At 75.1% G+C, this 56,873-nt stretch carries 45 protein-coding genes and 2 pseudogenes (1 of these 47 only partly in view); 26 read left to right on the top strand and 21 right to left on the bottom strand.

Going from position 1 to position 56,873, the window contains the following annotated elements:
* The 3 genes from ACI2LW_RS04965 to ACI2LW_RS04955 all read left to right on the top strand — a co-directional run.
* Positions 1-183: the 3' portion of an SCO0930 family lipoprotein gene (locus ACI2LW_RS04965; RefSeq protein ID WP_404729721.1), read on the top strand. Its footprint begins 774 nt before the window's first position; only the last 183 of its 957 coding nucleotides appear in the window; its start codon lies beyond the left edge, outside the window; the stop codon is at positions 181-183.
* Positions 184-548: 365 nt separating this feature from the next.
* On the top strand, positions 549-1,361 hold the full coding sequence (locus ACI2LW_RS04960; RefSeq protein WP_404729720.1) for an SAM-dependent methyltransferase: 813 nt from the start codon (positions 549-551) through the stop codon (positions 1,359-1,361).
* Positions 1,358-3,502 (top strand): putative bifunctional diguanylate cyclase/phosphodiesterase, encoded by a 2,145-nt coding sequence (locus tag ACI2LW_RS04955; protein ID WP_404729719.1) that lies wholly within the window; start codon positions 1,358-1,360, stop codon positions 3,500-3,502. Before ACI2LW_RS04960 ends, ACI2LW_RS04955 begins: the two co-directional genes overlap by 4 nt.
* A gap of 771 nt (positions 3,503-4,273) precedes the next feature.
* On the opposite strand, the gene ACI2LW_RS04950 is transcribed toward ACI2LW_RS04955, so the two are convergent.
* The gene (locus tag ACI2LW_RS04950) at positions 4,274-5,161 is read right to left on the bottom strand and encodes a LysR family transcriptional regulator (protein WP_404729718.1); all 888 of its coding nucleotides are present in this window, start codon (positions 5,159-5,161) and stop codon (positions 4,274-4,276) included.
* 120 nt (positions 5,162-5,281) lie between these two features.
* Here ACI2LW_RS04950 and ACI2LW_RS04945 point away from each other — a divergent pair, with 120 nt between their 5' ends.
* Genes ACI2LW_RS04945 through ACI2LW_RS04935 form a run of 3 tightly spaced genes read left to right on the top strand, consistent with a single transcriptional unit; the run spans position 5,282 to position 8,650 of the window.
* A complete protein-coding gene (locus ACI2LW_RS04945; protein ID WP_404729717.1) occupies positions 5,282-5,953 on the top strand; it encodes a succinate dehydrogenase in 672 nt (223 codons plus the stop codon).
* 1 nt (position 5,954) lies between these two features.
* Positions 5,955-7,904: a fumarate reductase/succinate dehydrogenase flavoprotein subunit gene (locus ACI2LW_RS04940; RefSeq protein WP_404729716.1), complete on the top strand. Its 1,950-nt coding sequence runs from the start codon at positions 5,955-5,957 to the stop codon at positions 7,902-7,904.
* Positions 7,901-8,650: a succinate dehydrogenase/fumarate reductase iron-sulfur subunit gene (locus tag ACI2LW_RS04935; RefSeq protein ID WP_404729715.1), complete on the top strand. Its 750-nt coding sequence runs from the start codon at positions 7,901-7,903 to the stop codon at positions 8,648-8,650. The genes ACI2LW_RS04940 and ACI2LW_RS04935 overlap by 4 nt, the downstream gene beginning before the upstream one ends.
* Positions 8,651-8,811: 161 nt before the next feature.
* On the opposite strand, the gene ACI2LW_RS04930 is transcribed toward ACI2LW_RS04935, so the two are convergent.
* From ACI2LW_RS04930 to ACI2LW_RS04915, 4 genes are all read right to left on the bottom strand, one after another.
* The gene (locus ACI2LW_RS04930; RefSeq protein WP_404729714.1) at positions 8,812-11,178 is read right to left on the bottom strand and encodes an ATP-binding cassette domain-containing protein; all 2,367 of its coding nucleotides are present in this window, start codon (positions 11,176-11,178) and stop codon (positions 8,812-8,814) included.
* A 97-nt stretch (positions 11,179-11,275) separates the two neighbouring features.
* A complete protein-coding gene (locus ACI2LW_RS04925) occupies positions 11,276-12,415 on the bottom strand; it encodes a MerR family transcriptional regulator (protein WP_404729958.1) in 1,140 nt (379 codons plus the stop codon).
* A 78-nt stretch (positions 12,416-12,493) separates the two neighbouring features.
* Positions 12,494-13,492 (bottom strand): MsnO8 family LLM class oxidoreductase, encoded by a 999-nt coding sequence (locus tag ACI2LW_RS04920; RefSeq protein ID WP_404729713.1) that lies wholly within the window; start codon positions 13,490-13,492, stop codon positions 12,494-12,496.
* A gap of 89 nt (positions 13,493-13,581) precedes the next feature.
* Entirely contained in the window at positions 13,582-13,815 is a 234-nt protein-coding gene (locus tag ACI2LW_RS04915; protein WP_404729712.1) for a hypothetical protein, read from the bottom strand.
* Positions 13,816-13,980: 165 nt separating this feature from the next.
* Here ACI2LW_RS04915 and ACI2LW_RS04910 point away from each other — a divergent pair, with 165 nt between their 5' ends.
* Complete coding sequence (locus ACI2LW_RS04910; protein WP_404729711.1) at positions 13,981-14,472, top strand: hypothetical protein; 492 nt, start codon at positions 13,981-13,983, stop codon at positions 14,470-14,472.
* Positions 14,473-14,507: 35 nt separating this feature from the next.
* Here the strand turns inward: ACI2LW_RS04910 and ACI2LW_RS04905 are convergent, their stop codons facing one another.
* Positions 14,508-14,723 carry a dodecin gene (locus ACI2LW_RS04905; protein WP_355891460.1) on the bottom strand — a complete coding sequence of 72 codons (216 nt, stop codon included), beginning with the start codon at positions 14,721-14,723 and terminating at the stop codon, positions 14,508-14,510.
* A gap of 222 nt (positions 14,724-14,945) precedes the next feature.
* Here ACI2LW_RS04905 and ACI2LW_RS04900 point away from each other — a divergent pair, with 222 nt between their 5' ends.
* On the top strand, positions 14,946-16,211 hold the full coding sequence (locus ACI2LW_RS04900) for an extracellular solute-binding protein (protein WP_404729710.1): 1,266 nt from the start codon (positions 14,946-14,948) through the stop codon (positions 16,209-16,211).
* Between the two features lie 538 nt (positions 16,212-16,749).
* Here the strand turns inward: ACI2LW_RS04900 and egtD are convergent.
* The 4 genes from egtD to egtA are packed head-to-tail and all read right to left on the bottom strand — an operon-like array spanning position 16,750 to position 21,252.
* Positions 16,750-17,712 carry an L-histidine N(alpha)-methyltransferase gene (egtD, locus tag ACI2LW_RS04895; RefSeq protein ID WP_404729709.1) on the bottom strand — a complete coding sequence of 321 codons (963 nt, stop codon included), beginning with the start codon at positions 17,710-17,712 and terminating at the stop codon, positions 16,750-16,752.
* Positions 17,709-18,500: an ergothioneine biosynthesis protein EgtC gene (gene egtC, locus ACI2LW_RS04890; protein WP_404729708.1), complete on the bottom strand. Its 792-nt coding sequence runs from the start codon at positions 18,498-18,500 to the stop codon at positions 17,709-17,711. The genes egtD and egtC overlap by 4 nt, the downstream gene beginning before the upstream one ends.
* Positions 18,500-19,909, bottom strand: a complete 1,410-nt coding sequence (gene egtB / locus ACI2LW_RS04885) for an ergothioneine biosynthesis protein EgtB (protein WP_404729707.1) — start codon at positions 19,907-19,909, stop codon at positions 18,500-18,502. The genes egtC and egtB overlap by 1 nt, the downstream gene beginning before the upstream one ends.
* Positions 19,906-21,252: an ergothioneine biosynthesis glutamate--cysteine ligase EgtA gene (gene egtA / locus ACI2LW_RS04880; protein ID WP_404729706.1), complete on the bottom strand. Its 1,347-nt coding sequence runs from the start codon at positions 21,250-21,252 to the stop codon at positions 19,906-19,908. Before egtA ends, egtB begins: the two co-directional genes overlap by 4 nt.
* 312 nt (positions 21,253-21,564) lie before the next feature.
* Here egtA and ACI2LW_RS04875 point away from each other — a divergent pair, with 312 nt between their 5' ends.
* Positions 21,565-22,401 (top strand): TIGR02452 family protein, encoded by an 837-nt coding sequence (locus tag ACI2LW_RS04875; protein ID WP_404729705.1) that lies wholly within the window; start codon positions 21,565-21,567, stop codon positions 22,399-22,401.
* Positions 22,402-22,553: 152 nt separating this feature from the next.
* Here ACI2LW_RS04875 and ACI2LW_RS04870 read toward each other — a convergent pair whose 3' ends face one another.
* Positions 22,554-23,021 carry a type II toxin-antitoxin system PemK/MazF family toxin gene (locus ACI2LW_RS04870; RefSeq protein ID WP_404729704.1) on the bottom strand — a complete coding sequence of 156 codons (468 nt, stop codon included), beginning with the start codon at positions 23,019-23,021 and terminating at the stop codon, positions 22,554-22,556.
* Between the two features lie 94 nt (positions 23,022-23,115).
* On the opposite strand from ACI2LW_RS04870, the gene ACI2LW_RS04865 reads away from it, so the two are divergent.
* Together ACI2LW_RS04865 and ACI2LW_RS04860 are read left to right on the top strand one after the other, a co-directional pair.
* A complete protein-coding gene (locus tag ACI2LW_RS04865; protein WP_404729957.1) occupies positions 23,116-23,802 on the top strand; it encodes a helix-turn-helix transcriptional regulator in 687 nt (228 codons plus the stop codon).
* A complete protein-coding gene (locus tag ACI2LW_RS04860; protein WP_404729703.1) occupies positions 23,799-24,227 on the top strand; it encodes a hypothetical protein in 429 nt (142 codons plus the stop codon). Before ACI2LW_RS04865 ends, ACI2LW_RS04860 begins: the two co-directional genes overlap by 4 nt.
* A 260-nt stretch (positions 24,228-24,487) precedes the next feature.
* On the opposite strand, the gene ACI2LW_RS04855 is transcribed toward ACI2LW_RS04860, so the two are convergent.
* On the bottom strand, positions 24,488-25,912 hold the full coding sequence (locus ACI2LW_RS04855; protein ID WP_404729702.1) for an amidase: 1,425 nt from the start codon (positions 25,910-25,912) through the stop codon (positions 24,488-24,490).
* Positions 25,913-26,131: 219 nt separating this feature from the next.
* On the opposite strand from ACI2LW_RS04855, the pseudogene ACI2LW_RS04850 reads away from it, so the two are divergent.
* A pseudogene (locus tag ACI2LW_RS04850) lies at positions 26,132-27,082 on the top strand (serine/threonine-protein kinase); the annotation flags it as partial.
* Positions 27,083-27,552: 470 nt separating this feature from the next.
* Here ACI2LW_RS04850 and ACI2LW_RS04845 read toward each other — a convergent pair.
* The 3 genes from ACI2LW_RS04845 to ACI2LW_RS04835 all read right to left on the bottom strand — a co-directional run bounded on the left by ACI2LW_RS04845 (position 27,553) and on the right by ACI2LW_RS04835 (position 32,320).
* A complete protein-coding gene (locus tag ACI2LW_RS04845; RefSeq protein ID WP_404729701.1) occupies positions 27,553-30,012 on the bottom strand; it encodes a SpoIIE family protein phosphatase in 2,460 nt (819 codons plus the stop codon).
* A gap of 530 nt (positions 30,013-30,542) precedes the next feature.
* Positions 30,543-31,517, bottom strand: coding sequence for an alpha/beta hydrolase (locus ACI2LW_RS04840; protein ID WP_404729700.1), 975 nt, complete (start codon positions 31,515-31,517; stop codon positions 30,543-30,545).
* Positions 31,518-31,756: 239 nt separating this feature from the next.
* Positions 31,757-32,320 (bottom strand): NADPH-dependent FMN reductase, encoded by a 564-nt coding sequence (locus ACI2LW_RS04835; protein WP_404729699.1) that lies wholly within the window; start codon positions 32,318-32,320, stop codon positions 31,757-31,759.
* 120 nt (positions 32,321-32,440) lie between these two features.
* On the opposite strand from ACI2LW_RS04835, the gene ACI2LW_RS04830 reads away from it, so the two are divergent.
* Positions 32,441-33,127 (top strand): TetR/AcrR family transcriptional regulator, encoded by a 687-nt coding sequence (locus ACI2LW_RS04830; protein WP_404729698.1) that lies wholly within the window; start codon positions 32,441-32,443, stop codon positions 33,125-33,127.
* A gap of 99 nt (positions 33,128-33,226) precedes the next feature.
* The gene (locus ACI2LW_RS04825) at positions 33,227-34,297 is read left to right on the top strand and encodes a LacI family DNA-binding transcriptional regulator (protein WP_404729697.1); all 1,071 of its coding nucleotides are present in this window, start codon (positions 33,227-33,229) and stop codon (positions 34,295-34,297) included.
* Between the two features lie 116 nt (positions 34,298-34,413).
* Here ACI2LW_RS04825 and trxA read toward each other — a convergent pair whose 3' ends face one another.
* Positions 34,414-34,809 (bottom strand): thioredoxin, encoded by a 396-nt coding sequence (gene trxA, locus ACI2LW_RS04820; RefSeq protein WP_404729696.1) that lies wholly within the window; start codon positions 34,807-34,809, stop codon positions 34,414-34,416.
* Between the two features lie 119 nt (positions 34,810-34,928).
* On the opposite strand from trxA, the gene ACI2LW_RS04815 reads away from it, so the two are divergent.
* Positions 34,929-36,359, top strand: a complete 1,431-nt coding sequence (locus ACI2LW_RS04815) for a dihydrolipoyl dehydrogenase family protein (RefSeq protein ID WP_404729695.1) — start codon at positions 34,929-34,931, stop codon at positions 36,357-36,359.
* Between the two features lie 462 nt (positions 36,360-36,821).
* Here the strand turns inward: ACI2LW_RS04815 and ACI2LW_RS04810 are convergent, their stop codons facing one another.
* Together ACI2LW_RS04810 and ACI2LW_RS04805 are read right to left on the bottom strand one after the other, a co-directional pair.
* Complete coding sequence (locus ACI2LW_RS04810; protein ID WP_404729694.1) at positions 36,822-37,466, bottom strand: peptide deformylase; 645 nt, start codon at positions 37,464-37,466, stop codon at positions 36,822-36,824.
* Between the two features lie 104 nt (positions 37,467-37,570).
* Positions 37,571-37,918, bottom strand: coding sequence for a tetratricopeptide repeat protein (locus tag ACI2LW_RS04805; protein WP_404729693.1), 348 nt, complete (start codon positions 37,916-37,918; stop codon positions 37,571-37,573).
* 204 nt (positions 37,919-38,122) lie between these two features.
* Between ACI2LW_RS04805 and ACI2LW_RS04800 the strand changes: the two genes are divergently transcribed.
* From ACI2LW_RS04800 to ACI2LW_RS04765, 8 genes are all read left to right on the top strand, one after another.
* A complete protein-coding gene (locus tag ACI2LW_RS04800) occupies positions 38,123-39,088 on the top strand; it encodes a pirin family protein (protein ID WP_404729692.1) in 966 nt (321 codons plus the stop codon).
* Positions 39,089-39,258: 170 nt separating this feature from the next.
* Positions 39,259-39,603 carry a DUF6343 family protein gene (locus ACI2LW_RS04795; protein ID WP_404729691.1) on the top strand — a complete coding sequence of 115 codons (345 nt, stop codon included), beginning with the start codon at positions 39,259-39,261 and terminating at the stop codon, positions 39,601-39,603.
* Positions 39,604-39,846: 243 nt separating this feature from the next.
* Positions 39,847-40,797, top strand: coding sequence for a universal stress protein (locus tag ACI2LW_RS04790; RefSeq protein ID WP_404729690.1), 951 nt, complete (start codon positions 39,847-39,849; stop codon positions 40,795-40,797).
* Positions 40,798-41,214: 417 nt separating this feature from the next.
* Positions 41,215-44,316, top strand: a complete 3,102-nt coding sequence (locus ACI2LW_RS04785; RefSeq protein WP_404729689.1) for an FAD-binding and (Fe-S)-binding domain-containing protein — start codon at positions 41,215-41,217, stop codon at positions 44,314-44,316.
* Positions 44,317-44,410: 94 nt separating this feature from the next.
* On the top strand, positions 44,411-46,237 hold the full coding sequence (locus ACI2LW_RS04780; RefSeq protein WP_404729688.1) for a thiamine pyrophosphate-requiring protein: 1,827 nt from the start codon (positions 44,411-44,413) through the stop codon (positions 46,235-46,237).
* 151 nt (positions 46,238-46,388) lie between these two features.
* Complete coding sequence (locus ACI2LW_RS04775) at positions 46,389-48,173, top strand: glycoside hydrolase family 15 protein (RefSeq protein ID WP_404729687.1); 1,785 nt, start codon at positions 46,389-46,391, stop codon at positions 48,171-48,173.
* 4 nt (positions 48,174-48,177) lie between these two features.
* A complete protein-coding gene (locus ACI2LW_RS04770; protein WP_404729686.1) occupies positions 48,178-49,194 on the top strand; it encodes an SDR family oxidoreductase in 1,017 nt (338 codons plus the stop codon).
* 560 nt (positions 49,195-49,754) lie between these two features.
* Complete coding sequence (locus ACI2LW_RS04765; protein ID WP_404729956.1) at positions 49,755-50,252, top strand: MarR family winged helix-turn-helix transcriptional regulator; 498 nt, start codon at positions 49,755-49,757, stop codon at positions 50,250-50,252.
* 168 nt (positions 50,253-50,420) lie between these two features.
* Here the strand turns inward: ACI2LW_RS04765 and ACI2LW_RS04760 are convergent.
* Positions 50,421-51,339, bottom strand: a pseudogene (locus ACI2LW_RS04760) (aminoglycoside phosphotransferase family protein).
* 203 nt (positions 51,340-51,542) lie between these two features.
* Between ACI2LW_RS04760 and ACI2LW_RS04755 the strand changes: the two are divergent.
* Both ACI2LW_RS04755 and ACI2LW_RS04750 read left to right on the top strand, forming a co-directional pair.
* On the top strand, positions 51,543-51,908 hold the full coding sequence (locus tag ACI2LW_RS04755; protein WP_404729685.1) for a cupin domain-containing protein: 366 nt from the start codon (positions 51,543-51,545) through the stop codon (positions 51,906-51,908).
* 292 nt (positions 51,909-52,200) lie between these two features.
* Positions 52,201-52,902: an SDR family oxidoreductase gene (locus ACI2LW_RS04750; protein WP_404729684.1), complete on the top strand. Its 702-nt coding sequence runs from the start codon at positions 52,201-52,203 to the stop codon at positions 52,900-52,902.
* A 151-nt stretch (positions 52,903-53,053) separates the two neighbouring features.
* On the opposite strand, the gene ACI2LW_RS04745 is transcribed toward ACI2LW_RS04750, so the two are convergent.
* Positions 53,054-54,424 (bottom strand): VWA domain-containing protein, encoded by a 1,371-nt coding sequence (locus tag ACI2LW_RS04745; RefSeq protein WP_404729683.1) that lies wholly within the window; start codon positions 54,422-54,424, stop codon positions 53,054-53,056.
* On the bottom strand, positions 54,421-55,278 hold the full coding sequence (locus ACI2LW_RS04740; RefSeq protein WP_404729955.1) for an AAA family ATPase: 858 nt from the start codon (positions 55,276-55,278) through the stop codon (positions 54,421-54,423). The genes ACI2LW_RS04745 and ACI2LW_RS04740 overlap by 4 nt, the downstream gene beginning before the upstream one ends.
* Before the next feature lie 156 nt (positions 55,279-55,434).
* On the opposite strand from ACI2LW_RS04740, the gene ACI2LW_RS04735 reads away from it, so the two are divergent.
* Positions 55,435-56,007, top strand: a complete 573-nt coding sequence (locus ACI2LW_RS04735) for a TetR/AcrR family transcriptional regulator (RefSeq protein WP_404729682.1) — start codon at positions 55,435-55,437, stop codon at positions 56,005-56,007.
* The last annotated feature ends 866 nt before the right edge of the window (positions 56,008-56,873 follow it).

Below are 56,873 nucleotides of genomic sequence, written 5' to 3'. Positions count from 1 at the left end.
GTGGAGAAGAAGGGCCTGATGGGCTTCACCCGGCCGGACGGCGTCAAGCAGATGACCGTGGACTGCTGGCCGATCTACACCTTCTCCGGCGACAAGGCGCCCGGAGACACCAACGGTCAGGGGGTCGGCGGCACCTGGTACGCCGTGTCCCCGGACGGAAAGCCGGTGGGCGCGCCGAAGTAGGCATCAACCTCCCCAGGGTCGATCGCCCCACCCGACGGTGCCGGACACGGAAGGGAGGGATGACGCAGAGCGAGAGCGCCGGACAACCCGACGGCGCGCCACCGACCGGACCGCCCCCTCCGCACCGCACGGAGGGGGCGGTCCGCCGTGTGCGACCGGCACACGCGCCCCGCGCGCACCGTGCGACGAGTCGGCGCGGCCCTGTGCACACCGGCACAATCCGGCTGTGATACGGACGCACCGGCCGACGAAGCCCGCAGGTGGTGACCGGGAACGGATGGTCAATTTCCGTTTCCCCTCGCCCCTTTGGCAGGCGATCAGTAGCCTCTGGCTCGAACACCGGATCGCCTAGCCTGGGAGAGAAGATGGAGCGTCCTGCTTGGGCCCCACGGAGTATCGACATCTCGGTGCCGAGCGTCGCTCGTATCTACGACTACTACCTGGGTGGTTCGCACAACTTCGAGGTGGACCGGGAAGCGGCCCGCAGGGCCATGGAGTTCATGCCGGGGCTGCCCAAGATCATGCAGGCCAACCGGGCGTTCATGCGCCGTGCCGTGCGCTTCGCCGTGGACGAGGGCGTCACCCAGTTCCTGGACATCGGCTCGGGCATCCCCACCTTCGGCAACGTCCACGAGGTCGCCCAGCGGGCCAGTCCCGGAGCGCGGGTGCTGTACGTCGACCACGACCCGGTCGCGGTCGCCCACAGCCAGGCCGTGCTGGCGGGCAACGAGAACGCGGACGTGGTCGCGGCCGATCTGCGCAAGCCCCAGGAGATCCTGGAGAGCCCCCAATTGGAGCGGCTGATAGATCTGAATCGGCCAGTGGCGCTGCTTCTCGTTGCCATACTGCACTTCGTGGAAGACACGGACGACCCCGGCGCTGCGGTGGCCGAGCTGCGCGACGCGCTCGCGCCCGGCAGCCTGCTCGTCCTCACGCACGCCTCGTACGAGGGGATCCCGCTGCCGCAGGAGCGGTCCGAGGGCGCGGTGGACGTGTACAAGAACATACGCAACCCGCTGATCATGCGTTCGCGCGACGAGATCGCACGGTTCTTCGAGGGGTACGACATGGTGGAGCCCGGACTGGTGCCGATGCCGCTCTGGCGGCCGGAGACGGCGCCGGAGGAGGAGGATCCCTACGGCTTCTCCGGTTTCGCCGGCGTGGGGCGCACGGCGTGAGCGCGGAGCCGGACGGGCCGGAGGACAGACTGCGCCGGCTGACGACGATCTGGAGCCGGGCGGTCTTCCCGGTGACCTCGGCGTCGCTGACCCGCCCGGAACTCGAGGAGGAACTGAGGCCACTGGCCGACCTGTTGAGCCGGGCGCTGCGGGCCAGGACCTTCGACGCACAGGCCGGCGAGGCGGTCGGGGCGGGACTCGTCGCCGCGCACTGCACCACGCCGGAGGCGCTCAGCCGCTCCCTGGACTGCGTCGACGCCTATCTGGTCCTGTACTGCGGCGAGGACGGCGACCAGGAGGACCTGCGGGCCCGTTCCGCGCGGCTGCAGCACGCGATGGCCGCCGGGTTCGCGCGGGCGCTGCGCGAGCGCACGCTGGCCGAGCAGGAGGCGATCGCCCAGGCCGCGCTGCGCGCCCAGGGCGTGGTCGCGCAGGCGCTGCACGCGAGCGAGGCCCGCTTCCGGGCCGTGTTCGAGGGCGCGGCCATAGGCATCGGCATCGCCGACCTGGACGGCAACGTGCTCCAGGTCAACGGTGCCCTGCTGCGCATGTTCGGGGGCTCCGAGCAGAGCATGCGCGGCCGCAACGTACGGGAGTGGACGCACGCCGACGACGCCCCGCAGGTCTGGCGGCTGTACGAGGAACTCGTCCGCGGCGAACGCGAGCACTACCACGTGGAGAAGGCGTTCTACCGCCCTGACGGAACGGTCCTGTGGACCAACCTCACCGTCTCCCTGCTCCGCGACGCCGACGGCAACCCGCAGTACCAGCTCGCGCTGATGGAGGACACCACCGAGCGGCGGCTGCTCAACCTGCGGCTGCGCTACGAGGCCACCCACGACGCGCTCACCGGCCTGCCCAACCGCACCCTGTTCTTCGAGCGCCTGGAGAAGGCGCTGAGCGCGGGCGGGGGCCAGCGCTTCGGGCTGTGCTACCTCGACCTGGACGGCTTCAAGACCATCAACGACAGCCTCGGGCACGCGGCCGGGGACCGGCTGCTGGTCGAGGTCGCCGACCGGCTGCAGTCGTGCGCGACCGCGCCCGGCGAGATGGTCGCCCGGCTCGGCGGCGACGAGTTCGTCGCACTGACCACCGGGCCCGGCACCCAGCACGAGGTCGGCGACCTCGCCGCGCGCATCCTGAACGCGCTGGCCGCGCCGGTGCGCATCGACGGCCGGGAGCTGTCCGTGCGCGGCAGCATCGGCGTGGTCGAGGGGCCGGTCGGGGAGCGCAGCGCGGCGGAGGTGCTGCGCAGCGCCGACATCACCATGTACCGGGCCAAGTCGGCCGGCGGCAACCGCTTCGAGCTGGCCGACCCGGAGGCCGACGCCCGCGCCATCACCCGGCACGGGCTGACCACGGCGCTGCCGGCGGCCCTGGACCGGGGCGAGTTCTTCATCGAGTACCAGCCGCTGGTGCACCTCGGCGACGGCAGCGTGCGGGGCGCGGAGGCGCTGGTGCGCTGGCTGCATCCGCAGCACGGTGTGCTCGGCCCCGACCGGTTCATCCCGCTGGCCGAGCACACCGGGCTGATCGTTCCGCTGGGCCGCTGGGTCATGGAGCAGTCGGTGCGCCAGGCCCGCGAGTGGCGGGAACTGCACGACCCGGACGGGACCGGCAGCCCGCTGCGCATCAACGTCAACCTCTCGCCCTGCCAGCTCACCCATCCCCGGCTGGTGCAGGACACCGTGGACATCCTCGAGCGGGCCGGCGTGGCCCCCGACGCGCTGTGCCTGGAGGTCACCGAGTCCGCGCTGATCGGCGCGGACGACGACCTGCTCAAGCCGCTGCGCCGGCTGGCCGACATGGGCGTGGACATCGCCCTGGACGACTTCGGCACCGGCTACTCCAACCTCGCCAACCTGCGCCGGCTGCCGGTGAGCGTCCTCAAACTGGACCGGTCCTTCACCCGGGGCATGCAGCAGTTCCCGGCCGACCCGGTCGACCTCAAGATCGTCGAGGGGATCGTCGCCCTCGCCCACAGCCTGGACCTCGCCGTCACGGTGGAGGGCGTGGAAACCGGCGCCCAGGCCGAGCAGTTGCGCGTCCTGGGCTGTGACACCGCCCAGGGCTGGTACTACGCCCGCCCGGGCCCCCCGGAGCGCCTGCACCAACTCGCCCTGGTGGACGCCGCGGGCTGAACAACGTCCCGCGGGGCCGCGGGCCCGCCTCCCCGCGGCGGCGCGGGCCGTGATCCCGCGGGCCCTGGGGTCCCTGCGGTCCCCTGGCGGCGCGGGGCTGTAATACCGCGGGGACCGCGATCCCGGGGGGCCTGGGTCCCGCGGGCCCTGGGGTCCCTGGGGTCCCTGGGGTCCCTGCGGTCCCCTGGCGGCGCGGGGCTGTAATACCGCGGGGACCGCGATCCCGGGGGGCCTGGGTCCCGCGAGGTCTGGGGCCCCGGGGGCGCACGTCGGTTCGGCCTCCGCGGGTCCTCTTGCGCCGTGGGCTCTCTCGTGCCGTGGCCCCGCCGCGCCGGAACCGCCGTTCAGCCGCCGCCGTGGCCGGCAGGCGGATCCCCGGGCCGGTCGGCCCGTCGTTCCTCCGGCCGTCCGGTGGCGGCCAGGGCGGCGGCCGGGGCCGCGGCGGCGCGGACCCGCGGGCAGACCGGGGCCGACCGCCTTCGCCTGAGCCACCACGCACCCGGCCCGTGCACGGCACCCGCGGGTGCTCGCGGGTTCGGAATCGGGTGCTTCAGCGGGTGCCCCGGCGGGCGCCTGCCGGCTCCTGCCGACCGAGACGGGGCCGGGGCCGTGCGCGGGCGGCGGGCCCGGAGGCCGGAGGGGTGCCCGTCCCCGGGCCTCGGGGTCGCCGGCCCCTCGTGCCCGCGCGCCCCTCGTGCCCGCGCGCCCCTCGTGCCCGCGCGCCCCGCGCCCCCGGGCGCGCGCGTGCCCCCGGTGCTCCGGCGGCATCCGTCAGCGTTCCAGCAGCATGCGCTGGAGTTCGCGGGCCGCCCGGGGCGGGGCCACGTCGCTGCGGTGGGCCAGGGCGATCGTGCGGTGCAGGCCCGGGCGGGCCAGGGGGGTGACCCGCAGGCCGCGGCCGGAGCGGGTGGCCACCATGCGCGGTACGACGGCGACCCCGAGCCCCGCCCGTACGAAGCCCAGCACCGCGTCCATCTCGCCGCCCTCCACCGCGAAGTCCGGTTCGAAGCCCTCGGCGCGGCACGCGGCGACGGTCAGCTCCCGCAGGTCGTAGCCGTGCCGGAACATCACCAGCCGCTCGCCCTCCAGGTCCGCGACGCGCACGGTCCGCCGGGCCGGGCCGCCGGGTGCGGGAGCCTCCGGCGAGGACACCACCACGAGGTCCTCGCGCAGCAGCTCCACCGTGGTGAGCGCGGGGGAGGGCGTCGGCAGCGGGAGCACGACCAGGGCGAGGTCGAGGGCGCCGCGCGCCAGCTCCCGTACCAGGTCGTGGGAGCCGCCCTCCTCGATCAGCAGCCGGATGCCGGGGTAGCGGTCGTGGAAGGCGCGCAGCACATCCGGCAGCAGGCCGGTGCACACGCTCGGGGTCGCCCCCAGCCGCACCCGGCCGCTGCGCAGCTGCACCAGTTCCTGCACCTCGTGCCGGGCGGTGTCGGCGTCGGCGAGGATCCGGCGGGCCAGCGGCAGCAGCGCCTCCCCGGCGTCGGTCAGCGTGATGTTGCCGCGCGCCCGCAGGAACAGATCCGCGCCCAGCTCCCGCTCCAGCGCCCTGATCTGCTGGGACAGCGAGGGCTGGGCGACGTGGACCTGCTCGGCGGCCCGGGTGAAGTGCCGGGTCTCGGCGACCGCCACGAAGTACTGGAGCTGCTGGAACTGCATCCGGCCATGATAGCTGCCCCCTATCGAAACGAGCCGCACCATGTCTTGGACCGATGGGGACCTTCGGCCCTAGCGTTCCTTCCCATGGCACTGGCAACGCGGACGGACCGACGGCCGTCCATGGCACGCACCGTGTGGGACTCGACCGTCGGCAAGAAGACCGTGATGGCGGTCAGCGGTCTGATCATGCTGCTGTACCTGGTCGTCCACATGATCGGAAACCTGAAGATCTACTTCGGGGCCGGCGACTTCAACCACTACGCGCACTGGCTGCGCACCGTCGGCGAACCGTTCATGCACTACGAGTGGACGCTCTGGCTGATCCGTGTCGTGCTCGTGGCCGCGGTCGTCGCCCACGCCGTCTCCGCGTACCAGCTCAGCCGGCGCGACATCAAGGCGCGCCCGGCCAAGTACGTACACGCACGGCCCCGGGCGAGCTACGCCACCCGCACCATGCGCTGGGGCGGGATCATCCTCGGCCTGTTCATCGTCTGGCACCTCCTCGACCTGACCACCGGCACCGTGCACTCCGGCGGCTTCCAGGAGGGCCGGCCGTACCAGAACGTGGTGGACACCTTCTCCACCTGGTACGGCAACGTGATCTACATCGTGGCCATGCTGGCGCTCGGCCTGCACATCCGGCACGGCTTCTGGAGCGCCGCCCAGACCCTCGGCGTCGGCAGCCGCAGGCGCGACCGCGCCCTGAAGACCGCCGCGAACATCCTCGCACTGCTGCTCACGGCCGGCTTCATCGCCGTCCCCGTGGGCGTGATGACCGGAGTGGTGAGCTGACATGACCTCCTACGCCGACTACACGACCGGCGAACCCGTCGCCGACACCAAGGCGCCCTCCGGCCCGATCCACGAGCGCTGGGACAAGCGCCGGTTCGAGGCCAAGCTGGTCAACCCCGCCAACCGGCGCAAGCAGACGGTCATCGTCGTCGGCACCGGCCTCGCGGGCGGCTCCGCCGGCGCCACCCTCGCCGAACAGGGCTACCGCGTCATCCAGTTCTGCTACCAGGACTCCCCGCGCCGGGCCCACTCCATCGCCGCGCAGGGCGGCATCAACGCGGCCAAGAACTACCGCAACGACGGCGACTCGGTCCACCGCCTGTTCTACGACACCGTCAAGGGCGGCGACTTCCGCTCCCGCGAGTCCAACGTGCACCGCCTCGCCCAGATCTCCGTGGAGATCATCGACCAGTGCGTGGCGCAGGGCGTGCCCTTCGCCCGCGAGTACGGCGGCCTGCTCGACACCCGCTCCTTCGGCGGCGTCCAGGTCTCCCGCACCTTCTACGCCCGCGGCCAGACGGGCCAGCAGCTCCTCCTCGGCGCCTATCAGGCGCTGTCGCGGCAGATCGCGGCCGGCACCGTCGAGATGCACCCGCGCACCGAGATGCTGGACCTGATCGTCGTCGACGGCCGGGCCCGCGGCATCGTCGCCCGCGACCTGATCACCGGGAAGATCGACACGTACTTCGCGGACGCCGTCGTCCTGGCCAGCGGTGGGTACGGCAACGTCTTCTACCTGTCCACCAACGCCATGAACTCCAACGCGACCGCGATCTGGCGGGCGCACCGGCGCGGCGCGTACTTCGCCAACCCCTGCTTCACCCAGATCCACCCCACCTGCATCCCGCGCACCGGCGACCACCAGTCCAAGCTCACCCTGATGAGCGAGTCGCTGCGCAACGACGGCCGTATCTGGGTGCCCAAGGCCAAGGGCGACACCCGCCCGCCGAACCGGATCCCCGAGGACGAACGCGACTACTACCTGGAGCGCATCTACCCCTCCTTCGGCAACCTCGTGCCCCGCGACATCGCCTCCCGCGCCGCGAAGAACGTCTGCGACGAGGGCAGGGGCGTGGGCCCCGGCGGCCAGGGCGTCTACCTGGACTTCGCCGACGCCATCAAGCGGATGGGCCGCCAGAAGGTCGAGGAGAAGTACGGCAACCTCTTCGACATGTACGAGCGGATCACCGCGGAGAACCCCTACGAGGTGCCGATGCGGATCTACCCCGCCGTGCACTACACCATGGGCGGCCTGTGGGTCGACTACGACCTGCAGACCACGATCCCCGGCCTGTTCGCCATCGGCGAGGCCAACTTCTCCGACCACGGCGCCAACCGCCTCGGCGCCTCCGCGCTGATGCAGGGCCTGGCCGACGGCTACTTCGTCCTGCCGGCCACCATCAACGACTACCTGGCCCGCCACCCGCACCAGGACGAGGTCACCCCGGACCACCCGGTCGTCCAGGAGGTGCTCGCCGAGACCGAGGACCGGCTCGGCCTGCTCCTCGCCGTCGACGGCGACCGCACCCCCGACTCCTTCCACCGCGAACTCGGCGAACTCATGTGGGAGCTGTGCGGCATGTCCCGCACGGAGACCGGTCTGCGCAAGGCGCTCGAGCGCATCCCGCAGATCCGCGAGGAGTTCTGGCGGCGCATCAAGGTCCCCGGCACCGGCGAGGAGTTCAACCAGTCGCTGGAGAAGGCCAACCGCATCGTCGACTACCTCGAGCTCGCCGAGCTGATGTGCCTCGACGCCCTGCACCGCGACGAGTCCTGCGGCGGCCACTTCCGCGAGGAGTCCCAGACGCCCGACGGCGAGGCGGCCCGCCGGGACGACGAGTTCGGCTACGTCGCGGCCTGGGAGTTCACGGGCACCGGCACGGCCCCCGCCCTGCACAAGGAAGACCTGGTCTTCGAGTACGTCCACCCCACTCAGCGGAGCTACGCATGAAGCTCACCCTGCGCGTCTGGCGGCAGAAGAACGCCGACACCGACGGCGCCATGTCCACCTACGAGGTGGACGGCATCTCGCCCGACATGTCCTTCCTGGAGATGCTGGACGTCCTCAACGAACAGCTCATCCTCTCCGGCGAGGACCCCGTCGCCTTCGACCACGACTGCCGCGAGGGCATCTGTGGCGCGTGCAGCCTCGTCATCAACGGCGACGCGCACGGCCCGGAGCGCACCACCACCTGCCAGCTGCACATGCGCTCCTTCCAGGACGGCGACACCATCGACGTCGAGCCGTGGCGGGCCGCGGCCTTCCCCGTGGTCAAGGACCTGGTGGTGGACCGTTCCGCCTTCGACCGGATCATCCAGGCCGGCGGATACATCACCGCGCCCACCGGCTCGGCGCCCGAGGCCCACGCCACCCCCGTGCCCAAGCCGGACGCCGACTTCGCGTTCGAGCACGCCGAGTGCATCGGCTGCGGCGCCTGCGTGGCCGCCTGCCCCAACGGCGCGGCGATGCTCTTCACCTCCGCCAAGATCAACCACCTCAACGTCCTGCCGCAGGGCGCGCCCGAGCGCGAGACCCGGGTGCTGGACATGGTGGCCCAGATGGACGAGGAGGGCTTCGGCGGCTGCACCCTGACCGGCGAGTGCGCGACCGCCTGCCCCAAGGGCATCCCGCTCGCGTCCATCACCGGCATGAACAAGGAGTGGCTGAGGGCCACCCGCAAGGCCGCCAAGCGCTGACGGCGCGCGGCCCCTCGCACGTTCGCCGGCACGGTGCGGACGGGCGGGGCCGGGGACAGGTGCTCGTCCCCGGCCCCGTCAGCCTCCACCCCCCACCCGTGGATCCCGTCGGCCCTCCACCCCCAACCCGTGGATCCCGACGGCCCCTTCCGCCCCCGTACTCACCGCTCCTGCCCAGCGGCTCCGTTCCGCGGCGCGGCTCGCAGCGCTCGGGCGAGATACGCGGCCGTGACGCTTCCCTCCGCCCGCGCCACCTCCTCGGGCGGCCCCGCCGCCACGACGCGGCCGCCCTCGTCGCCGCCGCCCGGCCCGAGGTCGACCACCCAGTCCGCGCCCGCCACGACCGACATGTCGTGCTCGACCACGATCACGGTGTGCCCGGCGTCGACGAGGCCGTGCAACTGCCGCATCAGCACCTCGACATCGGCCGGGTGGAGCCCGGTGGTCGGCTCGTCGAGCAGGTAGAGGGTGTGGCCGCGGCGGCCGCGCTGCAGTTCGCTCGCCAGCTTGATGCGCTGCGCCTCGCCGCCCGACAGCTCGGTGGCGGGCTGGCCGAGCCGCAGATAGCCCAGGCCCACGTCGAGCAGCGTGTCCAGACTGCGGGCGGCGGCCGGGACGTCCGCGAAGAACCCCGCCGCGGCCTCCACCGTCAGGTCCAGCACCTGGGCGATGTTCCGCCCGCGGTACGTCACTTCGAGCGTCTCCGGGTTGTAGCGCGCCCCGCCGCAAGCCGGGCACGGGGCGTAGGTGGTCGGCAGGAACAGCAGCTCCACGCTGACGAAGCCCTCGCCCTGGCAGGTCTCGCAGCGCCCTCCGGCCACGTTGAAGGAGAACCGCCCGACGCCGTAACCGCGTGCGCGCGCCTCGTCCGTGGCGGCGAACACCTTCCGTACGACGTCGAACAGCCCCGTGTAGGTGGCCAGGTTGGAGCGCGGGGTGCGGCCGATGGGCCGCTGGTCCACGGACACCAGCCGGCCCACGCCGGCGGTCTCCTCGGTGATCTCGCCGAGAAGCGTGGACTTCCCGGACCCGGACACACCCGTGACCGCGGTGAACGCGCCGAGCGGGAACGCGGCGGTCACCCCGCGCAGATTGTGCCGGGTGACCGGACCGACCGTGAGCCGGCCGCGCGGGCGCCGGTCCCGGCGTCGCGGCGCCGCCGCGGGCCCGAACAGGAAGCGCGCCGTGGCCGACCGGGCGACCTCCGCCAGCCCGGCGACGGGCCCGCTGTGCAGCACCCGCCCGCCGTGCTCCCCGGCGCGCGGACCGACGTCCACCACCCAGTCGGCCCCACGCACCACGTCCAGGTGGTGCTCCACGACGAACACCGAGTTCCCGGCCGCCTTCAGCCGCCGCAGCATCGTCACCAGGGCCTCGGTGTCGGCCGGGTGCAGTCCCGCCGACGGCTCGTCGAGCACGTACACCACCCCGAACAGCCCGGACCTCAACTGCGTGGCCAGCCGCAGCCGTTGCAGCTCGCCCGCGGAGAGGGTGGGCGCGGCCCGGTCCAGGCTCAGATAGCCGAGCCCCAGCTCCACGACGGGTGCGATCCGGCTCCGCAGGTCCTCGGTGAGCACCCGGGCCGGCTCGGACGCCCCCCGCAGCACCCCCGCCAGCTCGCCCAGCGGCAGCGCCGCCAGCTCGGCGATGGTCCGCCCGGCGAAGGTGACGGCCAGCGCCTCGGGACGCAGCCTGCGGCCCCCGCAGACCGGGCAGGGCTCGGCGACCAGGAACCGCTCGGCCCGCGCCCGCAGCGTCGCGCTCCGGGAGTCCGCGAAGGTCTTCATCACATACCGCCGGGCGCTCATGTACGTGCCCTGGTACGGCCGTTGGATACGTCCGGCCTCCCGCACCGGGTGCACGGTCACCACCGGCTGCTCGTCGGTGAACAGGATCCACTCGCGCTGCTCGGCGGGCAGCTCGCGCCAGGGCCGGTCGACGTCGTAGCCGAGTGCCTCCAGGACGTCCCGCAGGTTCTTGCCCTGCCACGCCCCCGGCCAGGCGGCGATCGCCCCCTCACGGATGGACAGCGACGGATCGGGGACCAGCGACTCCTCGGTCGTGCGGTGCACCCGCCCCAGCCCGTGGCACTCCGGGCACGCCCCGGCCGCCGTGTTGGGCGAGAAGGCGTCCGAGTCGAGCCGCGGCGCACCCGGCGGGTAGTCCCCGGCCCGCGAGAACAGCATGCGCAGGGAGTTGGACAGATTGGTCACCGTCCCCACCGACGACCGCGAGGAGGGCGCCGACCGCCGCTGCTCCAGCGACACCGCCGGCGGCAGACCGCTCACCTCCGCCACCTTCGGCGCCCCCACCTGGTGGATCAGCCGCCGCGCGTAGGGCGCCACCGACTCGAAGAACCGCCGCTGCGCCTCCGCGTAGACCGTGCCGAAGGCCAGCGACGACTTCCCCGACCCCGACACCCCCGTGAACACCACCAGGGCGTCCCGCGGGATGTCCACGTCCACCCCCCGCAGATTGTGCTCACGGGCACCGCGGACACGGACGTACGGGTCGTGGGGGGTGTGCATGACGAGACTCCGGGACCGGGTGCGGACGCACACCGGGTGCGGACGCACGGACGGGCAAACCTCGCAATCCTATGCGAGTGCCGCCCGGCCCACTTCCTCAGTCGTCGAGCCGCACCGGCATCAGGATCGAGAACGTGCCCTCGTCGTCGGGGCGGCGGATCGCCAGCGGGGCGGTGGGGGCGCCGAACTCCAGGACCAGTTCGTCCCGGTCCCCGGCGGCGAGAGCGTGCAGCAGGAACGCGCGGTTGACGGCCGTACGGCCGCCGTCCTCGCCGTCGTCCGCGCAGAGGGCGACCGTGCCGTCGCCGGTGACCTCGAGCACGCTCAGGTCGTAGGGCAGGCCGTCCTGCTCGCGCACCCGGCTCTCGCGGACCGGGCCGGTCTCCAGCAGCTTGCGGAAGGCGGGCACGTCCACCAGGACCCGGCGCCCGGCCGGCAGGCCGACGAGGCGGCGGTGGTCGGGGAAGTCGTGGCCGGCGCACCGGCCGGCCGCCTGGCGGTCCCCCGCCTCCAGCGTCACACGGTCCCCGTCCACCGCGAGCCGCACCGTCTCCTCGCCGCCGCCGAGCAGGGCGCGCATCGCGTCGACGAGCGGAAGCGGCACGACGGCCTGCGCACGGGGTGCGTCGTGCCCGCCCTGCGCACGGGGTGCGTCGCGCCCGGCCTGCGCACGGGGTCCGTCGTGCCCGGCGGTGCGCGCTCGTGCGACGGCCATCCGGTAGCGGTCGGTGGCCACCACGGTCAGCGTCCCGCCCCCGATGTCGAACAGGACGCCGGCCAGCATCGGCAGCTCCGGGTCCGTGCCGGCCGCGAAGCGGACCGCGTCGAGGGCGGCGGCCAGTTCCGCGGCGGGAAGGGACAGCCGGACGGCAGCGGTGCGGAGCGAGGTCATGGGGTCCTCCCTGTGGTCGAGCAGTGCCTGGACGGCGGAGAACTCGCTGTGCGCCTCGGACAGGCCCGCCTGAAGACGGTGCAGATGCGCCTGGAGGAGCGCCCGCACCAGATCCGTGTCGGCGTTGGACCAGCCGGCCAGGACCAGGCGGATGTCGGCGAGCGGCATGCCGGCCCGGCGCAGTCGCGTCAGCAACCGCGCCTCCTCGCGCTGCCCGGCTCCGTACCAGCGGTAGCCGCTGACCGGGTCCACCCGGGCGGGCACCAGCACACCGGCACGGTCGTAGAACCGCAGCGCGCTCACCCCCAGGCCGCTGTCCCGGGCCATCTCCCCGATGCTGTACATCTCGTTCTCCACACCCGTGACTCTGGGCCCTCGACAAGGTCGAGGGTCAACTCCACCACGCGGGGCGGTCCGCCGCCGCTACGCCGTGAAGATCCGTGCGAGGCGCCGGTAGGAGTCCGTCAGGGCCTCGCGGTCGTACGTGCTCGTGGTGACCAGGACCTCCTGGGCGCCCGTGTCCTTCAGGAGCGTCTCCAGCTCGTGGGCGACCCGGTCCTCGGTGCCGGCGATGTGGCCGGCCAGGCCGGACTCGTACAGTCCGCGCTCCTTGGCGGTCATCGCCGCGGGCTCGACGTGCTCGGCGGGCCGCAGCGGGGGGAACGTGCCGTGGGTGCGGGCGTGCGCCATCGACCAGGCCTCCGGGACCAGCAGCCGGCGGGCGCCGGCCGCGGTGGCGGCCACCGCGACCGTGCCGGAGACGACCACGTACGGCTCCGCGGCCCAGGGGGAGGGGCGGAAAGCGGCGCGGTAGCGGTCGATGCCCTCGAGCATCCGCTTCCGGTCGCGCAGATCGCCGATGACCATGGGCAGTCCCGCCCGGGCGGCGATCGCGGCGCCCTCGCCCATCGCCAGGACGAACGGGGGCACGCGCAGCCCCTCCGCGGGCCGGGCGCGCACACCGGTCGGGGAGCCGCCCTCGAACCAGCCGAGGAGTTCGGCCAGCTGCGCCGCGAAGTCCTCCGCGTCGTCCTTGCCGCGGCCCAGGGCCCGGCGCACCCCGTCGGTGAAGCCGACCGAGCGGCCCAGGCCCATGTCGATACGGCCCGGGAAGAGCGACTCCAGCACCCCGAACTGCTCCGCCACCACCAGGGGCCGGTGATTGGGCAGCATCACGCCGCCCGTGCCGACCCGGACGGTGGAGGTCGCGGCGGCGACCGCGGCGGCCAGCACCGTCGGCGCGGATCCCGCGACGCCCGGCACACCGTGGTGCTCGGACACCCAGAAGCGGTGGTAGCCGAGGCGCTCCGCCTCCCGCGCCAGGCGCACGGTGTCCCGCAGCGCCTCGCCGTCCGGGCGGCCCTCGCGGGTGCGGGAGCGGTCGAGGATCGAGAAGCGGGTGGCGGCGATCAGGGAACTCACAAGAGCTTCAACGCGTGCCCGGCGCCGGGATTCCCGGGGAAGACGGGACCGGGGTCCGCCCGGCGCCGTTCACCCGGGGGTGTCGTCGATCACCCGGGGGTGTCGCCGGGCTCCGGGCCCCAGTACTCCGGGCCGCCGCCGCGCCAGTCGATGAGCGGGGACACCGAGGCCTCCACGACGTCGATGTCGAGCCCGGCGCGGCGGAGGAACTCGGCGACGTCGGCGATGCTGTACGCCAGCCCCAGGATCTCGCCGTTCACACGGACGCGCCGGCCGCCCGTCGGGGAGGGCGGGTGCACGATCACGGGCAGTGCTCCGGACATGTACCCATCATCGGGGGCGGGCCCGGCCCGCGCATCCGGACGCCGGCCGTCCGTACCCGGGGGCGGGCCCGGGGCGCCGGCTCCCGGACCCGCGGCGCACGCGGGGAGGTCCGCGGCCCCACGGCGCACGCGAGGTGGTCCCCGCAGCCGCCGTAGGCTGGCGCCGTGACGGACAGCAGCAGACGGCCCCTCGCCGTGTTCGACCTCGACAACACGCTCGCGGACACGGCTCACCGGCAGCGGTTCCTGGAGCGCCGGCCGCGGGACTGGGACGGCTTCTTCGCCGCCGCGCCCGCGGACCCGCCGCTCGCCGAAGGCGTACGGCTGGCCCGGGAGAGCGCGTCCGAGTGCGAGGTCGTCTACCTCACCGGGCGGCCCGAGCGGTGCCGCCGGGACACCCTCGACTGGCTGGCCGCGCACCGACTGCCCGAGGGGCGGGTGTACATGCGGCCCGACCACGACCGCAGGCCCGCCCGCCGCACCAAGCTGGAGATCCTGCGCCGGCTCGCCCGGAACCGGGAGATCCGGGTCCTGGTGGACGACGACGAGGTGGTGTGCGAGGACGCGCGGCGGGCGGGCTTCCCCGTCCTGGTGGCCCGCTGGACCGCGCCCTCCGGGGAACTGCGGGACGCCCAGGAGAACGAGGGCCGCACCTGAGCGCGTGCGCGGCGGGGTCCTGCCCCGCCAGTGGGTCAGTCCGCGTCCTCGATGCGGAAGCCGACCTTCAGACCGACCTGGTAGTGCTCGATCTGCCCGTTCTCGATCTGCCCCCTGACCTGCGTCACCTCGAACCAGTCCAGGTTGCGCAGGGTCTGCGAGGCGCGGGTGATGGCGTTGCGGATGGCCTGGTCGACGCCCTCGTGGGAGCTGCCGACGATCTCGGTGACCCGGTACGTGTGGTCGGTCATGCGGGTGGTCCTCTCCGTCCGTATCCGTCCGTAACGGATGTGTCACGCGTCACTCCACCGTGCCGTATGGCGAGGCGGAGCGCGAGGCGTGGGGCCCGGGGGCCGTACCACCCTTGACGCGGGCATTGGTCCATACCAAACTTCAGCTCGCCCCGTGCGAGCCCTGCTCGCGCCCCCACGTCGGGAGCCGTTCCCTGTCCCCAAGGCAGAACAGGACTGCTCGTGAGACGTCGCCTTTCCGCCCTCGCCCTCGTCCTGGCCTCCCTCGGCGCGGCCGGCGCCTGCGGTGTGCTGCCGGGCGGTTCGGGCGGACGGCACACCGTCACCGTGTGGCTGATGAAGGACAGCGCGTCGCAGGAGTTCCTGCGCCGTTTCACCGAGGACTTCGAGCGTGAGCACGGCGATCTGCGCCTGGACGTCCGCATCCAGGAGTGGACCGGCATCGGACGCAAGGTGCAGACCGCGCTCACGGGGCACGACCCGGACGGACCCGACGTCATCGAGGTGGGCAACACCCAGGTCGCGCAGTACGTCGAGGGCGGCCGGCTGACCAATCTGACCCTGGAGTCCATGCGGGACTGGGGCATGCGGGACTGGCTGCCCGGCCTCGCCGAGCCCGGGCTGGACAACACCGCGCAGTACGGCATCCCCTGGTACGCGGCCAACCGGGTCGTCATCTACCGCAAGGACCTGTTCCGCAAGGCGGGCATCACCTCACCGCCGCGCACCCGGGACGAGTGGCTCGCCGACACCGGGAAGCTCAACTCGGGCGGGAACCAGGGGATCTACCTGGCCGGGCAGGACTGGTACACGCTGTCCGGCTTCATCTGGGACGAGGGCGGCGACCTCGCCCGGCAGGACGGCAACGTCTGGAAGGGCACCCTGGACACCCCGGCCGCGCTGCGCGGGATGGACTTCTACCGGCGGCTGCAGGCGCTCGGCCGGGGTCCCGTCGGGGCCGACGAGGAACACCCGCCGCAGACCGGGGTGTTCGCGGCCGGCAAGGTCGCGCAGATCGTGGCCGTGCCCGGGCTCGCCCAGGCCGTGGTGCGGAAGAACCCCGATCTGAAGGACCGGCTGGGCTTCTTCCCCGTGCCGGGCAGGACGGCCGCCCGGCCGGGCGCCGTGTTCACCGGCGGCTCCGACCTGATCGTGCCGAGGAACACCGACGACCGCGACGCCGCCGTCGCCGTGGTCGAGGCCCTGACCGGCGCCAAGTGGGACACCGAGCTGGCCCGGACCATGAACTACGTGCCCAACAAGACCACGCTCGCGTCCGCGGTCGCCGGCGAGGAGGGCGTCGCGGCCATGGCGGCGGGCGCGGCGCACGGCCGGGCGACGCCCAACACCCCGCAGTGGGCCGCGGTCGAGGCCGACAACCCGATCAAGTCCTGGATGACGAAGGTACTGACCGGCGCGGACCCACTGCCCGAGGCCCGCCGCGCCTCACGCCGCATCACAGCCCTCCTGGCACCGAACCCCCGCTGACCGGCCAGAGGCGCCCGGCCACCCCGACCGACCAGACGCGCCCGGCCGCGCCGGCCGCCCCGGCCGGCCCGCCGACTCGGCCCATCCGGCCGGTGGACCTGGCCGCCCACCGCGCGGGCGGCCCGCTCCGGCCGGTCGGCCGAAGCGGACCTGGCCGCGCTGGCCGCCCCGGCCTCCGGCCGACTCGGCCGGCCGTCGCGCCGGCGGGGTACCTCGGCTGGTCGGCCGCTCCGGCCGACCGGGCCGAAGCGGCCCTGGCCGTCCCGGTCGTACCGGCGATTCGCCGTGCCCGGGGCAGCCCCGCCGACCGGCCGTTGTGGTCGGCGGGCACCCCGGCCCCGATCAGCCATCGTCGGCGGGCCGTCCCGGCCTCGACGGCCGGCCGCGCAGCCCGTGGGCCGCCCGGCCGTCCGCCGCGTCACTGGGGCACCCCGCCGATGCTCCGCCGTGGTCGGCGGGCCGTTCCGGCCTGGGCGGCCGACGCGGGCCCCGGCCGCCGCGGCCGTCCGCGCAACCCCGCCGGCCACCCCGGCCCGCCTCACCGGGCCATGCTCAGGGACAGCGCGAAGCGGCGCGCGCTGTCGGTCCACCACCGGGTCAGGTGCAGTCCGGCGGCGGCGAGTTCGCGTTCCACCCCCTCCCGGCGGAACTTCGCCGACACCTCCGTGCGCAGTTCCTCGCCCGCCGCGAAGTCGACGGCGAGGTCGAGGGCGGGCACCTTCACGGTCTGGGCGACACGGGAGCGCAGCCGCATCTCGATCCACTCCTGGGCGGCGTCCCACAGCGCCACGTGGTCGAAGGCCGCCGGGTCGAAGTCGGCGCCGAGCTCGCGGTTGACCACGTTCAGCACGTTCTTGTTGAACGCGGCCGTCACGCCGGCCGCGTCGTCGTACGCCCGGACCAGGACCTCCTCGTCCTTGACCAGGTCGGTGCCGAGCAGCAGGGCGTCCCCGGGGGACAGCAGCGCGCGCACCCCGGCGAGGAATTCGGCCCGCTGGGCGGGCAGCAGGTTGCCGATCGTGCCGCCGAGGAACGCCAGCAGCCGCGGGCCGGGCGCCTCGGGCAGCGTCAGCGGGGCCGTGAAGTCGGCGATCAGGGCGTGCACGCGCAGCTGAGGCCGCTCGGCGACGAGCGCCTGGCCGGCCTGGGTCAGCGCGCTGTCGCTGACGTCGACGGGCACGTACGTGTCCAGTTCCGTCAGCGCGCCGATCAGGTACCGGGTCTTCTCCGAGGAGCCGGAGCCCAGTTCGACGAGCGTGCGCGCGGGCAGGGCGGCGGCGATGTCCGCGGCCCGGCCGGCGAGGATCTCCCGCTCGGCGCGCGTCGGATAGTACTCGGGCAGTTCGGTGATCCGCTCGAACAGCTCGCTGCCGTGCGCGTCGTAGAACCACTTCGGCGGCAGCGACTTGGGGTCGGCGGTCAGGCCCTCCTGGACGTCGGCGCGCAGCGCGGCCGCCATGGCGTCCTCGGGCAGGGTGCGGGTGATGCGGAACGGACTCACGTACGGGGCTCCTCGGACGGTACGGATGCCAGGTCCTCGGTGAGGTCCTTGAGCGGGGTGAGCAGGACGTCGGTGCGGCTCGCCGCGAGCAGCGTGCGCTCGGGCACCTGCTTCCAGTGCGGGTCGTCGTCGTAGGGCTCGGAGGCGACGACCGTGCGGCCGCCGGGCCCGGTCAGGTACCACAGGCTGTCGCCCCAGGCCGTCGCGACGATCGTCTCCCCGTCGGTGAGCAGCAGGTTCAGCCGGGAGCCGGGCGCGGCGGCGGCGACCTCCACCACGGTGTCGCCGACCGCCTGTCCGGGCTCGTCGCCCGCCCGCAGCCGGGCCAGCACCAGCGCCCACACGAGCGCGGAGTCGTTGCGGGCCTCCAGCGACAGCAGGTCGCGCGGGGGCAGGCGGCGGGACATCCCCGCGAGCGAGTCCGGCCAGCCGGTCACGGCGCCGTTGTGGCTGAACAGCCACCGGCCCGCGGCGTACGGGGCCGCCGCGGCCTCGGCGTCCGCGCCCGCCAGGGTCGCGTCCCGCACCGCGGCCAGCAGCGCCCTGGTGCGCACCACCCGGGACAGGTCGGCGAAGGACAGGTCGGCCCAGATGGGCCCGGCCCGGCGGTAGCGGGCCGGGACGGGGTCGTCCTCGGCGTACCAGCCGACGCCGAAGCCGTCCGCGTTGACCGTGCCGTTGCGCTGGCGCCGGGGCGCCCACGCCTGGCGGTACAGGGCGTGCGCCGGCTCCACGAGGAGCCGGCCGAGCGGCTCCGGCGGCCCGAGGTAGGCGAGGTGACGGCACATCAGACGTCCTCCGAGCCGGCCGTGCGGGCCGTGCGGAACCCGGAGAAGATCTGCCGCCGGACCGGGTAGTCCCAATTGCGGAAGGTGCCCCGGCAGGCCACCGGGTCCACGGCGAAGGAACCGCCGCGCAGCACCTTGTACTCCGGTCCGAAGAAGACCTCCGAGTACTCCTTGTACGGGAACGCGGTGAACCCCGGGTAGGGAAGGAAGTCGCTCGCCGTCCACTCCCACACGTCACCGATCAACTGCCGTACGCCGAGCGGCGACTCGCCCGCCGGATAGCTGCCCGCCGGGGCCGGCCGCAGATGCCGCTGGCCGAGGTTGGCGTGGTCCGGACCCGGGTCGGCGTCGCCCCACGGGTAGCGCATCGTGCGGTCGCCCGCCGGGTCGTGGCGGGCCGCCTTCTCCCACTCGGCCTCGGTGGGCAGCCGCCGCCCGGCCCAGCGGGCGTAGGCGTCGGCCTCGTACCAGCACACGTGCAGCACCGGCTCCTCGGGCGGTACGGCCTCCACGGCGCCGAAGTGGCGCCGCAGCCACTGCCCGCCGTCGCGCCGCCAGAACAGCGGCCCGGTGATCTCGTGGCGCCGGATGTGCGCCCAGCCCTCCGGCGCCCACCAGCGCGGGTCGTCGTAGCCGCCGTCCTCGATGAACGCCTGGTAGGCGCCGTTGGTCACCGGGGTGGTGTCGATCCAGAACGGCGCCACCTCGCGTCGGTGCGCGGGCCGTTCGTTGTCCAGCGCCCAGGGCTCGCTGGAGGTGCCCATGGTGAACGGGCCGCCGGGCACGAGGACTTCCGGCGGCCCGGTGAACAGGGGCGCCGGATCGGGGTCGGGCGCGGTCAGGGCCCGTGGTCCCCGCCGCAGCTGATGGGTGATCAGCATCGTCTCGTCGTGCTGCTGTTCGTGCTGCGCGATCATGCCGAAGGCGAAGCCCGCCTCGGTCAGCCGGGATCCGTGGAAGGCGGTGGACTCCAGCACGTCCATCGCCCGGCCCCGCACCTCCGCGGCGTACGCCCGGGCCTCCTGCGGGGGCAGCAGCGGCAGCGAGGGCCGTTCGGCGCGCGGATGCTCGAAGGCGTCGTAGAGGCCGTCGATCTCGGGGCGCATCGCCTCACGCCCCGCGACGGCCCGCAGCAGCCACTGCTCCTCCTGGTTGCCGATGTGCGCGAGGTCCCACACCAGCGGGGACATCAGCGGCGAGTGCTGGGCGGTGAGGTCCCGGTCCTCCACGCAGGTGGTGAGCAGCGTGGTGCGGTCGCGCGCCGTGGTCAGCGTGGCCAGCACCCGCTCACGGAGCGTCTCGGGGTCGGCCGCGGCCGCGGCCGCGGACCCGGCGCCGGAGGCGGTGGCGGGCTCGGTGCCGGACACGGTCGTGGACACGGGCTCGGTGTCGGGTGCGGGGCCGGTCATGAGCGGATGTCCTTCCCGTCGACGGTGGATGTTCCCCCGGCCGTATGGAGCCGGGAGGGGGCGGGGCCGGAGCGGCTCAGCCGGTCGAGCAGGTCGTCCGCGGGACAGCGGCCCCTGCGGACGTAGCGGTCCTCGAACGCCGCGACGGCGTCCGTCACCTCGGTGGTGGCCCCGAGCCGGGGCAGGGCCTCCAGCGCGGCCCGGAAGCAGCCGGCGGCGGCCTCCCGCAGCTCGCTGTCGGCGAGCGCCGACCGGGCCGCCTCCACCCACAGCGCGTTGTGCGGCGCGGGCCGCGGCCCGGCCCGCTCGGCGAGCGGCTTGACCGCCCGGTACGCGGTCTCGGCCGCCGCCGGGTCGTCGAAGAGCGCCGCCGTCACCGCCAGCGGCACGATCCACCCGTCGTCGCCGGGCTGCGCGTCGATCATGCGCAGCTCCAGGTGCCCCCGCGGCCTGACCGGCGGGAACAACGTGGTCAGGTGGTAGTCGAGGTCGTCCTCGGTGGGGGGCCTCGGCAGCCGGGTGCGCGCCCAGTCCCGGAAGGTCAGCCGCTCGGGCACCTCCCAGGGCCCGTCCTCGCGCCGTACGCACATCACCGGCGCGTCCAGCACGTGCCGGGCCCATGCCGCACGCGGGTCGCCGTCGAGCGGGGGAGCGCCCGCCCGGCCCGGGCCGATCCGCGTCCACATCTGCTGCCGGGTGGACATCCAGCCGGTGGGCCGCCCCGCGAGCAGCGGGGAGTTGGCGAAGGCGGCTACCAGGACCGCGCCCAGCCGGTGCGCGAGCCACCAGCGCCGTCCGTGGCCGAGCGGCCCCGGCTCCTCGTGCCCGGCGTCCAGGCACACCTGGACGGAGGCCGAGGCGCACATCATGTGGCGGCCGGCCGGACCGTCGCGGTCCAGGCAGGCCTCCAGGGCGTCGTAGCGCCGCTCGCGCAGGAACCTGCGGGGGGTGTGCCAGGGGTCGTGGCCCAGGCCCACGAGGGCCAGGCCCTGTCCGGCCAGTACGCCGCGGACGGCGCCGAGGTCGGCGGAGACGGTACCGATGCACTCCATCAGGGAGGCGGCGGGCGGCGAGCTCAGCTCCAGCTGGCCGCCGGGCTCGACGGTGAGCGCCGACCTCAGGGGCACGGTCCGTACGGCGGCGTACGCCGCCTCGAGACGTTCGGGTGTGACGGGGAGCCGCGGGGTGCTCAGCTCGTGGACGAGCCATTCGACTTCGACGCCGACGGCCCGGGGTGGTCCGGTCTTGAAACAGATGCCACTGACCAAGGCCTCCACCTCGGCCTCGGTGACGGCCGTACGGGGCTCGTGCCGTTCCGTACAGCCACTTTCCGCATCGGACATGTCGGGATCCTCCTGAGATTCCACCATGTCGTCGGCCCGTGAACCGGTGGGCCCGGGCCGGCGGCATACCGTCCCACCCAAGACCCTCCGGTCGATCCGCACAAGGGTGCAGATCGTGACAATTCTGCCCCGTCGTTCTCGCTTCCGCGATGTCGGCCGTGGGGCGGCCCCGGCTCGCCCCCAGGTCGCCGACGGCTTCACGGACCGGGAAACCCCGTTGCGGCGGGGCTGGGGAATCGCCCACGATGCGTGCATGAAAGGCACGGGGGAGCCGGCGTGGGCCGCGCTCATGGCGTCCACGGGGGTGGCGCCATGAGCGCGCGCCTGCGCGGTATCGCACAGCAGACGGAGCAGATCGTGATGGCCGGCGCCTACCGCGCCGCCGACGGACGCGAGGTGCCGGTCGCGGCGGCCGTCGAGGCCGCCCGGGCGGGCACCCGCATGTACGGGCCGGACCCGGTGCCGGTGTCGCCGGCCCCGGCCGCCGGCCCGGCCGGGACGCTGCTCGAGGTGACCGGCGAGAGCAGCCTGGCGGCGGCCCGCCGGCTCACCGGCCCGGTGGCCGTGCTGAACTTCGCCTCGGCGCGCAACCCGGGGGGCGGCTACCTCAACGGCGCCCAGGCCCAGGAGGAGGCGCTGTGCCGCGCCTCCGCGCTGTACACCTGCCTGCTGAGGGCCCGCCCGTTCTACGACCACCACCGGGCCCACCGCGACCCCTTCTACTCGGACCGGGTCGTCCACTCGCCGGGTGTGCCCGTCTTCCGCGACGACACCGGACGGCTCCTGGACGAGCCGTACACCGTCGGCTTCCTGACCGCGGCCGCGCCGAACGCCGGGGTCGTCCGGCGCGACGCGCCCGAACGGGCCGCCGAACTGCCCGGCGCGCTGGCGGTGCGCGCCGAGCGGGTGCTGGAGACGGCCGCCGCCCACGGCTACCGGCAGCTGGTGCTCGGGGCGTGGGGCTGCGGGGTGTTCCGCAACGACCCGGTCCAGGTGGCGACCGCCTTCCGTACGCTGCTGGCCCCCGGCGGGCGGTTCGCCGCCGCCTTCGACCACGTGGTGTTCGGAGTACTGGACCGCACACCGGGAGCCGTGGTCCGCGAGACCTTCGCGCGGACGTTCGGGACGCTGACGCGACCGCGGGCGTAGCCATAGCCCCTGCGCTCACCGCCCCTGCCGGCCTCCCGTTGCCGCCTGCCGCCCCGCGGGTCCCCGCCGTCGCCGCCTGCCGCGCCCGCGGCCCGGGCCCGTCTCCCGCCGCGCGGCAGGGAGACCGGGACCCGGGCCGCGGGCGGCGGCACTCACGTCGAGCCGTGCCGCTGCCAGGTCCAGCCGTACCGCTCGCGCAGCCGGTGCACCACGGAGTTGAAGCGCATCCGGTCCAGCGCGCACGCCTCGCGCCGCATGCCCTCCTCGTGCAGCCGCAGCACCCGGTCGACGTTCACCCACGAGTCACGGCCCGACCGGTCCCAGGGGCCCTTGCCGATCGGCACCCACTCGCGGTCCCCGTCGTGCGCCTTGCTGGACAGTTGCACGGCCAGGAACGTCCGGGCGGGCTCCCGGGCCACCACCAGCACCGGACGGTCCTTGCCCCGCCCGTCGTTCTCCTCGTAGGGCACCCAGGTCCAGACGATCTCCCCGGGGTCGGGATCGCCGTCGTGGGCGGGCGAGTACTCGGTGCGCACCCGGCCGACCTCGCGCGGGTCGGCCTCGGTGGTCGCGGTGGGGCCGTAACGGCCGGGAACGTCCTCGTCGATGTACGCAGTCACGGCCGCACTCTAGAACGCCCGAGCGCGCGTACATTATTACAATCATCATTCGTAAAAATTTGGCGCTGGTGAAAGGGGGTGAGCGGACGTGGACGTGGCCTCCCCACGGGAGGGCCCTCGCCGTCGCGAGGTGCTGGACGTGCTGCGGACCGCCGCCGGACCGCTGGGCGTCGCGGAGACCGCCGAGCGGATCGGAGTCCACCCGAACACCGTGCGGTTCCATCTGGACGCTCTCGTCGCCGAGGGCCGGGTCGAACGCCGCCTGGAGAAATCCCCGGGGCCCGGCCGCCCCCGGACCGTGTACGCGCCGCGCCCGGGCATGGACCGCGGGGGCGGCCGCGGCTACCGGCTGCTGGCGCGGATCCTGCTCGGCGGGCTGGCGTCCCGGGGCGCCGGTGGGCGGGAAGAGGCCACCGAGGCGGGCCGGGCGTGGGGCAGGGCGCTGACCGGCCCGCCGCCCGGCCGGCGGCCGACGGCCGAGCGGTCGGCCGGCCGGCTGGTGGCGCTGCTGGACGAACTGGGCTTCGCCCCGGCCCCGGAGGGCGGCGGCGCGGGCCGGCCGCCGGAACGGATCCGGCTGCGCCACTGCCCGTTCCTGGAACTGGCCGAGGAATACGGCCAGTTGGTCTGCCCGCTCCATCTGGGCCTGATGCAGGGCGCGCTGGCGGAACTGCGGGCCCCGCTGACCGCGAACGCCCTGGAGCCCTTCGCCGAACCGGACGCCTGCATGGCCCACTTGACCCGCACGACCACTCCCCGCGAGAAAGGGACCCGTAGATGAACGCCACCTCCGCCGACACGGCCGGCGCTCTCACCTTCGTCTGGCTCGGCATGGTGCTGGCGATCAGCTTCCTGGAGGCGCCGCTGAAGTTCCGCGCGCCGGGCGTGACGATCCCCATCGGCCTGGGCATCGGCCGCCTCGTCTTCCGCGCACTGAACCTGGTGGAATCGGTCCTCGCCGTCGCGCTGATCGTCGCGGTCGCCGTCGGCGACGCCCCGGCCCGCGTCACGGCCCTGACCGCGACCGCGGCGGCCGTCCTCCTGATCCAGCTCGCGGCGGTCCGCCCCCGCCTCAACCGCCGCTCGGACCGAGTCCTGGCAGGCGAGGACCTGCCCCGCTCACGCGGCCATCTGGCCTACGTGGCACTGGAGATCCTCAAAACGGCCGCCCTGATCGCCCTGGGCATCTGCCTCCTGACGACCTGACCGCCCGCCGCGACCCGCACCCGAACCCCGACCGCGCGGGGGTGCGGGGGGCGTGGCCCCCGTGGGGGTCTGGGGCGGTGCCCCAGGGGCGGTGACTTTTCTGTCCGGCGAGTTGGGCGGGTTGGTTGGGGGGAAGGGGGGTGCGGGGGGCGCAGCCCCCTGCCGGGGTCCCGGGGCGGAGCCCCGGGGGACGGGACCCCTCACCCCACCGAGTCGGGCGGGAGGGTGGGCGAAAAGGGGCCCCGGGCGCCCGCCCCGGCCTACACCGCCGGGGAGTCGCTCACCGCCGTCCGCGGCGGCCGCCGCTCGTACCACCGCAGTCGCCCCTCCAACTGCGCGGCCAGCGACACCAGCAGCGGTTCGCTGCCGGCCGGCCCCAGCAGCTGCGCCCCGGCCGGCAGACCCCCCGCGATGAAACCGGCCGGAACGTTCACCCCGGGCCAGCCCAGCACGTTCCACGGCCAGGCGTAGGGGCACGCGGCGATGATCGCCCGGTCCGTCGCCCAGCCGCCGAGCTCCCGCATGGCCCCGATCCGCAGCGGGGCGGTCGCGGTCGTGGGCGCGAGGATCACGTCGTAGGACTCGAAGAACCGGCCGACGCGCCGGTGCAGCAGCGCCTCGGCCCGCCGTGCCGCCCGCAGCGGCGGCCCGCCGAGCAGCCGGCCCAGCCGGGCGGCGCCGCGGGTGCGCGGGTCGAGCAGCGCGGGGTCGGGCACCTCGTCCGCCCACTCGGCGATGCCGGCGGTGGCCCGTGGCACGAACGTCAGCCCGATCTGCCCGTACGGCGGGTCCGCCTCCTCCACGACGTGCCCCAACGCGGCGAGTTCCGCGGCGAGTTCGACGACCCGGGCACGCACCTCGGGATCGAGGCGGACGCGCACGGCGGTGAACGGCGGCTTGAGCGAGAGCGCGATGCGCAGCCGGCCGGGCTCGCGGTCCACGGCGGCGAGCACGTCGACGGCGGGCGGCTGGTGGGGGTCGTCCGGGTGGTTGCCGGTCGCGGCGGCCAGCAGCAACGCCGCGTCGCCGACCGTCCGGGCCAGGGTGCCGTTGACCGTGATGCCCTGGAAGGACTCGCCGCGCGGCCAGGTGGAGATCCGGCCGCGCTGCGGCTTGATGCCCACCAGGTGGGTCCAGGCGGCCGGGATGCGCACCGAACCGGCCCCGTCCGAGCCCAGCGCGGCCGGTACGAGCCCGGCGGCCACCGCGGCGGCCGAGCCGCCGGAGGACCCGCCCGGGGTACGGCCGGTGTCCCACGGGTTGCGCGTCTCGCCGAAGGCCGGCCCCTCCGTGAACGGCCACTGCCCCAGCTCGCAGGTGTTGGTCTTGCCCACGATCACGGCCCCCGCGGCACGCAGCCGCCGTACCGCCTCGCCGTCCTCGGCCACCGCCGGGAACCGTCCCCGGCAGCCGAAGGCCGTCGGCTCACCCGCGACGTCCATGTCGTCCTTGACCGCCACGGGCACCCCGAGCAGCGGCAGCCGGGTCCCGCCGGCCAGTTTCCGGTCCGCGGCGTCGGCCTCGGCGAGCGCGGCCTCGGCGCGTACGACGCGGAAGGCGTTCAGGGTCGTACGGCTCTCCTGGATGCGGGCGAGGGTCTCCTCGACCAGCGTGCGGGACGACACCTCTCCCTCGGCCAGGGCGCGGGCGGTCTCGGCCAGGCCTGCGGCGGGGACGAGCGTCATACGGGACACCTCCGGGGGCGCGTTGTCTACCGAACGGTAACCTCCGTGCGGCCCAAGGGGAACGACGCCCGCGCATCCTCCCGTCGGCGCGAGCCCCTTCCGGCGGCGGACTGTCTAAAATGTTCGGTGTGCGGTGATCTGTGCGAGCGACCGCGGCACCTGTCACCGACGGGGGCACCTGTGACCGACGGGGGCACCTGCGACCGACGGGGGTGTGCGATGGACCCGTCCACGGACGACATCAACCAGTACAGCGGCCGGCCCTCCGGCCTGACCGGTACGGAGATCGCGGGCTACCGGGTGGAACGCGAGCTCGGCCGCGGCGGGATGGCCGTCGTCTACTGCGCCCGGGACCTGCGCCTGGACCGTACGGTCGCGCTCAAACTGCTGGCCCCCGGGCTCGCCCGCAACGACACCTTCCGCCGCCGCTTCACCCACGAGTCACGGGTGGCCGCGGCCATCGAGCACCCGCACATCGTGCCCGTCTTCGAGGCGGGGGAGACCCAGGGCATCCTCTACATCGCCATGCGGTACGTCGCCGGGCTGGACCTGCGCGCCCTGCTCGACCGGGACGGACCGCTGCCGGTGGCGGCCGCGCTGCGGATCACCGGCCAGCTCGCCTCCGCGCTGGACGCGGCCCATGAGCACGACCTGGTGCACCGGGACGTCAAGCCCGGCAACGTGCTGGTCGCCAAGGGCGTGGACAGCGAACACCCCGAGCACGTGTACCTCACCGACTTCGGACTGACCAAGAAGTCGCTGTCGCTGACCGGTTTCACCACGGTCGGGGAGTTCGTGGGCACGCTGGACTACGTGGCTCCGGAGCAGATCTCCGGGCGCCCGGTCGACGGCCGCTGCGACCTGTACAGCCTGGCCTGCGTCGTCTTCGAGATGCTCACCGGAGCGCCGCCTTTCCAGCGCGACGAGGACATCGCCCTGCTGTGGGCGCACCAGTACGACGAGCCTCCCCCGCTGACCGGCAAACGGCCGGACATCGCGCCGGCCGCCGACGCGGTGCTGGCCAGGGCGCTGGCGAAGGTGCCGGAGGACCGCTACGACTCCTGCCTGGACTTCGTCGCGGCCCTGCGCCGCGCCACGAGCCGCGCGGCGGCACCCGCCCAACCGGCACCCGCGGGCGCGGCCGACGGCGATCCGGCGGGCGTCGCCCGGACGGGCGTCGCCCGGACGGGCGGCGGGCCGGTGGGCAATGGCGCACCGGGCGACGGCGCACCGGGCGACGGCGCGCCGGGTGGCGGAGGGCCGCCGGGCGGCCCGACGGGTGACGGCGCGGCCGCGCACGAACCGGTGCCGGTCCCCGTGTCGTCGGCGGGCGTCGGCCCCGCCGACGGCGGCGCGGCGGGCAGTGGTGTGCCGGGCGACGGACAGGCGCCCGGGCGCCCGCCGACGCGGGTGGACGCCCTCGCCGCCCCGGCGGCGGGCGGGTCCGGCCACGGTGCGCCGCCGGATCCCCCCTCCTGGGCCCTGCCGGTGTTCCGGACCCCGCCGGCCGGCCGCCCGGGCCGGTGAACCCGGACCGGTGACCGGGGCCGGCGGACTGGTGCTGGTGGACCGGGGCCGGCGGACTGAGGCTGGTGGAGCGGGGCCGGTGGCTTCAGGTTGGCTTCAGGAGGGGCCGCCCGTCACAGTCCGCCCATCCCGGCCAGGGACTGTTCGGCCCAGACGGTCTTGCCGATGCGGTCGTGGCGGGTGCCCCAGCGCTGCGCCAGCTGCGCGACCAGGAGCAGTCCGCGTCCGCCCTCGTCGAAGGTCCGGGCGCGCCGCATGTGCGGGGTCGTGCTGCTGGAGTCGAAGACCTCGCAGATCAGGGTGGCGCCCTGGTGGATCATGCGCAGCTGGATGGGGGGACGGCCGTAGCGGATGGCGTTGGTGACCAGTTCGCTGACCATCAGCTCGGTCACGAAGGCGGCGTCCTCCAGCCCCCAGGCGACGAGCTGGTCGTCGGCGTGCTGCCGGGCCTCGGAGACCACGGCGGTGTCGAAGTCCAGGTCCCAGGTGGCGACCCGGTCGGCGTGCAGGGCGCGGGTGCGGGCGACGAGCAGGGCCACGTCGTCGTCGGGGCGGTGGGTCAGCAGGGCGGTGAGCACCCTGTCGCACACCGCGTCCAGGGTGCCGGCGGGCCTGGCCAGCGCGGCGAACATCTTGTCCAGGGCCTCGTCGATGTCGTGATCGCGGGCCTCCAGCAGCCCGTCGGTGTAGAGGGCGAGGACGCTGCCCTCGGGCAGTTCGGTCTCCACGGCCTCGAAGGGCAGCCCGCCCAGGCCGAGCGGGGGGCCGGGCGGGACGTCCAGGAAGCGCACCGCGCCGTCGGGGGTGACCACGGCGGGCGGGGGGTGGCCGGCCCGCGCGAGGGTGCAGCGGCGCGTGACGGGGTCGTAGACGGCGTACAGGCAGGTGGTGCCGATGCCGCCGGCGGTCTCGGCGGCCGGGTCCGTGGCGCTGCCCTCCTCCACGGACAGATGCAGCACCAGGTCGTCCAGATGGGTGAGCAGCTCGTCGGCGGGCAGGTCCACGTCGGCCAGGGTGCGCACGGCGGTGCGGACCCGGCCCATGGTGGCGGAGGCACGGATGCCGTGCCCGACGACGTCGCCCACGACGAGCGCCACCCGGGCCCCGGACAGCGGGATCACGTCGAACCAGTCACCGCCCACGCCCGCCTGGCTGCCGGCCGGGAGATAGCGGGAGGCGATGTCCAGCGCGGTCTGGTGGGGCAGGGTCTGCGGCAGCAGACTGCGCTGCAGGGCCATGGTCGTGGTGCGGGCCCTGGTGTGCCGGCGCGCGTTGTGGATGCTGATGGCCGCCCTGGCCGCGATCTCCTCGGCCACCAGCACGTCCTCCGGGCCGAACGGCTCGCGGTGCTGCGACCGTCCGAAGAGCACCACTCCGAGCATGCTGCCGTGGGCCTGCAACGGCACCGCCATCAGCGAGTGGACCCCGTGGGCGCGCAGCAGCGCGGCCCCCGGGTCGTGGGCCAGCCACCGGCCGAAGGCCGGCTCGGCCGCCGAGTACCGCACCGGGCGTCCCGTGGCCAGGCACAGGACCGGCGGCGAGGCCGCCGCGTAGGCGGTCGTGCCGCCCACGGTATCCGCCGGACCGGCGCCGACCCGGCCGGCACCGGTCGCGCGGGCACCCGCAGAACCGGGATACGTCGAGCCACCACCCGCCGGGCCGGGGCCCGCCGGACCGCCACCCGCCGGACCGTGGCCCGCCGGACCGCCACCCGCCGGACCGTGGCCCGCCGGACCGTGGCCCGCCGGACCGGGACCGGCCCCCGGAGTCCGCGCCTCCGGTTCTGCCCCTGCCCCCGCCGCGGGCTCCGCCGACCGGAGCGCGGCACGGCGCAGTACGACCGTTTCCGTCGCCGCGACGGGTGCCGCCTCATCGGCCGACCGGGGGAAGTCGAGCAGCTCGACCGCTGTCAGATCGGCGAGCAGGGGGACCGTGACATCGCCGAGTTCCTGCACGGTCCGCCCCAGGTCGAGGCTGGCTCCGATGCCCGCGGCACTGTCCTTCAGCCGCAGCACCCGCTCCCGCTCCCGTTCCCGCGCGGCGTCCGGCGCCGTGACGTCCAGGCCGGCCGTGTCGGCCGTGTCGGCCGTGTCGGCCGTGTCGGCCGTGTCGGACGCCGCGGTCGTCCGGACGCCCGGCAGTCCGTGCGAGGCCGTCATGCACACGGCCCGCACCCGGCCGTCCGGACCGTACAGCGGGGTGAGCAAGACGGGGGCGGGGGCCGCGGCTGTCCCGGTGCGGGGGTCCGTGCGGCCCAGGGCGACCTCGGCGCACTGGGGCTCGCCGGTCTCCAGCGCCGCCCGCAGCGCGCGGTGGGCCGTGTCACCGCCGGCGCCCGGAACGACGTCCACGGGCCGCAGCCCGCGCAGCTCGCCCTCGGTGCGCGCGAGGGCCCGTTCCATCGCGGCGTTGGCGCGCACCACCCGCAGATCGGCGTCGAAGATCGCCTGCGGGCACGGGGACTGCTGGAACGCCCACTCCTCCAGCCCGGCGGCCGTGGCGGTGCCGGACTGCGGGAAGGGGGTCCCCGGCTGCGCCGGGCGTTCGCCGGGAGAGGTGGGAAGTCGCTCCATCGCCGCTCATCTCGCCGTTGCTCGTGGGTCGTCCCGCTGCCCCGCGTGGACCTGTACGGCCAGGGCCTACTGACAAGCATCTTCCGGAGGGCCGGGGAGCACCAACGCAGGGCGGCCGCGCAGGCCACGGGGACGCACCGGGACGTGGGCCGTCTCCCGTGCGGCGCGGCGGGCGGACCACCGTCCCCGGCGGGCCGGGGGAGACGGTCGTAAGCGCCGTACGCCCGCCTTGCGCCCGCCGCCCGTCCGCTCCGTGCCGCCGCCCGTACCCGCCGCCCGTGCGCCCCGTACCCCCGCCCGCCCCGGACGTGGCCCGGTCATGCCCGCCCGGGGTCGGCACCCGGGACGCGCCCGGGGCCCGGACCCGGGGGGCCGAGGTCCGGACCGCCGGGGGCCGTTCCCCGGAGTCCGGTCCACCGGGGTCCGGACCCGGGGGCCTGGGGTCCGGTCCGCCGGGGACCGTTCGCCGGGGTCCGGTCCGTCGGGGTCCGGTCCGTCGGGGTCCGGGTGCCGGCGTCTCACTGCGCGTCTCACCCCGCCAGAAGTCTGCGCAGCCAGTCCAGGCGGGCCTCGCGCGCCGCCCGGGACAGCGCCGCCTGCGGCGCGAGGCCGTCGAAGCCGTGGTAGCCGCCCGGCCACACGTGCAGCTCGGCGACGCCCCCCGCCTGCCAGATGCGGGAGGCGTACGCGACGACCTCGTCGCGGAAGGTCTCCGCGGAGCCGACGTCGAGGAAGGCCGGGGGGAGGCCGGAGAGGTCCCGGGCACGCGCCGGGGCGGCGTATGGGGACACGTCCGGGCCGCCGCGCCGGTCGCCGAGGAGCGCCGACCACGCCGTCTCGTTCGCCGTGCGGTCCCAGGCGCCGAGACCCGCCATCTGGTGGGCGGACGGCGTGTCGTTGCGGTCGTCGAGCATCGGGCACATCAGCATCTGGCCCACCGGCCGCGGGCCCCCGCGGTCGCGCAGCAGCAGCGCCAGCGCGGCGGTCAGGCCACCGCCGGCGCTGGTGCCGGCGACGACGATCCGCCCGGGGTCGCCACCCAGCTCCCCGGCGTGCTCCGCCGTCCACAGCAGACCCGCGTACACGTCCTCGACGGGCGCCGGATGCGGATGCTCGGGGGCCAGCCGGTACTCCACCGACACCACCACCGCGTCCAGGTCCTGCGCCCAGGCCAGCATCGTCTCCACGCCGAGCCGGTTGTTCCCGGCGATCATCCCGCCGCCGTGCACGTGGTAGAGGACCGGCCGCGCCGCGCCGGCCCGGGAGTTCCTCGGGCGGCAGATCAGCAGGGAGACCCCAGGCCCGCCCTCGGGCCCCGGTACGGTCCGGTCCTCCGCGTCGAAGGCGCCTCCCAGGGTCACGTCCAGCGCGGCGAGCAGGTCCATGGCCGGACCGTGCCGGGCCGTCTCGATGTCCTCGGGTGCGAGGCCGGGCCGCAGCACGTCCTTGACCGGTTCCAGGGCGGCGGCGAGCTCGGGGTCGAACGGGGGCGGGGCCTGCGTCATCGCGTCTCCTCCGGCGGGTTGCGGCAGCCGTACGGCCGTTCGTACGGCCACGCTGCGAGTACCCACCGGCGAAACGACCGGCGGAACGGCCGGCGGAACGGCGCCCAGACGCCCGCCAAAACGCCCGCCGGATCGCCCGCCGGATCGCCCGCCGGATCGACCGGCGAAACGACCGGCGGAACGACCCCGGGGCCGGAGCCTCCAGGAGACTCCGGCCCCGGGTACGGGCGGGCGGCCGGTCAGGCGGCCACGGCCTCGTCGGCGTGGCCGCGCAGACGGGACACCACCTCGGTGAGCTGGGCGGCGACCTCGGCGTCGTCGACCGGGTGGGTCTCGGCGAAGCGGGTCACCGAGCCCGGGATGGACAGCTTGATCTCCTCGATCACCTTGCCGCCGGCGATGCCCACGGCCTTGCGGGCCTCGTCCTGCGCCCAGACGCCGCCGTACTGGCCGTAGGCGGTGCCCACCACGGCGACGGGCTTGCCGCCGAAGGCGCCGGCGCCGAACGGGCGGGACAGCCAGTCGATGGCGTTCTTCAGCACGGCCGGGATGGTGCCGTTGTACTCGGGGGAGAAGAGCAGGAAGGCGTCGGCGGCCTGCGCGGCGGCACGCAGCCGGGCGGCGGCGGCCGGCACGCTGCCCTCGACGTCGAGGTCCTCGTTGTAGAACGGGATCTCGGCCAGGCCCTCGTACAGCTCGACCTCGGCGCCCTCGGGGGCGAGCTTCACCGCCGCCTCGGCGAGCTGGCGGTTGTGCGAACCGGCGCGAAGGCTGCCGACGAGCGCGAGGATGCGAACAGACATGGGGACTCCAAGTGGGGGTGAAACACTGCGGGAACGATCCGGACCGAGGTCCGCTTAAATTTTGTACCAGGCTAACCGGACCGCGGTCCAGTTTTGTTCCCCATGCTTTACGCTGTCTTCATGTCCAGCGCCCGGCCGCCCGCCGAACAGCCTCAAGAGCCTCAAGAGCCCTTCGACAAGCAGGTGTTGCTCGAGATCGGCACGGGGACCCCCGAGGGCCCGTGCCTGCGCGCCGACGCGGCGCGCAACCGGGCGCGGCTGCTGGACGCCGCCGCGCGCCTGGTGGCGGAGCACGGCGCGGCGGGCGTCACCATGGAGGCGGTGGCCGCCGCCGCCCAGGTCGGCAAGGGCACGGTGTTCCGCCGCTTCGGTGACCGCACCGGACTGCTGAGGGCGCTGCTGGACCACTCGGAGAAGAAGTTCCAGGCCTCCTTCCTCAGCGGACCGCCCCCGCTCGGACCCGGCGCCCCGCCGGTGGAACGGCTGCGGGCCTTCGGCTGCGCCGCCCTGCGCCGGGCCGCCGACGACCTGGAACTGCAACTGGCGGCCGAGCCCTGCGCCGACCGGCGCTACGTCGTCCCGCCCCGCCAGGTCCGCTACCGCCACGTGGTGCTGCTGCTGCGGCAGGTGCTGCCGGACACGGACGTCGAACTCCTCGCCGAGGGGCTGATGGGGTACCTCGAACCCGCCCTGATCCATCACCTGACCCGGCAGCGCGGCATGCCCATGGAGCGGCTCCAGGCCGGCTGGGACGACCTGGTCATACGGGTGACCCGCACCGACGTCGGCACCGACGGCGACACCTGAGAGGCCGCCCGGAGCGCCGGCGGCCCGTCGTGCGCGCTCCCGCCCCGCCCCGCCCCGCCCCGGCCGCCCTCCGCGGCTTCTGCCAGGATGCGGTACGTCATGGTGGAGATCCCCGAACCCCCCGCGCCCTTGGCACCCGCACCCGCATCCACACCCGCCCGCGCGCCGCGCTCGGCCTCCGGCCCCGTGCCGACCAGCGCCGACGTGGCCCGCCTGGCCGGCGTCTCGCGCGCGACCGTCTCCTACGTCCTGAACGACAGCCGCACCGTACGGATCAGCGAGGCCACCCGCCGCCGCGTCCGCGAGGCCGCCGAGGAACTCGGCTACGTCCCGCACGCGGCCGCCCGCAGCCTGCGCGCCGGACACAGCCGCCTGGTCCTCATGCCCGCCCCGTCCGTCCCCGTCGGCCCGCTGTACAGCCGGTTCATCGACGAGCTCCAGCGGGCGCTCGGCCGGCTCGACTACACCGTCGTGCAGCACGCCACCGTCGGTGCGCGCGGCGACGAGGCCGCCCGGGCGTGGGCCGAGCTGCGGCCCGTCGCCGTCCTGGTGCCCGGCTCCGGGCCGGGCCCCGAAGGCGTCGCCGTGCTCAAACGCGCCGGCGCGCGCGCCGTGGTGACCCTCGGCCCCGAGGCCGTCGAAGGGGCCCACGCCCTGATCATGGACCACGAGAGCGTCGGCCACCGGGCGGGCGCCCACCTCCACGCCCGGGGCCGGCGCCGCGTCGGCGTGGTGATGCCCCAGGAGCGCGGCCTCGACGTGTTCTCCCGGCCGCGCCTGGAGGGCGTACGGCGGGCCCTGCGCGGCACCGGCGCCACCGTCACCGAACTGCCGCTCGGCTACGACGAGCAGTCGGCGGCCCGCCTCGCCGCCCGCTGGCGCGGCCTCGGCCTCGACGCGGTGTTCGCGTACAACGACGAGTACGCGATGCTGCTGATGCGCGCCCTGATGGACGAGGGCGTGCGCATCCCCGGGGAGACGGCCGTGATCGGCGCCGACGACCTGATGCTGGGGCGGCTGCTGCGGCCGAGGCTGAGCACCGTGCGCCTCGAACTGCCCTCCGGCCGCGGTCTGGCCGCGCTCGTCGACCGCGCCGTACGCGACCCCGGCGCCCCGCCCGAGCGGCACGCCGTGCTGGGCGCGACGGTGGTCCGGCGGGAGTCGAGCTGAGCGGCGTGACGAAGGCGTGAGGAAGGCGCGATGAGAACGGGCCCCTTTCCGGTCGGTGCCGATCGGAAAGGGGCCCGTGCGTGCCGCGGTGTGCCGCCTCGGGAGGTGACCGTGGGCTACTGGCCGCCCCCGTTCCGCTCCGCCTGCTCCTGCTGGTCGGCGACCGCCTTGCGGACCTCGTCCATGTCGAGCCGGCGGGCCTGGCCGATCACGTCGGCGAGCGCGGCCTCGGGCAGCGCGCCCGGCTGGGCGAACACGGCGACCTGGTCGCGCACGATCATCAGGGTCGGAATGGACTGGATGCCGAAGGCCGCGGCCAGCTCCGGCTGCGCCTCGGTGTCCACCTTGCCGAACACCAGGTCGGGGTTGTCCTCGGCCGCCTTCTCGTACACCGGGGCGAACTGACGGCACGGCCCGCACCAGGACGCCCAGAAGTCGATGAGAACGAACTCGTTCTCGGTGACCATCTGGTCGAAGTTCTCCTTGGTCAGCTCCACGGTGCTGCTGCTCATGGCGTGATCCCTCTTCCTGGTGTGGGGCGAAGCCGTCGGCACAACACTGCCCGGCCCCGTGGGTATTCCGCGCGCGTACCCGTGTGGTCACGGCGCACACCACCCACCAGACTGACCCCATGACGGAAACGGAAACCATCGCGTACGACGTCGTGGTGCTCGGCGCGGGACCCGTGGGGGAGAACGTGGCCGGCCGCACCCGCGCGGCGGGCCTGTCCACCGCGGTCGTGGAGAGCGAGCTGGTCGGCGGCGAGTGCTCGTACTGGGCCTGCATGCCCAGCAAGGCCCTGCTGCGGCCGGTGATCGCCCGCGCCGACGCCCGCCGTCTGCCGGGACTGAGCCAGGCCGTGCGGGGGCCGCTGGACGCCGCCGCGGTCCTCGCCCGCCGGGACGAGTACACCTCCCACTGGCACGACGACGGCCAGGCCGGCTGGCTCGACGGCATCGGCGCCGACCTGTACCGCGGACACGGGCGCCTGGCCGGCCCGCGCACGGTCACCGTGACCGGCGCGGACGGCGCCGTCACGACGCTGACCGCGCGCCACGCCGTCGCCGTCTGCACCGGCACCCGCGCCCGGCTGCCCGGCCTCCCCGGCCTCGACGGCGTCAGGCCGTGGACCAGCCGCGAGGCCACCAGCGCCAAGGAGGTGCCGGAGCGGCTGATCGTGGTCGGCGGCGGTGTGGTCGCCACCGAGATGGCCACCGTCTTCCAGGCCCTCGGCTCCCGGGTGACCGTGCTGGTGCGGGGCAAGGGACTGCTGTCGCGGATGGAGCCGTTCGCCGGCGAGCTGGTCGCCGAGGCGCTGACCGAGGCGGGCGCCGACATCCGGACCGCGACCTCGCCGGCGTCCGTCACCCGCGAGAACGGCACCGTGGTCGCCGTCACCGCGGCCGGCGACCGCCTCGAGGCCGACGAGATCCTCTTCGCCACCGGCCGCGCCCCGCGCACCGACGACATCGGCCTGGAGACCGTGGGCCTCGAACCGGGGTCCTGGCTCACCGTCGACGACACCCTCCGGGTCGTGGGCAGCGAGTGGCTGTACGCGTGCGGCGACGTCAACCACCGGGCGCTGCTCACCCACCAGGGCAAGTACCAGGCGCGGATCGCGGGCGACGTCATCGCCGCTCGGGCCGCGGGCGCCCCCGAGCCGGAGACCGGCCCGTGGGGCGCGCACGCGGCCACCGCCGACCACCACGCGGTGCCCCAGGTCGTCTTCACCGACCCGGAGGCCGCGGCGGTGGGGCTGTCGCTGGCGGAGGCCGAGCAGGCGGGACACCGGGTCCGCGCGGTCGACGTGGAGTTCTCTTCGGTCGCCGGGGCGGGGCTGTACGCCGAGGGCTACCGGGGGCGGGCCCGTATGGTCGTCGATCTCGACGAGGAGATTCTGCGCGGGGTGACCTTCGTGGGGCCGGGCGTCGGCGAGCTGATCCACTCGGCTTCCGTGGCCGTCGCCGGGCAGGTCCGGCTCGACCGGCTGTGGCACGCGGTGCCCTCTTATCCGACGCTGAGTGAGGTGTGGTTGCGGTTGCTGGAGGCATACCGCGGGTGAGGGGGGTTGCAGCAGGGGGCTGGGCCCCCTGCATCCCCCTTTTTTTGCCCACCCGCCCGCCCGACTCGGTGGGGTGAGGGGTCACCGTCCCTGGGGCTCCGCCCCAGACCCCGGGCGGGGGCTGCGCCCCCTGCACCCCCCTTTGCCCCATCCGGCCCGCCCGACTCGGTGGGGTGGGAGGTTGCCGTCACGGGGCTGCGCCCCGGACCCCATGCGGGGCTTCGCCCCTGCACCCCCGCGGGGCTTCGCCCCTGCACCCCCGCGGGGCTGCGCCCCTGCACCCCCGCGGGGCTGCGCCCCTGCACCCCCGCGGGGCTGCGCCCCTGCACCCCATGCGGGGCTTTGCCCCTGCACCCCCGCGGGGCTGCGCCCCTGCACCCCATGCGGGGCTTCGCCCCTGCACCCCCGGCGCTGCGCCCCGGACCCCACGCGGGGCTCGGCCTCTTCCGTGCCCGGTGGGGGCTACGGCAAGTCGAAGCCCAGGGCCCGCGCCGCCGTTTCGGGGGTCGGCTGGGTCCAGTGCCTCAGCATTGCCTCGCTGGAGGACAGTGAGCGCGGTTCGGCGCGGTCCAGGTAGAGGATGCCGTCGAGGTGGTCGGTCTCGTGCTGCACGATCCGGGCCGGCCAGCCGGTGAAGATTTCGTCGACCGCGTTTCCCCGCTCGTCCCACGCTCGCAGGCGCACCTCGGCGTGGCGGGCGACCACCGCCTGCCAGCCGGGCACGCTCAGGCAGCCCTCGAAGAACGCGGCGCGGGCCGGGCCGGCCGGCTCGTAGGACGGATTGACGAGCACCCGGAACGGCTGCGGCACCCGCCCGCGCGCCCGCCGCACCTCCTCCGGGACGGGGGCCGGATCCTCGATCACCGCGATCCGCACAGGCACGCCGACCTGGGGTGCGGCCAGGCCCACGCCCGGCGCCGCGCGCATGGTGACGCGCAGTGCCTCGACGAAGCGGGCCAGCAGGACGGGCTCCAACTGGCCGTCGAACGGCTCGATGCCGCCGCGCAGGACCGGTTCGCCGGCCGCGACGATGGGCAACGGGCCTCCCTCGGAGAGGAGTTGCTCGACCTGCTCGGCAAGGGGCGTACGCGCACTCGGAGAAGCCATCGCGCCAGCATGTCACGGCCCCGGGCGGGGTGAGGCGGCGTGGCGCGGCATGCGAGCCCGGCGGGCCCGGTGCGGGCAGGGCGAGCCGCTGGGCCCGGTGACCGTCACGCGCCCTCGAAGTCGCCCGAGAACGCCGCGGCGATCCGCAGATGCGCGCCCGCCTCCTCGTGGCGGCCCTGCCGCTGCAGGGTGCGGCCCAGCATGAGGTGGGCGTAGTGCTCGACCGGGTCGCGTTCCAGGACGGCGCGCAGCTCCGCCTCCGCCCGGCGCAGCTGGGCCGAGTGGTAGTAGGCACGGGCCAGCAGCAGCCGCGGACCGGTCTGCGCGGGCACCTCCTCGACCAGGGAGCCCAGCACCCGCGCGGCGCCGGCGTAGTCCCTGGCGTCGAAGAACATCCGCGCGCGCTCCCACCGCTCCGCCGCGGTCCCGTGGTCGTAGTAGGTCTGCTCCACGCGTCGCCTCCCTGTCGGTGATGTTCCGGACGTTCGGACGTCCTTCCGGCGTGGCGCCCGGACGTCCCGCGGTGGGGACAACCACGGGAGATGGTTTAACATTCCACTACTTCTGTGGCGGCCGCGCGCCGGTGCGCCGCCGGCCCGCCGGGCCGGCCGGGCGACGCGCTGACGCCACGGCTCGCACAGGACTAGGTTGAGCCCATGAGCAATCTTGATCGCGCGGCGACTCCCGCCGTGTGCGGTGGCCGCGGTTTCGTCGTGGCCGAGCCGGTGCGCGAACTCCTCAGCCCGCGCCGCGTCCAGCTGGGCGAGTCCACCGAGGTCCGCCGGCTGCTGCCCAACCTGGGGCGCCGCATGGTGGGAGCCTGGTGCTTCGTCGATCACTACGGCCCGGACGACATCGCCGACGAGCCCGGCATGCAGGTGCCCCCGCACCCGCACATGGGCCTGCAGACGGTGAGCTGGCTGCACCAGGGGGAGGTGCTGCACCGCGACTCCACCGGCAGCCTCCAGCTGATCCGCCCCCGCGAGCTGGGACTGATGACCTCGGGCCGGGCCATCAGCCACTCCGAGGAGAGCCCCCGGTCGCACGCCCGCTTCCTGCACGGCGCCCAGTTGTGGGTCGCCCTCCCGGAGGCCCACCGCCACACCGACCCGCACTTCGAACACCACGCCGAACTGCCGACCGTGACGGCACCGGGCCTGACGGCCACCCTCATCCTCGGCGGCCTGGACGGCGCGACCTCGCCGGGAACGGCGTACACCCCGATCGTCGGCGCCGACCTGTCCCTGACCCGCGGTGCGGACGTACGCCTGCCGCTGGAGCCGGACTTCGAGTACGCCGTGCTGTCCATGTCCGGCGAGGCCGACGTCGACGGCGTGCGCGTACTGCCCGGCTCGATGCTCTACCTCGGCTGCGGACGCACCGAACTCCCCCTGCGCGCCGAGTCGGACGCGGGCCTGATGCTCCTGGGCGGCGAGCCGTTCGAGGAGGAGCTGATCATGTTCTGGAACTGGATCGGCCGGACCCAGGAGGAGATCGCCCAGGCCCGCCGGGACTGGATGGAAGGGACTCGGTTCGGGGAAGTCAAGGGGTACGACGGGGCTCCGCTGGCGGCTCCCGAGCTGCCGCCGACGCCGCTGAAGCCCCGGGGCAGGGTGCGCTGAACCGTAGGGGTGCCAACACGCGGGGCGCCGCGCCCTCCGCGCACCGGAGGATGCCGCGAGCCCGCTCCTCACGTCCTGCTCGGACGTCCCCGATTTCGGACGTCCCCGGTTTCGCTCCTGCCCTGCGGGCTACGCGACGGGCGGGACGAGGACGTCCGAGGAGGTACGTGATGAGCGAGACCAACCAGGGACAGCGGGGCGAACAGGTCGGCCGTGCGCGCTCCGGGATGGTCGGCCGCCGCTTCCCGCGGACCGGCACCGAACCGGTGACCGCGCAGAGCCCGCTGGGCCTGCGCCTGCTCCTGTCGGCCGTCTTCCTGCCGCTGTTCGCCGCGGCGACCGTGTTCTTCGCCGTGTGGGCGGCGGACGCGGGCCCCGGGGCCAGCCCCGGGCGCGGCCCGCTGATCGCCGTCGCCGTCGTGTGCGGGGTCGTCGCCCTGCTGGCGGCGGCCGACCTCACGGTGGTCCTGCGGCGGCTGCGGCGCGAGCGGGGCGGCGGGCCGGCCGCCCGCTGAAGGACCCCCGGATCCGGGATCAGGGCCGAGCGGCCCCTGCGCACCGGAGCGCCGGAGCGGGAGGCTCGAGGCGGATCACGAGAGCATGAGAGCACTGGTGCACCCAGAGCGAGCGCACTGAGAGCGAGCGCACTGAGAGCGAGCGCACGGAGAGCGAGCGCACTGGGAGCACAGGGGCAGCGGAGGACGTCCGGAACCGGTCCCAGGGGCGGGGGCCGGACTGGAGGCCAGGAGGTACGCATCATGGTTCGCCACCTCGTCGCCGCGGTCGACGCGACCGCGGAGAGTCTCGCCGCCGCGCACTGGGCGGCCCGCGAGGCCGCGCGCCGCGACCTCCCCCTGCGCCTCGTGCACGTGTGGCAGTGGCGCCCCACCCCCGCCGCGTCCGTCCCGCTGGGCACCACTCAGCACGCGTGGGCCGAACAGACCCTGCGCGGGGTCGCCGGCAGTGTCCGGGCCGCTCACCCGGGACTTCGGATCACCGACCGGCTGGTGAGGTCGGACGCCGCGCTCGCCGCCCCCCTGGTCGAGGCGGCCGCGGAGGCGGAGTTGATGGTGCTCGGCTCCCGCGGGCTCGGCGGTCTCGCCGGCTTCGTGCTGGGCTCGGTGTCGCAGCGGGTCGTCGCCCGGTCGCCGCGGCCCGTCGTGCTCGTACGGGCCGGACAGGCCTCGGCGGGCGAGCACCTGCCGGCCGTGGACGGCGTCTCGCCCGACGAGATCCCCGAGACGCCCTACCGCGACGTGGTCCTCGGACTGGACACCGGCCGGCCCTGCGACGAGCTGATCGAGTTCGCCTTCGAGGCCGCCCACCGCCGGGCGGACGCCGCACTGCGCGTCCTCCACGCCCTGGGCGCCGCGTCCGGGCAGCACGGCGACGGCCGGCCGGAGCCGGCGACGGCACCGGAGGCGACGGCACCGGAGGCGACGGCACCGGAGGCGGCCGCCGGCCGGGAGCGCGCCGCCGTGGCCGCCGCGCTGCGCCCGTGGCGCGAGAAGTTCCCCGACGTCCCCGTCGTCGAGACCGTCACCGAGGGCCGGGCCGGGGCCGAACTGGTGCGGGCGTCGTCCGCGGCCTGCCTGGTCGTCGTCGGCCGCCGCAGGCGCCAGGCCCTCGTAGGGGGCCACATCGGCCCGGTGGCCCACGCCGTGCTCCACCACGCCCGCTGCCCCGTGGCCGTCGTCCCGCACGACTGACGGCGGCGCGCGCTGCCCGGCGGCGGCGCACCCGCATGACGGTCCGCGGTCCCGCATGACGGCCCGCGCGGTCCCGCATGACGGCCCGCGCGGTTCCGCATGGCGGTCCCGCGACGCTGCCCCTCCCGACCGGCCCCCGACCGGCCACCCGAACGGCGCAGCACGCATCGCACCCCCGCCCACCCCCGTCTCCGTCCCCGGACGGCGCGCCGACGCGCGGCGCCCCGCCCGTCCACGACAGCCGTACGACGCCGTACGACGCTTCACGAGAGGCGCACGACGCCGCACGACAGGCGGGTGAAAACGCACCCTTGCACACTGCAAGGGCGGGTACCCGGGACGAGCGGCGGCGGTCGGACCGGCCGCCCCGCGACCCCAGACGCGTACGCGTACGGTCCAGGAAGGCGGTCGCTCCCGATGAGTCGCACAACCTCCTCCGATGCCTCACCCGCCCCCGACGGTCCCGCGCTGGACGTGGCCGGACTCCGGGCCGCGCTGCGCGACGCGGTGGACGGGGAGGTCCGGTTCGACGCCGGGAGCAGAGGCGCGTACGTCACCGACGGCTCGAACTACCGCCAGGTGCCCATCGGCGTGGTCGTCCCGCGCACCGTCGAGGCGGGAGCGGAGGCGGTGCGGGTGTGCGCCCGGTTCGGCGCGCCGGTGCTCTCGCGCGGCGGCGGCACCAGTCTGGCCGGCCAGTCGACGAACACCGCCGTGGTGATCGACTGGACCAAGTACTGCCACGCCCTGGTCTCCGTCGACCCCGACGCCCGCACCTGCGTGGTCGAGCCCGGCATCGTCCTCGACCGGCTCAACCAGCGGCTGGCCGGGCACCGACTGCAGTTCGGGCCGAAGCCCTCCACGCACAGCCACTGCGCGCTCGGCGGGATGATCGGCAACAACTCCTGCGGCGCGTCCGCGCAGGCGTACGGCAAGACCGTCGACAACGTGCGCCGGCTGGAGATCCTCACCTATGACGGGCTGCGCACCTGGGTGGGGCCCACCCCGCGGGACGAGCGGGACCGGATCGCCGCCGAGGGCGGGCGGAAGGCCGAGATCTACGCCGGGCTGGACCGCATCGCCACCGAGTACCTGGCCGACATCCGGCGCGGCTACCCGAAGATCCCCCGCCGGGTCTCCGGCTACAACCTCGACTCGCTGCTGCCGGAGAACGGCTTCGACGTCGCCCGCGCCCTCGTCGGCAGCGAGGGCACCCTGGTGACGGTGTTGCGCGCCGAGCTCGACCTGGTGCCGGTGCCGGCGTACCAGTCGCTGCTGGTGCTCGGCTACGACGACATCTGCCGGGCCGGTGACGACGTGGCACGGCTGCTGGAACACTGCTCGCCCACCCAGCTGGAGGCGCTGGACGGACGGATGGCGCAGCTCATGCGCGAGGAGGGCGCCCACCTCGACTCCCTGGCCGTCCTCCCCGAGGGGGACAGCTGGCTGATGGTGCAGTTCGCCGGCCACAGCCAGGAGGAGGTCGACGAGCAGGCGCACAAGCTGCTGCACGCCCTCGGCCGCACCGAGAAGGACACCGACGTGGCCTTCTCCGACGACCCCGAGCGCGAGCAGCGGATGCTGAAGACCCGCGAGGCCGGACTCGGCGTCACCGCGCGCCCGCCGGACGACCGGGAGACCTGGGAGGGCTGGGAGGACTCCGCCGTCCCGCCCGAGCGGCTCGGCGACTACCTGCGCGACCTGAAGGAGCTGTTCCAGGAGTTCGGCTACGACCACCCGTCGCTGTACGGGCACTTCGGGCAGGGCTGCGTGCACACCCGTATCCCGTTCGGGCTGAAGACCGCGGAAGGCGTGGCGGACTTCCGCCGCTTCGTCGAGCGCGCCGCCGACCTCGTGGCCTCCTACGGCGGCTCCCTGTCCGGCGAGCACGGCGACGGCCAGGCCCGGGGCGAGCTGCTGACCAGGATGTTCGGCGAGCGGCTGGTGACCGCCTTCGGCGAGCTGAAGACGCTGTTCGACCCGGGGAACCGGATGAACCCCGGCAAGATCGTCGACCCCAACCCGGTCGACGGACAGCTCCGCCTGGGACCCGCCTGGCGCCCGGCCGCGCCGCACACGCACTTCGGCTACCCCGAGGACGACCACTCCTTCACCCGCGCCGTGATGCGCTGCGTCGGCATCGGCAACTGCCGCAGCCACGAGGGCGGCGTGATGTGCCCCTCCTACCGGGCCACGAAGGAGGAGGAGCACTCCACCCGCGGCCGGGCGCGGCTGCTGTTCGAGATGCTCGGCGGCCACGCGGACTCGGTGATCACCGACGGCTGGCGCTCCACCGAGGTGAAGGACGCCCTGGACCTGTGCCTGGCGTGCAAGGGCTGCAAGTCGGACTGCCCGGTGGGTGTCGACATGGCCACCTACAAGGCCGAGTTCCTCTCCCACCACTACGCGGGGCGGCCGCGCCCGGCCGCGCACTACTCCCTGGGCTGGCTGCCGCTGTGGGCGCGGCTGGCGCGTGCGGCGCCGTCGCTGGTCAACACGGTGCTGCGGGCGCCGGGACTGGCCCGCGCGGGCAAGCTGCTGGCCGGTGTGTCCGGTGAGCGGCAGGCCCCGCTGTTCGCCCGGCAGTCCTTCCTGGAGTGGTGGGAGGAGCAGGGCGCACCGGAGCCCGACCCGGCCGGCCCGCGCACCGTCGTCCTGTGGCCCGACACGTTCAGCACCCATCTGCACCCTTCCGTCGCGATCTCGGCGGTGCGCGTGCTGCGCGACGCGGGCTTCGACGTGGCCGTACCGGCCGAGCCGGTCTGCTGCGGGCTGACCTGGATCTCCACCGGCCAGCTCGGCGTCGCCGAACGGGTGCTGCGGCGCACGCTGAAGGTGCTGCGGCCGTATCTGGAGGCGGGCACGCCCGTCATCGGCCTGGAACCCTCCTGCACCGCGGTGTTCCGGTCGGACGCGCCGGAGCTGATGCCCGCCGACCAGGACGTCCGGCGGCTGGCCGGGCAGGTCCGCACCTTCGCCGAACAGCTCGTGCACCACGCGCCGGACGGCTGGCGCCCGCCCACGCTCACCCGGCAGGCGACCGTGCAGACCCACTGCCACCAGCACGCGATCATGAAGTTCGACGCCGACCGGGAACTGATGCGCCGCGCCCACCTCGACGCCGACGTCCTGGACGCGGGCTGCTGCGGACTGGCCGGCAACTTCGGATTTGAACGCGGCCACCACGAGGTCTCCATGGCCGTCGCGGAACAGGGCGTGCTGCCCGCCGTGCGCGACGCCGCGCCCGGCGCCCTGGTGCTCGCGGACGGCTTCAGCTGCCGCACCCAGATCGAACAGGGCGGCACCGGGCGCCGGGCCCTGCACCTGGCCGAGGCGCTCGCCCTCGGTCTCGACGGGAACCTGCCCGGCCGGCACCCCGAACGCCTGGCCCAGCGGCCCGTCCCGCCCTCCCGCGCGGCCGGGTGGGCGGCCACCGCGGGCGCCGCCGCGCTCACCGTCACGGCCACGGCCGCGGTCGCGGCCGGCCGGGGCGCGCTCAGACACCTGCGCCGCCCGTGACCCGTGGGCCTCCCACGGCCCGCGCCGGCCACGCCCCGTGCGCCGCCCGGACCCGCCCCCTCGCCACCGCACACTTCCCGAAAGGTCTTCCACCATGTCGATGAAGGTCTCCGACCACGTCCTCGAGCGTCTGCGCGACTGGGGTGTGGAGCACGTCTTCGCCTACCCCGGCGACGGCATCAACGGGCTGCTCGCCGCCTGGGGCCGGGCCGACGACAACCCCCGGTTCATCCAGGCCCGGCACGAGGAGATGGCCGCGTTCGAGGCCGTCGGCTACGCCAAGTTCTCCGGCCGGGTCGGCGTGTGCGCCGCCACCTCCGGCCCCGGCGCCATCCACCTCCTCAACGGCCTGTACGACGCCAAGCTCGACCACGTGCCGGTCGTCGCGATCGTCGGGCAGACCAACCGCAGCGCCATGGGCGGCTCCTACCAGCAGGAGGTCGACCTGCTGAGCCTCTACAAGGACGTCGCCTCCGACTTCTGCGAGATGGTCACCGTGCCCGAACAACTGCCCAACGTGCTGGACCGGGCGATGCGCACCGCCATGGCCCGCCGCTCGGTGACGGCCGTCATCATCCCCGCCGACGTGCAGGAACTCGACTACTCGCCGCCCGGGCACGCGTTCAAGATGGTGCCCTCCAGCCTGGGCATGCCGCACTACGCGCCGGTGCCCTCCGACGAGGACCTCGCCCGCGCCGCCGAGGTCCTCAACGCGGGCGAGAAGGTCGCGATCCTCATCGGGCAGGGCGCCCGCGGGGCCCGGCAGGAGGTCATGGCCGTCGCCGACCGGCTCGGCGCCGGCGTGGCCAAGGCGCTGCTCGGCAAGGACGCCCTGGACGACGACCTGCCCTACGTCACCGGCTCCATCGGCCTGCTCGGCACCCGGCCCTCGTACGAGCTGATGACCGGCTGCGACACCCTCCTCGTCATCGGATCGTCCTTCCCCTACACGCAGTTCCTGCCGGAGTTCGGGCAGGCGCGGGCCGTGCAGATCGACATCGACCCGCACATGGTCGGGCTGCGCTACCCCTTCGAGGTGAACCTGGTCGGCGACGCCGCCGCCACGCTCGACCGGCTGCTGCCCCTGCTGAAGGGCCGGGGCCGCGACAAGGCCTGGCGCAAGAAGATCGAGAAGGACACCGCCCGCTGGTGGGAGGTCATGGAGCGGCGGGCCGCCGTGGACGCCGACCCGATCAACCCCGAGTACGTCGCGCACGCCCTCAACGACCTGCTGCCCGACGACGTCGTCCTCGCCGCCGACTCCGGCTCCGCCGCCAACTGGTACGCCCGCCACCTCAGGCTGCGCGGCGCCATGCGCGGCTCCCTCTCCGGCACCCTCGCCACCATGGGACCCGGCGTGCCGTACGTCATCGGCGCCAAGTTCGCGCACGGCGACCGCCCGGCCATCGCCCTCGTGGGCGACGGCGCGATGCAGATGAACGGCATGGCCGAGCTGATCACCGTCGCCAAGTACTGGCGCGAGTGGCAGGACCCGCGCCTGGTCGTCGCCGTCCTCAACAACCGGGACCTCAACCAGGTGACCTGGGAGATGCGCGCCATGACCGGCGCCCCGCAGTTCCTGCCCTCGCAGTCCATCCCGGACGTCGCCTACGCCGACTTCGCCCGGCTGATCGGCCTGGACGGCATCCGGGTCGAGAAGCCCGGCGACGTGCGCGGCGCCTGGGAGGCCGCGCTGGCCGCGGACCGGCCCTGCGTGCTCGACTTCGTCACCGACCCCGCCGTACCGCCGATCCCGCCGCACGCCACGCTCGACCAGATCGAGGCCGCCGCCACCGCCGTCCTCAAGGGCGACAGCGACCGCGCCGGCATGGTCCGCCAGGGCTTCAAGGCCAAGGTGCAGGAGTTCCTGCCGGGCGGCCGGCACCGCGAGGACCGGCCCGGAGCCGGGGAGGAGAAGTGAGCGGCACACCGGCGCCCGGCCGGCCGGTCACCACGCGGGCCGGCCGCGCACCCGCCACAAGGACCCGGGGCGCGGACGCCGGGGCGGCCGGCGCCGCCGCTCGCGCGCGGACCCCGGCGCGCCGCGCGGACTGACGAGGGAGGCGGTACGGATGAGCGTCATGTCGTTCCCGCCGCACGCGCTGCACGACTACGCGCTGCTGGCCGACGGCGAGCGCGGCGCCCTGATCGGACCGGACGGCGCCGTCACCTGGCTGTGCGCGCCCACCTGGCACGACGACGCGGTCCTCGCCTCCCTGATCGGCGGCGCCGGCGGCTACGCCGTCACCCCGCGCGGCCGGTGGGTCCCCGGCGGCTACTACGAGGAGGGCACGCTGATCTGGCGCAGCCGCTGGGTCACCACCGACGGCGTGATCGAGTGCCGTGAGGCCCTCGCCTTCCCCGGCGACGCGGGCCGCCTGGTCCTGCTGAGGCGGGTGCACGCCGTGGACGGCGCCGCGCACCTCAGGGTCGTACTCGACCCGCGGGCCGACTACGGGCGGGCGGCGCCGGCCTCCGCGCACCGCGACGACGCCGGCGTGTGGCACCTGAACACCGGCCGCCACCGCCTGCGCTGGCAGGGCGCCCCCTCGGCCGCCGTCCGCGCCGAGGGTCTGACCGCCGACCTGCTGCTCGAACCCGGCGAACACCACGACCTGGTCCTGGAGTGCTCCGACTCGCCGCTGCCGCGCGTCCCGCCCGCGGCCGGGCCGTGCTGGGCCGCCACCGAGCGGGCCTGGAAACAGGCCGTGCCCGGCCTGGAGCACACCCTCGCCACCGCGGACGCCCGCCGCTCCTGGGCCGTGCTGCGCGGCCTGACCACCCACGGCGGCGGCATGGTCGCCGCGGCCACCACCAGCCTGCCCGAACGCGCCGAGGCGGGCCGCAACTACGACTACCGGTACGTGTGGATCCGCGACCAGAGCTACGCCGGGCAGGCCGCCGCGGCGGCGGGCGCCCCCGAACTCCTCGACAGCGCGGTCCGTTTCGTCGGGGAGCGGCTGCTCACCGACGGCCCGCGTCTCGCCCCCGCCTACACGGTGCACGGCACCCCCGTGCCCGGGCAGCGCGAACTCGACCTGCCCGGCTACCCCGGCGGCTTCAGCCGGATCGGCAACCACGTGGAACACCAGTTCCAGCTGGACTGCTTCGGCGAGGCGCTGCTGCTGTTCGCCGCCGCCGAACGGCTGGGCCGGCTGGACGACGACGGGCGCAAGGCCGCCGAGACCGCGGTGCGGGCCGTCGCCGAGCGGTGGCGCGAGCCCGACGCCGGCATCTGGGAGCTGGACGACCGGCCCTGGACGCACAGCCGGCTCACCTGCGTCGCGGGCCTGCGCGCATGGGCCGGCGCCGCTCCCGGCCGGCCGCTCTCCGCGACCTGCGCCGGCCTCGCCGACACGCTGCTCACCGAGACGGCGGCGACCGGCGTGCACCCCCGCGGCCACTGGCAGCGCACCCCCGACGATCCGGCGGTCGACGCCGCCCTGCTGCTGCCCGCCCTGCGCGGCGCGCTGCCCGCCGCCGACCCGCGCACCCGGGCCACCCTCGCCGCCTGCCGCGCGCAACTGGCCCAGGACCACTTCGTCTACCGCTTCCGTCACGACGACCGGCCCCTGGAGGAGGCCGAGGGCGCGTTCCTGCTGTGCGGCTTCCTGATGGCGCTGGCCGAGCACGAGCAGGGCGACGAGGTCGCCGCGCACCGCTGGTTCGAACGCAACCGCGGCGCGTGCGGCGCGTCCGGCCTGTACGCGGAGGAGTTCGACATCGCCCAGCGCCAGCTGCGCGGCAACCTCCCGCAGGCCTTCGTCCACGCCCTGCTGCTGGAGAGCGCCGCCCGCCTGGCCCGCACCCCGCGCCGTGGGGCGTCCACCGCCGAGCAAGGACGAGCAAGGAGCTGAACTCATGACCCAGACCGTCGTCATCACCGGCGCCAGCGCCGGCATCGGCCGCGCCACCGCCCGCCTGTACGCCAGGCGCGGCGCGAACGTGGTCCTGATCGCCCGCGGCCGGACCGGGCTGGACGCGGCCGCCAAGGAGGTCGAGTCGCTGGGCGGCCGGCCGCTGGTCCAGCTGGCCGACGTGGCCGAAGCGGACCAGGTGGACATCGCCGCCTCGGCCGCCGAGGAGCGGTTCGGGCCGCTCGACGTGTGGATCAACTGCGCGTTCAGCACGGTGTTCGCGCCGTTCGAGGAGATCTCGCCGGAGGAGTACCGGCGGGCCACCGAGGTGACGTACCTCGGGTTCGTCAACGGCACCCGCAGCGCGCTGCGGCGGATGCTGCCCCGCGACCGCGGCACGATCGTGCAGGTGGGCTCCGCCCTGGGGGAGAGGTCGGTGCCGCTCCAGTCGGTCTACTGCGGCGCCAAGCACGCCATCAACGGCTTCACCTCCTCGCTGCGCACCGAACTGCTCCACCGCGGCAGCAACGTGCACGTCACCGTGGCCCAGATGCCGGCCGTCAACACCCCGCAGTTCTCCTGGGTGACCACGCGGCTGCCGAAGCATCCGCGGCCCGTCCCGCCGATCTACCAGCCGGAGGTGGCCGCCCGGGGCGTCGCGCACGCCGCCGACCACCCGCGCCGCAAGCAGTACTACGTCGGCGCCACCACACTGGCGACGATCTGGGCCAACCGCCTGGCCCCGGCGCTGCTCGACCGCTACCTGGCCCGGACCGGATTCGACTCCCAGCAGACCGAGGACCGGCCGCCGTCGGGGGAGAGCAACCTGTTCGAGCCGGTCGACGGGCCGCGGGGCACCGACCACGGCGCCCACGGCGTCTTCGACGAGGTCTCCCACGGCCGCTCCTTCCAGGCCGCGCTGGCCCGTCACCCGGCCGCCGTCGTCTCCGCGCTCGCCGTCGGGGCCGCCGCCACGGCCAGGGCGGCGCTCACCCGGCGCGGCGGGACGGGCGGGTCGTGACCCGCCGGGGTGGGCGGGGCGAGGTGTTGTCGGTGACCGGTGGGGCGCGGGGTGCCAGGTCGGGTGGGGTGCGGGACGCGCGGTGCGGAAAGGGCCGTACCGCCCGCAACCGCCCGCACCGCACCGCCGCGCCGGGCAGCGGCCGTCCGTCGTCCTCGCCGTCCCCGCCGTCCTCGCCGTCCCCGCCGTGGCGGCCGGGGACCGCCCGGACCGCTGTCCGGTGGCGGCGGCGTCCGGCGCGTTGACTCTCCGCGCGTGAACGGCTCCGCCGGAAGGAGCGGAGCAGGCGGCAGGAGCGGAGCAGGCGGAAGGGATCGAACAGGCGGAAGGGGGCCACGATGGAACACCACGACACCGACCCGACCCCCGCCGCGCCCGGCGACCTCCCTGCACGGCACGGGGAACCCGGCCGGCGCGGGGAGCCCGGCCGGCACGGGGAGCCCGGCCGGCACGGGGAGCCCGCCCCTCTCGCGGATCCGGCGGGCCGTCGCGAACAACCGGGGGAGAGCGGACGGCACGCCGCCCTGGACCGCGAGGCCGAGGAACTGGCCGCGGCCGTGATGGGCGCGTCGCGGCTGTTCGTGGCCATCTCCGCGCGGGCGCTCGCCTCCACCGACGAGTCGCTCACCCTGCCCCAGCTGCGCGCCCTGGTCGTGCTCGACACCTGCGGACCCGTCAAGCTCGTCGCCCTGGCCGCCACCCTCGGCGTCAACCCCTCCACGGCGCTGCGCATGGTGGAGCGGCTGGAGGCGCTCGGCCTGGTCGACCGCAGGACCAACCCGGCCAACCGGCGCGAGGTCGTGCTGCGCCTGACTTCCGGCGGACGCGGCCTGGTCGCACGGGTCCTCGCCCACCGCCGCGCGGAGATCCGCCGGCTGGTGCAGCGGCTGCCCGCGGGCGAGCGCGCGGCGCTCGTCCCCGCCCTGCGGGCGCTGACGGCGGCGGCGGGAGAGCCTGCTACCGGGGACGACGACACCGCGCGCGTCCTCCGCGGCGTCGTCGACGACCCGCTCTCACCCGCGCCGCGGACCGACAGCCCACCCGCGACCGACGTCTGACCGGTGGACCGGCGGCTGACGTGCGACCGGCGGCCGACCTCCGATCGATGTCCGACCGGTGGACCGGCGGCGGATCGGTGAGCGGGTGGCGGCTGACCCGCGGACGGGTGCATCCGGCTCGCGGGTCGGACGCCCGGCGTGCCGCCAGGGCCGGCCCGGCGGCATCGATCACGAGCGCGGCCGGCGCCGGCCGGCCCCCGCCGCGCGGTGGTCGTCCAGTACCGCGCGGATCACCTGCCGGGCGACGCCGGCCATGAAGGGGCTGGTGTCGCGGTAGTACCGCAGCTCGAGCAGCGCGATCGACAGGGCCCAGCCGCCCCCGGGCCCAGGCCGCCTCGCCCGCGCCCACCGCCGCCCGGAACCGGTCCCGTACTCCGGCCGGCAGGACGTACCAGGCCGCGATCAGGTCGACGGCGGGGTCGCCGAGACCCAGGCACCCGAAGTCGATGACCGCGGTCAGCCGCCCGCCCGCCAGCAGCAGGTTCGCGGGCTGGAGGTCGGCGTGGATCCAGCCGGGCGGGCCGGCCGGCGCCGGGGCGGCCACCGACTCCTCCCAGGCTTGGGCCACCGCCTCGGCGTCGAGGTCGCCGCGCAGGCCCTCGATCGCCTCGCGGGTCACCGCGTCGCGCGCGGCGAGCGGCTCGGCGCGGTACGAGGGCGGGCCGCCCGCCGGGTCCGCCGCGTGCAGCGCGGTGACGAACCGCGCCAGGCCGTCGGCCAGCAGATCCGGAGCGGCGAGACGCGCCACGGCCGGCGCCCCCTCGATCCAGCGGTACACGGCCCAGGGCCACGGACAGCCCTCGGCCGGCCGGCCCCGGCCGAGCGGCACGGGGACGGCCACGGGCAGCGACGGCGCCAGACGCGGCAGCCAGGCGCACTCCTTGTCGATGTCCGCGGCGGCGCCGGCGGTACGGGGCAGCCGTACCACCCTCTCCTCGCCCAGCCGGAACATGACGTTGGAGGTGCCGGCCGGCTCCAGCCGTCGCACGGGCAGCCGTGCCCACCGCGGGAACTGAGCGGCGATCAGCCGGCGCACGAGCGGGGCGTCGTACGCGGGTTCACCGGGGTGCAGGGTCTGGGCGCGCATGAGCCGAGAGCAAACGGCCCCGCGGGGACCCGGGTCAACCCGTTTTCGGGTCCCGGCCGGGCCCGTTGCGATGGCGGGGTGGGTCCGCCCGGAGGAGGATGAACCCATATGGGGCCAGGGCCCCCGCCGGTACCGCGCTCCTCACGGGAGACGGGGGGCCGGCCCCGGCCGCAGGGATCACGGCCGGAAGGGAGACCACCGTCATGCTGGAAGTGAAGACGGTCGAGAAGCCGGACGAGCGGCGGGACTTCCCCCGGGGCCACCTCGACGCCGTCCACCTGACCGGGCTCGACTTCGCCGTGGGCACCTTCGAACCGGGCTGGCGCTGGTCGGAGTCGGTCGGCCCGATCGCCGGGACGGAGAGTTGCCGCGTCCACCACAACGGCTTCGTCGTCCAGGGCCGTATGCACCTGGCCATGGACGAGGGCGGCGAGTGCGAGGTGGGACCCGGCGACGTCTTCGTCTGCCCGCCCGGGCACGACGCCTGGGTCGTGGGCGACGAGCAGGTCGTGGTGTACGACTTCGGCGGCGCCACGGCGCGGGAGTACGCGAAGCCGGCGGAGGGCTGAGCGGACTCCGGAGGACCGAGTCGGCCCCGAGGGCCGAGCGGGGCCGGGAGGGCCGAGCGGGGCCGAGCGGGACCGGGAGGGCCGACGGGGTCCCGCGAGGGAGGGGCTGAGCGGGCCCTGGGGGTGAGCGGGCCCCGCAGGGTCGAGCCGGGCCGGACGCGGCCGCGCTTGCCCATTGGAAACCGATCGGTTTACTGTGGCGGCAGCCAGAAACCGATCGGTTTCCGCTGTCGTGCCGGAGTCCCCGGCCGGCTCCCTTCCCCGCGCCTTCCCCTCCCCTCTGGAGATTCCCATGACCCACATCGAAGGCTCCGTCGCCCTGGTCACCGGCGGCAGCCGCGGCATCGGCCGGGCCCTGGTGGCAGCCCTGCTCGAGCGGGGCGCCGCGAAGGTCTACGCCACCGCCCGCGATCCCCGTACCGTCACGGACCCGCGTGCGGTGCCGCTGGCGCTGGAGGTGAGCGACCCGGCCTCCGTCGCGGCCGCCGCCGAGCAGGCGCGGGACGTCACCCTCCTCGTCAACAACGCGGGCCAGGCGCGCGCCGCCAACTTCCTCGACTCCCCGGTGGAGGACGTGCGCAGCGACTTCGAGACCAACTTCTACGGCCCGCTGAACGTCGCCCGCGCCTTCGTTCCCCTCATCGAGCGCAACGGCGGCGGCCACATCCTCAACGTCCACTCGGTGCTGTCGTGGATCGGCCTGAGCGGCTCCTACAGCGCCTCCAAGGCCGCGCTGTGGTCGCAGACGAACTCCCTGCGGCTGGACCTGAAGCCGCGCGGCATCCAGGTCACGGGCCTGCACGTCGGCTACGTCGACACCGACATGGCCGCGCACGTCGACGCGCCCAAGTCCACCCCCGAGAGCGTGGCCGCCCAGGCCCTCGACGGCATCGAGTCCAACGCCTACGAGGTCCTCGCCGACGACCTCACCCGCCAGGTCAAGGCCGGGCTCTCCGCCGACCTCGCGGTCCTCTACCCCGGCCTGGCGGCCTGATCGGTGCTCTGCCCCGGCCTGGCGGCCCGACCGGAGTCGGGCCCCGGCCTGGCGGCCCGACCGGAGTCCTGCCCCGGCCTGGCGGCCCGACCGGAGTCCTGCCCCGGCCTGGCAGCCCGACCGGAGTCCCGCCCCGGGCCCGGCGGTCCGGTCAGACCGGCAGCAGCCGGGAGACCAGCGCGCCCAGCTGACGGGCGTTGCGGCACTCGTGCATCCCGACCAGCCCGGCGTAGGCGGGCGCGGCCGAATCGCCGGTACCCCACTGGGTGCGCGGCTCCGGGTTCAGCCAGTACAGCCGGCGGGCCCGCCCGGCGATCTCCCGCAGCGCCGGCAGGTTGGGGTCGCTCATGTTGGTGCGCGCGTCGCCGAGCAGGAACACCGTCGTGCGCGGGCCGACCGCGTCGCCGTACCGCTCGGCGAACTCGCCCAGCGCGAGGCCGTAGTCGCTGCTGCCGTGCCAGCCGGTCAGCCGCGCCTCCGCCTGGATGCGGGCGGCGAGGCCCCCGGCGTCGGCCGCGCCGCGCCGCAGCAGTCCGGTGACCTCGTCGACGCGGTTGACGAAGGCGAACACGCGCACCTTGCTGAACTGCTCGTGCAGCGCCTGCACCAGCAGCATGGTGAAGTCGGAGAACCCGGCCACCGAGCCCGACACATCGCACAGCAGCACCAGTTCGGGGCGCGTGGGCCGGCGTCGGCGCAGCACCGGCTTCACCGGGACACCACCGGTCGACAGCGAGCCGCGCAGGGTGCGGCGCAGATCGATCGTGCCCCGGGCGGCCCGGCGGCGGCGGGCCGCCAGCCGGGTGGCCAGCTTCCGGGCCAGCGGCCGTACGGTCCGGCGCAGTTCGTCCAGCCGGTCCCGCCCCGCGTACAGGAAGTCCACGCGGTCCGCGCTGGGCGGCACCGCGCGCCGCGCGATCTCCTCGCGCCCGCGCCGCTCCGCCACCCGGCGCCGCGCCTCCGAGCCGACCAGCCGCCGGAACTCCTCGATCCGCCCCCGGATCTCGTCGTCCAGCAGCCGGTCCGTGAAGCCGTCCGCACCGCCCGCGGCCCGGATGCCCGCGCGCACCCGGGCCAGCAGCGTCTGCGGCCGCAGCCGCTCCAGGGTCTGGTACGCCGACCAGCCGTCCGAGCCGGGTACGGCGCCGTAGCCGCCGAAGCCGTCCACGGCCTCGACCGCCAGCCGCGCCAGCAGGGCGCCGTCGTCCGCGGCGAGCGCCCGCGCGAGCCGTTCGCGCAGGTCCTCCCGGTCGGCGGGGGCGGTACCGGGGGCGCCGACCCCGCGCGGGAAGTACAGGTCGAAGACCGGGTCGAACACCGGGCGCTGGCCGTTGCCGTGCAGCAGGGTGGCGGCCAGTCCTTCGCGCAGCACCTCCCGGTCCGCCAGGCCGAGCGCCGCCATCGCCCGCGCCGCGTCCACGGTCTCCCCGGTCCCGATCCGGACGCCGTGCCCGCGCAGGGCCGCGACAAGGCCCGTCAGCCGCTCGGGCAGCCCGGCGCCGTCCGGCGCGGCGGGGCTCACACGGCGTCCAGGTCGAGCTTGGCGGCCGCCTTGACCACGTCCTCCTGGTGCTTGAGCAGCACGCCCAGACTGTCCCGGACCACGTCCTCGTCCAGGGTGTCCGCGCCGAGCGCGAGCAGGGTCCGCGCCCAGTCGACGGTCTCGGCGACCGAGGGCGCCTTGCGCAGGTCCATGGCCCGCAGCGCGCCGACCACCCGCACCACGGACGCGGCCAGCGCCTCGTCCAGCTCCGGCACCCTCAGCCGCACGATCCGGCGCTCCAGCTCCTCCTCGGGGAAGCCGATGTGCAGGAACAGACAGCGCCGGCGCAGCGCCTCCGACAGTTCGCGGGTCGCGTTGGAGGTGAGCACGACGAACGGGCGGCGCGTCGCGGTGATGGTGCCCAGTTCCGGCACCGTCACCTGGAAGTCGCTGAGCACCTCCAGCAGCAGGCCCTCCACCTCCACGTCGGCCTTGTCGGTCTCGTCGATCAGCAGCACCTTGGCCTCGTCGCCGCGGATCGCGGTGAGCAGGGGCCGGGTGAGCAGGAACTCCTCGCTGAAGATGTCGGTGCGCGCCTCGTCCCAGGTCTCGCCGCGGCCCGCGCTGATCCGCAGCAGCTGCTTGGCGTGGTTCCACTCGTACAGGGCGCGGGCCTCGTCGACCCCCTCGTAGCACTGCAGCCGCACCAGCCGGGCCCCGGCGACCTGTGCCACGGCCTTGGCCAGCTCGGTCTTGCCGACCCCGGCCGGCCCCTCCACCAGCAGCGGCTTGCCGAGGCGGTCGGCGAGGAAGACGGCGGTGGCGACGGCGGGCGAGGCGAGATAGCCGGTCTCGGCGAGGCGGGCGGAGACATCGTCGACGGACGTGAACAACAGGGCCTCCAGCGCGGCGGGAAACGAGTAAGGGTCCGTGGTCCGGTCACTATCTAAGCGCTTGTTCAGTCCATCTGTCACGGGGAGACAGCGCGTCGGCCGCCGGAGTACACCGATCGGTTTCCGCCTGGGGGTGCGGCGCGGTAACCTCCCCTCATGGCCACCACGGACAGGGCGACCCCCCGCGACCGGCTGCTCGACGCCGCCGCCGAGCTGTTCTACCGGGACGGCGTCTCCATCGGCGTGGAGGCGCTGTGCCGCGCGGCGGGCGTCTCCAAGCGGTCCATGTACCAGCTCTTCGACAGCAAGGACGAGGTGCTCGCCGCGAGCCTGGAGCGGCGGCTGCCCGGCTACGAGGCGCTGCTCGTACCCGGCCCCGAGCAGGCCGCCACCCCGCGCGAGCGCATCCTGTACGTTTTCGAGCGGCTGGCCGGGGCGGCCGCGGAGCCCGGCTACCACGGCTGCCCCTACCTCGCCGCGCTCGTCGAGCTGAAGGACCCCGAGCACGTGGCGAGCCGGGTGGCGCGCGGCGCCAAGGAGCGCCTGAAGGAGACCTTCCGCGAGCTGGCCGCGCTCGGCGGCGCCCGCGATCCGGGACTGCTGGCCCGTCAGCTGATGCTGGTCTTCGACGGGTCCAGCGCCCGCAGCGGGGCGGGCGTGGAGCAACTGGACGACGGGCTGGCCGCGGCCACCGCGAGCGCCCTGCTGGACGCGGCCGGCGTCGGCTGACGCCGGGCCCTCGCCGGGCTCCGCCAGGCCCTTGCCGGGCTCCGCCGGGCCCTTGCCGGGCTCCGCCGGGCCCTTGCCGGGCTCCCGCCGGGTCTTCGCCGGGCTCCGGCCCGGTTCCCGCCGGGCCCTTGCCGGGTTCCCGCCGGGCTCCCCGTCCGGCTCCCGCCGGGCTCCCGTCGGGCCTTAGCGGGGCCTTCGCCGGGCCCCCGTCCGGCTCCCGCCAGGCCTTCGCAGGGCCTTCGCCGGGTTCGCACCGGCCCGGTCCCGCCGGGCCCTTGCCGGGTTCCCGTCGGCCCCGTCCGGCTCCCCGCCGGGCCCTTGCCGGGCTCCCGCCGGCCCCCCGTCCGGCTCCCCGCCGGGACCTCGCCCGACTCCCGTCGGGCCTTAGCGGGGCCTTCGCCGGGCCCCCGTCCGGCTCCCGCCAGGCCTTCGCAGGGCCTTCGCCGGGTTCGCACCGGCCCGGTCCCCGCCGGGCCCTTGCCGGGTTCCCGTCGGCCCCCGTCCGGCTCCCCGCCGGGCCCTTGCCGGGCTCCCGCCGGCCCCCCGTCCGGCTCCCGCCGGGCTCCCGTCGGGCCTTAGCGGGGCCTTCGCCGGGCCCCCGTCCGGCTCCCGCCAGGCCTTCGCAGGGCCTTCGCCGGGTTCGCACCGGCCCGGTCCCGCCGGGCCCTTGCCGGGCTCCCGCCGGGCTCCCGCAGGGCCCTCGCCCGACCTCCGCCAGGCCTTCGTAGGGCCTTCGCCGGGCCTTCGAGGGGCTCCGGCCCGGGCCCTCGCCCGGGCCCTCGCCCGGGCCCTCGCCCGGGCCCTCGCCCGGGCCCTCGCCCGGGCCCTCGCCCGGGCCCTCGCCCGGGCCCTCGCCCGGGCCCTCG

Origin of the sequence: Streptomyces sp. NPDC004065, assembly GCF_044903565.1 — a bacterium.
In the GTDB taxonomy this organism is placed as follows: domain Bacteria; phylum Actinomycetota; class Actinomycetes; order Streptomycetales; family Streptomycetaceae; genus Streptomyces.
The sequence above is the reverse complement of the archived record's forward strand: the minus strand, read 5'-3'. Positions and strand labels throughout refer to the sequence as shown.

Bases quoted from the DNA above. Each gene is read 5' to 3' on its own strand.
- ACI2LW_RS04960 (WP_404729720.1), top strand. From the start codon at position 549: ATGGAGCGTCCTGCTTGGGCCCCACGGAGTATCGACATCTCGGTGCCG.
- ACI2LW_RS04950 (WP_404729718.1), bottom strand. From the start codon at position 5,161: ATGCAGTTCCAGCAGCTCCAGTACTTCGTGGCGGTCGCCGAGACCCGG.
- ACI2LW_RS04945 (WP_404729717.1), top strand. From the start codon at position 5,282: ATGGCACGCACCGTGTGGGACTCGACCGTCGGCAAGAAGACCGTGATG.
- ACI2LW_RS04940 (WP_404729716.1), top strand. From the start codon at position 5,955: ATGACCTCCTACGCCGACTACACGACCGGCGAACCCGTCGCCGACACC.
- ACI2LW_RS04935 (WP_404729715.1), top strand. From the start codon at position 7,901: ATGAAGCTCACCCTGCGCGTCTGGCGGCAGAAGAACGCCGACACCGAC.
- ACI2LW_RS04930 (WP_404729714.1), bottom strand. From the start codon at position 11,178: ATGCACACCCCCCACGACCCGTACGTCCGTGTCCGCGGTGCCCGTGAG.
- ACI2LW_RS04925 (WP_404729958.1), bottom strand. From the start codon at position 12,415: ATGTACAGCATCGGGGAGATGGCCCGGGACAGCGGCCTGGGGGTGAGC.
- ACI2LW_RS04915 (WP_404729712.1), bottom strand. From the start codon at position 13,815: ATGTCCGGAGCACTGCCCGTGATCGTGCACCCGCCCTCCCCGACGGGC.
- ACI2LW_RS04905 (WP_355891460.1), bottom strand. From the start codon at position 14,723: ATGACCGACCACACGTACCGGGTCACCGAGATCGTCGGCAGCTCCCAC.
- egtC (WP_404729708.1), bottom strand. From the start codon at position 18,500: ATGTGCCGTCACCTCGCCTACCTCGGGCCGCCGGAGCCGCTCGGCCGG.
- egtB (WP_404729707.1), bottom strand. From the start codon at position 19,909: ATGACCGGCCCCGCACCCGACACCGAGCCCGTGTCCACGACCGTGTCC.
- egtA (WP_404729706.1), bottom strand. From the start codon at position 21,252: ATGTCCGATGCGGAAAGTGGCTGTACGGAACGGCACGAGCCCCGTACG.
- ACI2LW_RS04875 (WP_404729705.1), top strand. From the start codon at position 21,565: ATGAGCGCGCGCCTGCGCGGTATCGCACAGCAGACGGAGCAGATCGTG.
- ACI2LW_RS04860 (WP_404729703.1), top strand. From the start codon at position 23,799: ATGAACGCCACCTCCGCCGACACGGCCGGCGCTCTCACCTTCGTCTGG.
- ACI2LW_RS04855 (WP_404729702.1), bottom strand. From the start codon at position 25,912: ATGACGCTCGTCCCCGCCGCAGGCCTGGCCGAGACCGCCCGCGCCCTG.
- ACI2LW_RS04845 (WP_404729701.1), bottom strand. From the start codon at position 30,012: ATGGAGCGACTTCCCACCTCTCCCGGCGAACGCCCGGCGCAGCCGGGG.
- ACI2LW_RS04840 (WP_404729700.1), bottom strand. From the start codon at position 31,517: ATGACGCAGGCCCCGCCCCCGTTCGACCCCGAGCTCGCCGCCGCCCTG.
- ACI2LW_RS04835 (WP_404729699.1), bottom strand. From the start codon at position 32,320: ATGTCTGTTCGCATCCTCGCGCTCGTCGGCAGCCTTCGCGCCGGTTCG.
- ACI2LW_RS04830 (WP_404729698.1), top strand. From the start codon at position 32,441: ATGTCCAGCGCCCGGCCGCCCGCCGAACAGCCTCAAGAGCCTCAAGAG.
- ACI2LW_RS04825 (WP_404729697.1), top strand. From the start codon at position 33,227: ATGGTGGAGATCCCCGAACCCCCCGCGCCCTTGGCACCCGCACCCGCA.
- trxA (WP_404729696.1), bottom strand. From the start codon at position 34,809: ATGAGCAGCAGCACCGTGGAGCTGACCAAGGAGAACTTCGACCAGATG.
- ACI2LW_RS04815 (WP_404729695.1), top strand. From the start codon at position 34,929: ATGACGGAAACGGAAACCATCGCGTACGACGTCGTGGTGCTCGGCGCG.
- ACI2LW_RS04810 (WP_404729694.1), bottom strand. From the start codon at position 37,466: ATGGCTTCTCCGAGTGCGCGTACGCCCCTTGCCGAGCAGGTCGAGCAA.
- ACI2LW_RS04800 (WP_404729692.1), top strand. From the start codon at position 38,123: ATGAGCAATCTTGATCGCGCGGCGACTCCCGCCGTGTGCGGTGGCCGC.
- ACI2LW_RS04795 (WP_404729691.1), top strand. From the start codon at position 39,259: ATGAGCGAGACCAACCAGGGACAGCGGGGCGAACAGGTCGGCCGTGCG.
- ACI2LW_RS04790 (WP_404729690.1), top strand. From the start codon at position 39,847: ATGGTTCGCCACCTCGTCGCCGCGGTCGACGCGACCGCGGAGAGTCTC.
- ACI2LW_RS04785 (WP_404729689.1), top strand. From the start codon at position 41,215: ATGAGTCGCACAACCTCCTCCGATGCCTCACCCGCCCCCGACGGTCCC.
- ACI2LW_RS04780 (WP_404729688.1), top strand. From the start codon at position 44,411: ATGTCGATGAAGGTCTCCGACCACGTCCTCGAGCGTCTGCGCGACTGG.
- ACI2LW_RS04775 (WP_404729687.1), top strand. From the start codon at position 46,389: ATGAGCGTCATGTCGTTCCCGCCGCACGCGCTGCACGACTACGCGCTG.
- ACI2LW_RS04770 (WP_404729686.1), top strand. From the start codon at position 48,178: ATGACCCAGACCGTCGTCATCACCGGCGCCAGCGCCGGCATCGGCCGC.
- ACI2LW_RS04765 (WP_404729956.1), top strand. From the start codon at position 49,755: ATGGGCGCGTCGCGGCTGTTCGTGGCCATCTCCGCGCGGGCGCTCGCC.
- ACI2LW_RS04755 (WP_404729685.1), top strand. From the start codon at position 51,543: ATGCTGGAAGTGAAGACGGTCGAGAAGCCGGACGAGCGGCGGGACTTC.
- ACI2LW_RS04750 (WP_404729684.1), top strand. From the start codon at position 52,201: ATGACCCACATCGAAGGCTCCGTCGCCCTGGTCACCGGCGGCAGCCGC.
- ACI2LW_RS04735 (WP_404729682.1), top strand. From the start codon at position 55,435: ATGGCCACCACGGACAGGGCGACCCCCCGCGACCGGCTGCTCGACGCC.